Raw genomic sequence first — 57,671 nt, 5'->3', positions numbered from 1 at the left:
AAGGATTGGCCAGTTTACTACTGGGGACAAAAGCAAGAACAACGTCACAGTCACTACCGGCACCCTCAAGTCTTAATTTTTGAGTACGAGCAAGGAAAAGAGCTGGAAATTATTGGCCAACACATGAAGTCCAAAATTAACAGGGAACAAGTCTGGGATGACAAAGAAGGAAAAGTCCTATCCGGGGCGTATGTTGACGAAGCGCTTATAGCCCGAGTCAAGCTAGCTACAGAGGCTAGAAACATCAGAGCCTATGTTGATGCTCGTTTTAATCAGACTCGTTCACCAGCCATTATTATTCTCGGAGATGCCAACGACGGCGTAGGGCAAGACTTCTTTGAGCAAAATTACATGTTTTTTGACCTGATCAGTAATCTACAGGGAAATGTGATGCAATCTGATAGATTTTTTAATCACGCGTTATTTGATTTCCCTGCCGAGTTAAGATGGTCTGCCAAGTATGACGACCCCATCACAGGTAAACGAGCAAAAGACAACCCGTTACTCATAGACCATATATTGATGAGCCAAGCATTGGTCAATGGAGCTTTTCCGTTACAAGTTAATTCCGGTGCAGGAATGGTGGAACACTTGGCATTTGATAGAGCTAATGCTGGAGCTACTGTAAAAAGAATAACTAGTGACCATCGGCCAATTTCAGTTGTGCTTAGATCTTTATAGCAAATTGAGTGCTGAAGAAATCATAGCCATGTTTCCACTCTTGTGGTTGCTATTTATCAGCCAACTGCTGATGTTCCTTTCATACCAACTTTAAGAGCCATTCTGGCTGATAGATCGTCCAATTTACTGGAGCTGCCAAACAAGGTCTTCAAAAATGGAACCATTAGAAGATAACGTGATGAGGTAGTAACGGAGTATTTCGTCATCGGGTTTTCCTCTTCCCCATTCGCCTACCACGATACAGAACTTTGAATTTGTTGGGTATGCAGCATTATACTTTTCAATGATCTTCTGCCAGTGGTGTAACCATTTTTCTCTTTCGGAGTCATACCAAGCACATGACAGGACAAGTACTTTTAAAGGTGCATGGAAGCAGCATAATTGATCGACTTCAGTTGAAGCATCTTGATGATTGTTCTCTGTTTCGATAAGAACTAATGGTATTTGCTCTTGATCATAAATAGTTATATCAATGCGAAACTGCTCGTATCCAATAAACCTTGATGAACCGTCGACAAGGCCTTCGAAAAATTGCCGATAAAAATTCGTTTTGTTTGCAAGGCCGTTTGACCAAGCATTGCTGAAATCTTCAATCGAGGTGTTTTCAAGTTTTCTCTTTAAGTTGTCCCTAAACCATATGTAAATTTCATCAGATGTATACATAAAACCCTCAAAATTTTTTCAGTTGAATCGTCGCCACTTAACTAGACGAACATAGGCCTTTATTGCACTGAGTGCTCTGGCGGTATCACATAAACGACGGCAATGAGCGCGGGCTGAATAAACCCGCGTCTCTTGGACTGTTAGTGTAAATATCCCCTAAAATCGGTGTTTCCCTAATTAGACTTTAACGGCGCACTGTAGTCTTAGTAAAACAGTAAGATAAATCACGTAATACAGAAACACTCGGCTATAAGTATGTGACCAAAATCGGTTGACCACTAGAGTGAACGCGTGGAAGATTATAAAAAGGGTACGGGTAGAATTCGTGCGCCGATTTACCGAGAATAAGGAGTAGTTGTACTGATGGATCAGAGTGTGCTTTCGGCAAAATGCCAAATTGAACAATTTAAAAAAGACAAATATCACTTTGATCCGGAAACTGGGCGCTGCATGTTGCCTGAAGATGCAAAGTCGGACTATGACAATGCATTAAAGATACTGTCTGAACAGCTATATACCAAAGATATCCATTTCATTTTTGAATTGATTCAAAATGCTGAGGACAATCACTATCCGCAAGATGTAACACCGACATTGAGCTTTGAGTTGTTGGCTTACGACCCGACACATACGGCTGGTTGCAAAGGGTGTTTAGTCGTCCGTAATAATGAATCAGGTTTTGAACTAAGTAACATCAGAGCCATCTCTTCTATTGGCAAGTCGACAAAAGCGAATCAAAAAGACGCAGGATATATCGGTGAAAAAGGGATTGGTTTTAAGTCAGTGTTTGTTGTATCTCCAGCACCACATATTATCTCAAACGGATTTCAGATTAAGTTTCTAAAAGACGACCCCAAAACCGGACTTGGTTACATTGTCCCATACTGGCTAGATTCCAATTTCAGCGAATACACGAATGGTGCTGGCACAACCTTATTGCTCCCCTTACAAGACGGTCAGGGGAATCAAGACAGCATGTTTGAAAAAGTACGGAACGAGTTGTGTAAGCTATCCGCTGAGTTAGTTTTGTTTCTTCGCAAGCTTAAAAAAGTATCTATCAAAACACCTAGCTTCTATGCAGACTATCAATTAAAAAAAGCTGGTGATTACGTAGAACTAACGGTGAAGTCTTCATTGGGGGAAAGCCACTCCAAGTATCTACTGAAATCACAAAGTATCGCAGTACCTGAAAGCTCCAAAAACAGCCTTAGAGAAAACGTTACGAAACGCGACATTTCGCTGGCATTCCCGGTAGATTTTGAATTGGAGGGAAGTCCACTTTATTGTTACCTACCCACTGAATCTGACACTGGCTTACCATTTTTAGTCAACGCTGACTTTATTCTCAACGCCAGTCGCGAAGCAATTCGACAGGATTTAGTATGGAATAGCTGGATGCGTGAAGAGGTCGCGACGTTTGCTGCATCAACTTTAGCAGAAATTTTATCTACAAAAGGTGAGCCTTCGCGTTGGGCGTGGGTTCCTGAGCAGAGCATCGGTTCTCAACATCAGAGTTACTGGCGAGTAGTGGGTGCGAAGGTGATTGATGCACTTACTCAAGCTGCTTGTATACCAACATTGTCGGGTAAATATCTCTTTCCGTCTGAAGCTTTATTGCTGGGGCAATCCTTTAAGTTTCTTAAAGATTGGCCAAAGGCAATCCTCGAGCGCTTAACAAAGCATCTCGCTTATGATGAATATGGGAATATAACGAAAATAAGCCAAAAAATAGGTTTACTAAAATTTGAGAAGCAACATTTTCTTGAATTGATGCAAGCGCTAAAAACGGACGACGCACTTACAGAAGAACAGCTAGTCGATGCTTGGGTCGAGATTACCAGTCTTAGCACAGGTTTTTCCCGTGGATATAAATACCGAGACAACGCTGATGCTTTAAGAAGCTGCCTGATTTTTAAATGCGAATCAGGTTTGCAAAGTGCGAAATACAAAAATCTCTATCTTCCTAGCTCTGAAAGTCATGAAGTACCTATTTTATTGAATGATAAAGGCGAATCGACCAAACCCAATTATATTGGTCGAGATTTTTATTCAAGGATACCTGAACCTGTTAAAGCGGGAATTCGTCTTCTATTCGAAATTGATGAAGTACATGCAGTAAGTTATTTGGAGCAATCTGTTTATACCTTTTTAAAGGAAAACCAAACAGCCTGTTTGCCGGAGTCATTGGAGGCAGTAAGCAAGTATCTTATTAGCAATATTGAGGACTTGCCAGAAAAAACCGTTGAGCTACTGAGAGAGGTTTTGCCTTTTAAAAATACGTCAGGGAATTGGATATTTCCTAAAAATTATTCTCGATATGTGGCTCCTAGCCCATTGTTTGAAACACCCAATTGGAAACTAGTCTACCAATCCGAAGATGAGCTTCAGCATATTTTTGAATTACATGAAGACTACTTGAACTGGGAAGATGAAGCTCTTGCTCCGATATTTTTAGAGTCATTCCAAATTGATGAATTTGTCCGTCCTTTTGTTATCAGCCATAAGGGGGGAGTCAAATTTCCTGCAACGCCAGTTTCCTTTACCAAGGAAGATTATTGGAAAGAGGAAGCTAATCGGTTAGCCGCTCTTAAATGGCTATATTGGGTATATGATGACGAAGATAGGATTGTCGCTACCCAAAAAAATGAACTTGATCTCGGTTATTTTTTGTTAAATCACCGTTGGTTATTAAGTACTAATGATGGTTTAGTCAAGCCATCTCCCTTACTTCACTGCTTTTCTGAGTCAGAACGCAGTATTTTTGGTAGCTCATTAAACTACTTAAAGGACAGTGTTACTAAGGTATTTGCTAAAAAACTTGGTCTTATCACAGAACCCACCCCAAAAGGCTTTATGGATCAAATTAAAGCCAGTAAACAGAACGGTGATATCAGTGAAGCCCTTTTAATATCAGCATATGAATCATTATCAAATTGGAAAGATCCGGGTGAAGCGGAAAGAATAAAGCGCAGGTTGACTCAAGAGCAACTTATTTATCTACCTGAGCTTAGGAATGAATGGTTGTCGCCGCAACAAGCAACTTGGGAAGATAAATCTGATTTAGGGATCAGCTTTGTTGGGTTGTCGGGTTATATTCCTGAAAGACTAAGGTACTACTTTGTTGATATTCTAGGCGTAAAGGCATTTCACGGCCTAGCATCGTATTTGTCAGCATATCAGGAAGTTAGTGCGCTAGACGAAAAGTTATCAAGCAAAAATTTGCTTCGACTTAATATTATAGTCAGACAATTAATCCAAATGATTCGGAGTAATGATTTTAGTGCGGATGTCGTTTGGAACAGTTTTAAAGCGAAGTGCAAAATTTGCTCAGATCAAGGTGTATGGTTGGAACCGAATAAGGCCATATTTGTTGCAGATGATGGTAAGACAAAAGAACTGTTTACCGATGATCCAGCTGTGCATTTCACATGGTCGAATTCGACAGAGTTTTACACTTTCTTTGAGCATATTGGTGTTAGAAAGATTTCTGAGTTTATTGATGTACAAATTGGTCACATTTTAAACGGAAAAGTGAGCTGTGAGCCTCAAATCGCGATACCAGCAAAAAAAGCGATTTGTTTCTACATCGCAGATCGTTTCGATATAGATGATGAGTTTGTAGAAAAGTTATCCACGTTTTTTCATTCAATTGAATGGTTCTGTGAGCAACTAACTGTCAAATACACATTGGCCGCCAACCATTACGTTGAAGTGACAACCGAATTGGGATTTTATGATGACGTTGGTGGTTCTTTAATACTGGTCGAAAACCACGATATAGCTGACATTAAAGACGAATTAGCGTTAAGTATTGCTCGAATGTTTTTTGGCAAAAAGGCGGCTCAACACGAGAAATCTCTTCGTGTATTTATTGATATTGAATCCGAAAATCGTTTAGCAAGTGTTCTGAAAAAAGAGGGATTAGAGCTAGATGCCGAGAAGAGGGAACGTCTGGAGGCGATTTTTGACTCAACGAAACATGCCGATGGCTTAATTGTAACGGAAGATAATGCTGTTTACGAAGTTCAGTTGAGTAATCACGACGATAAGGTACTTACATCTGGAGAAAATTACGAACAGCAAGAGGAATTGAACCCAGTAGCGACTCTCGATGAAGAATGCGATGATTTAATAGAGAATGATGGGACATGCGTTGTTGAGATAGTTGAACACCATTCAGATAAATTTGATGATGAAGGCGCAGCCCCTGTCCTAACTATGCGTGGTACAAATAATTCTGATATCCCAACCAAAATTGATGATGCAGTGTTGTTTGATGAGACCATAAATGAGCATTTATCGTTCAATTCGGAGCGAAATGATGCCGCACAGCCACACGTCCACCCAACCTCTACGAGTCAAACGTTACTACCCAAAAATGGTAGTGGCGAAACTCCGAAACGTAAGGTTTTATCACTAGAGCAAAAAGAAGAATCTAACGGACAGTCAAAAGCACACGTCGAAAATGTCAGTGACAGGCCTTCTAATTGGAATACTTCGAAATCACCGCGCACTAGCTCATCATCAGTAGGCTATCGCCTGTTTAGTTATGTTGAAAGTGAGCAAACCCATGAACGTTCAGAAAAAGTAGAGCGGGATGACATTAACTTTGGTAATAAAGCCGAGTTGTATGTAAAACAGTGGTTGGATAAGCAAGGCTTCAAAAATATTGAACTACTTGGCGGAGTAAACAAAGGATTTGATATCCAAGCAGTTGATCCTTCTACTGGTGAATTGGTTTTTGTGGAGGTAAAAGGTCAGCGCGGGGCTTGGAATAGAACAGGTGTTGCTTTGTCCAAATCTCAAATGGAAAAGTGTTTAGAAGAGGGGAATAGTTATTGGTTAGTGGTTGTAGAAAACTTACTTTCACATCCGGTAATTCATAAGTTTGTTAACCCTGCGCGTTTGATTGACCGATATTACTTCGATGCTAATTGGGCGAAAATTGCAAGTCTGTTGCAAACGGCAGAGCCCAAAGAAATTGATTTGGATGATCTGTTTTTCGATGGGTTAACAAAAAGTCTCTATCAACAATTCCAGCAGTATCAACTAGCAATGCCGGAAGTGTGCTTTGAAATTTCAAATAGCCAGTTTGAGATTATCGCTGAACTTGAGTTTGCTTGGCCTGAATTGCAGATCGGCATCTTTCTGGACAAACCAAAAGAACAATTAGATGGTTGGATCTTATATAGTGCGGAAGAAGTAGTAGCTGATATCAACATCCTCATTCAAGCGATATCGAAAGCTCAGGAGGGTTAAAATAGATTGACTGATTCTGAAACATAACGCTACCAACAGCAGTGGCCGAGCATAGCGAGGTACAGCCAGCTTTGCTGGCGATGCTGCTTGGCCTTGTTAAGCTTGAATCTAGCTATTATGTTTTGAATTGTAGAGCTCTTTAGCCTTTGCATTTATGTCATCCCATTGCTCAAGTAGTTGGCTATATTTTTTCAATTCTTGAGCTGACAGTACAGTCTCAGGTGTTGGCGCAGTGTATGGATTAGCCTCTAAATGTTGCTCGATTTTTGCTATGCGGTCGGCCAAGCCACTTCCTTGCTTCGTGATGATGAATTCTCGCCAACATTTATTGCCACGTGAATCATTACAAGTTTGGCATGCGGGAACAATATTACCTTTAACAAATTCGCCAAACTCTGTTGCGGGAATTACATGATCGGCAACTATCCCCCTATTTTCCTTCGAGGCAACTTGACCACAATAAGCACATTTCTCGCCGAAAGAACGTTTGATTTCTTCCCATTCCTTATTAGGCATTGTCTGCCGGGGCGCTACTATCTCTCGTAATCCACGACTTACATGGTAGTGCATTCTTGTGAAATGTTTGGTTCCTGCCATTTCTCTCCCTTACGGTTAACCCTTGCATTTGCGGCTAGTTTGGAGCGCAGCGGAAAACCAGACCGACAATATGCATTTGTTTTGTCACTAGTTTTCTAGTTCCTGTACGTGCTCATCAACTCTTTCAGCTAATTCACGACAATTTTTTATTAAGTCTCTGATACTTTCCGCTGACAAAGTTACGGGATTCCCTTCCTTATCGTAGCCTGCTCTGTGCACACAGTCATGCCTCGCTCTAACTGCTGCGAAAAGCCATGATATATCACCAAAATCAAATGAAAGAACTTCAGCATACATTGGTTTCACCTTGCGCATTTCATGAAAAATAATGCCTTTCAAATATGCGGCAACGGTTAATTTAATATTGCTATGCTGAGCGTAAATTTCGTTTACCGTAAATTTGCGATTTCCAAATTCTGGATCGGACTCGACCAATTTTCTTGTTAACTGGTCGGAATTAGTAACGCGATGAATAAATGTTGTCGACAGAAAGTGCTCTAACGCAGAGACAACATGTGCATGTAGCATCACAAACAAGCTAAATTGGGCGTTTCCCGTAGTATTTATTAGAAGCATTTCGGGGATTTCAGCCAACTGTTTATTAAACATTTTTAACTGGTCTGATTGCTTTACTTCCCACTCAAGCTCATCTTCCTCTGGGTCTTCAAGATCCCACGGAGATAGATTCACATATGAACCTGAGGTAAGACCCTCGATTTTCGCCATGATAGATGGATCGTTATCATCGTCGAACCGAACAATATAGCCATAAAGTAATCCATCGCTACTGTAGTCAGCGTCAATGTCGTAAGCTATCTGCTCTAGTTCATCTTCGGAAATTCCGAGGTGGTTTGCCAACCGGAAGCTCTTTTGAGCTTCAACTCGATCAAACCAATAATCTTTCGTACTTCCCATTTTGATGATTCCCTAAGCGGACATAATGTTTTGCACACCGAAAAATTAGGAGCGTAGATAATAATTTTTCCACGTGCAGCAACTTGTTATAAAAATTATTCGTGAATGTACAATTCACCATTCTTTACAAATAGCTGAATATCACTAACCTGTGAATGCTTAGCGATAGCCTCAACACCCTGTATGTTTACGGCTATCTGAGAGCTTAATGTTTGAAAAATACTTTCATGGAGAGCTATGTAATCATCAAGTTCAGATTGCAAACGTTCCCTCTCTGATTTCGTCACCTGACGGTTATCAATATCAAATTGCCAGTTTTGCCTAAAATTATGCTCCAAAGGAGCCGCTAGACGCATAATTTCTATGACTTCATTCATCATAAGATGTAACTGGTTTTGGATGCTATTTAGATATGAATCAGTGAAGTTGTTGCTAAGGAAAATCTCGCATACTTTCCCATAAGCAAAGCGCTCCAAAGCAGCGAACACATTGTCTTTGAGGAGACCATTTAGATGATGACAACGATTTTTGGCTCGGTAAGCACTATTGTCATCTCTTAGCTTCTGGCCAGTCTCATTGCATCGGGATTTAAATCTCTCTCTAAAAATTACGTATATTTCGAAGCAGTTGCTATTACTATCTACTATTTGATTTAAATATGGCGCTCTCAGTGACTTGTCCACCAACAGCTCAGGTAGTATATCGAACGTACTTTCAAGTACATATGAGATGCGCTCAAACTTGGCTCTTATTTCAATCTGTTTTGCTTCATAAAGCTCCTGAGATACGCGAGATATTTGACTCAGGTATTGCTCCACGAGCCCAAATAGAGCAAAGCTTAGAAGCTTGTACTCATTTCGTTCAAAAACCTCTTCAAGACCTGCTGTAGCCTGTATTTTTCCATCAGATACAACAGATGTAGTTCTCAAGCCGCTCAGTTCGCCAGATTGAAGTAACATTAACTTTTTACTGCAACCTTTGGGAAAGATTATTTTATAGACCTTGTCCTGCTCTGATGAAATGGCCGCATCAAACCAGCTCTTAACAACTAGACCAATATATTCATTATTAATTTTAACTTGCGGTGAAACGCTATCCGCGTATTCAATTTTAAATATAGGCTTCAACTTGAACTCCGATATTTCAATTCTTTTAACAATTTCATAGAAGGCAAAACGCTCGCAAGTCGAACATTTTACGCCTTCTTTCCTGATTATTACTCATACCAAACTAACGTTCACGTACCTCTATTTCAACCAATTTTTCTAAAATCAGGAAATTTGCGTGCTACAAGATTTATAGAGGCAGTACGCTAGTTGTTCTTAAATTTACTCAAGATGGATATGGGATTTTAACCAGCGGTTTGAGCTCATAAAGGAAGTGATGAATAGGCATTTACCACAACTGCCAATGCCCGCTAGTGGCAATTAGCTTCAATTTGTCAGCTCAAAAATCTGTATATTGTTACTGCATTTTACTAAGAGCCAATCGGTCATGTGAGTAAAAACCGCAGCTTGTCGCTAGCCAATAATGCCTGGATGAGTTCAGGCTGCATGTATTGATAAACATCATCAATATTCAGCACCTCGAGTTTGTTCAAATACGCTTCACCCGCATGTTCAGCAATACGCTGAACGTGCATGCCTTCCATCACAAAAATTCTGTCCGCCCACGCCAGCATCTCAATGGTGCAAAGGGTTGTCCCGTGTTTCTGGCAGTATTTTTGACTAAGTCCTGCTGACTTGTATTGATGAGCAGCACAAGTTGACCTGAAGAAATCCTCGGCAGTGCGTGAACGATTTAGGTTTGATGTGCAGAGAAATAAAATGTTCATGTGTAAATACCATTCCAAATGGTTCAGCCCTTCAATTGTCATCTGGACTCACGCCAACTTTTTAGAGGGCCTTAAGTATCAGAGATAACGACTATTTTTTGAAAAATGCAGCAGCAGGTTTTAGTTGTGTCTTGCACATCCCACCATATTTGCTGCCGATGAGGCCAGATAGCCGCTGTTTTTGGCGCAACTTTTTAAGTTGACGCGGCTTGAGCCTTTCTTGGCGTTTAATTCTGTGCTCATAGCATTCTTGTCCCCGCCTCTTGATTCTGCTGATGTCTTCAAACGTAACTCTGCTTTCAATGCGATGATAAGCGATGTCGCTTGGCTTCAACTTCAACCATTCTGAAATACGTTTTTTGTTTCGGCCGATAAGTTTGCGCTTCATTTTTTAATATTGAGGAGAAATTGGAATGCGAACTCAATCTCAGCATTCAAGTAATCAGGATTAAGGTCATACTCGTGTTGCGCAAAAGCCGCACAAGCATGTATCCAAAATAGTCCTCTTTGCTCTTTCTCGTAGTCAAAGCCTTCTGCTTGTTGCAGCCATTTCATCAGCCCTTCTTGTTGCTGGCTTTGTGTAAGCATTTGAAATGCCAGACGCAGATAGTGCAGCGCAACGTCATCACTAATGACATTTCCTCGACTCGGGAAGTGCCTAGAGCAGTACAAGCCAAACCGCAGTGTTGCAATCACACAGTTGTAGCTTGATAACAATTGAGCAGCAGCCTGAAGAACATTGACAGGCGTCTTGCTGATATCAACATGCTGCAACCATAAGGGCCACAACATGTGTGGACAGTAAGCTCCATATTGTTGGGCGATGCCCCCAATATCTGCTGTCACTTGCTCTGGTAACATATGTGTTAAATCGAGATGCATGTTGTGCCTCACAAAACCATCAACTTGGTGTGGATATTAGTGCGAAGCTGCGTCGTCTTACCAATAACGTTTCGACGCTAAAATGTGCTCAACGGTGAAAAAATAGCCTTTCACTTCAGTCTGTGATACGCTTGAAACTGGAGTCAAGCAATTGTTTTTATTAATTAATTTCTATTTAATTAATGAGGCTAATTTTAGAAATAATATTTCTTAGCTGTATGCCTTACCCCCCTCGATAGCTTCAATGCTCATTAGATACCAGCTACTTCGCTTTAGCTAAGCCAGCCCAGCTCGTTGTGTATGCTGGCGACAACTGTTCGCGCTTCATGCCTCAGTTCTAAGTCGGTCCTTTTGAGCCAAAGAAAAGGCTATTTGGATGCTGTTAATTGATTTGGTCCAACAGAGGCATCAGCGCAGAGTTGTCTTCAAACCTAGAATTGTCACCCCGCAGGGTGGGGGGCGTAGCAAGCTGCCTTTCTACAAACTCATCGGCTTTTTTTAAGCTGACTCCTACGAAAATCTTTCGCAGATTCAAGCCATAAGGGCTGTTTTAAGTTGTCGACAAACCATGTGATAAACTTTTCGGAATATCGTGGCCTTCCATCAATCACCCATCGTAGCTCGGACTTTTTCTGATTGTTTATCTTGTGTTTATTCAAGACAGCCTGAAACGCTCCGCTTTTGATTGAAATGATGGATTGTCGCTTGTTAATTTCGTCTATTGCCTCTGTCATGTGATAAGGATGAGTAGCATCAGGGTCTTTCGTTTTAGTGATAAAAATTGCCCCTTCCCCAGTATCTCCAACGCTCAGTGAGAGATCACTTTCATCTTCCCGTTTAACAAGCGCAAGCCTGTAATCAACAGGGATAGAGAACGCAGTTGAATCAGTTTTTTTCGACATTTCATCGAAGCGCTGAATAAACCGTGCTACTGATTGAGCTGTGTGTTTACCATATAACTTTTGAATTAATGCCACTTCTGGTGCGGGCCCGTCGACAACTAAACTCAGCATTCCCACACTTTGTCCTGCAAGTGGAGCATTGCCCATTTCGTTTCTATAGCGTGTCTGATAGTTGAGAACCGTTGCCTGAAAAAGTCTTGAAAGTTGTGGCTGTAACTCTGGTATTAGCAGGTGAATGGCGTGATCACGTAATTCAATGAGGGTCTCTAAATTTATTCTTACCGGGTCTTTTTCTTGCAAACGCCGTTTCACCGCGTCAGAAATTGATATGCTTTTATCTCTGTCGTAAAAGATTTTTTCATACCCTTCGGCCTTGAGTATCTCTGCCTTAAGCAGTAACTCCCACGCATTAACCATCATGATTGCGAAGGCTTCCACACGATTTTTCATGCTGGGTCGGTTATATACCTCCAACGCTAGAGTAAATGCATCAAGACTCCGGCTGACCAGCTTACCGTGAAACAGCTCTTCAGGGCTTTTCTGCTTAACCTTTAAAGACTGACTCATTAATACAATGAATTCATCATTTGATAAGGCGCATAACCCTTCACAACGATACTTAGTGTGAGAACCTGCATGAAAAATATACTTATCAAGCAACTTTTCGTTGATGTACTTGTTTATGGAGTTTTTGCTGTAGGTTGTACGTTCAGCAACCATATCAGCAGTAAAGACTATGCCGTTGTCTTCAAACTGCCTAAAGACATCTGCCAAGATGATCTGGTTATTATTCCTTGCCATTTTGTTCAAATCCGTTTTGTTATTGATTCGATAAGTTATCGTTTAAATTAGTGTTTGATCAACTACTTAAACGCAATCGCCATAAGTTTTTCAAACACATGGATACTGTGTTGAAATTTCATTAATTACGATTAATTTGATCCCTAAACTCTTGTGTAAATGACAAAAAATCAAACTCATGGCCACCAATTGTTCTCTTCTTGAGCAATGTTCCAATTTCGTCCCATGTAATGACGATATGCTTCAAGTAACTGTGGTCCTCAGGTCGATTTGGTATACCCCTAATGGATAGATAGTTGTTGTATCCCCAATCGACTCTCTTTTGCGCCATTTGGTATAGGGAAGAACTATCGGAAGCTCTTCTGCATAAGTGCACTAAATCTCTGCGACTCATCGAATGACCACTTGCCACTGCAATAAGGTCCATAAGCTCATAAATATGAGGAAGATTAAATTCCATCCTTATTGAAGGGTTTGGATGGGTTCCAATAGGTGCCTCAGTCGGGGTGTAAGGGGCTGAGCCGCTAAATTTGTGAAAGACACACGACAGGCCGCACACGAAAATAAACAACACTACCCTCAGTTCTTCCTTACTATCCTGAAAGTGCCTCATCAGCTCATACAAGCACTTGGTTGTAGCGTAGAAGTCTGCACAGAGCTCTGTCACATGAGATACAGATGCTGCGTCTCCCTTCAATGTCGATTTACTAGCCATCTGGCATTCATTGATAATCGTCTCTGCACTCTCGCCAAATTTTTGTCGTATGTACCCGTGTTGCTGTAATAAATGTCCCAGCTCATGAAAGTAAATAAAGGTTAATGCGCCAACAAACATGTTGTAAGTGCATTCTTCTTGAGTGAAAAACTCAGTTAAGGGCGGTGCATCATCCAAACCATCAAAAAATGCTTCCCACTCACTTTTGGTAAGATGGTTAAAATAAAAATCGCAGAATGACTCGACATCTCTGTAAAGCTGCCTTACTAGTTCGTAATGTATGCAAATCACGTGGTCTGGTGGACTATCTATATCTGACTTTGACTTCGCGTAAGCGTTAAACTTTGGTACTTCAGACCAAGTCAGCGCAAGAACTCCTTCCAATGGAGCATAAATGTTTGCATTCAGTTCGTCTGTTATGCCTGAAAGAACTTGTGCAGCAATTTCATAAATTTTTATGTCTTCCATGTCTTCCTTTGAATACGTAATTGGTCTCATTACTTAGTGAACGCCATAAACCCAATGGTTGGTGGTATTCGACTTGTCACTCGTTGCAAATCTATTGAACCACTAATTGCAGCTAAATTAACAATGTAGTGCCAGTATAAATTTTGTCGGATTCAAATTTACTTATTTCAGAAAAACCTGTTGAAAGAGAGGTACATCAGAGTTAGCTTGGTATGGGTAAAAATCATGAAATAAGGCATAAAAAGTTCGTCTTACGGGCATAGCACCTTATATTAAAAAGTGATCACTAAATAATCATGGACAGAATCGAACCATTCAACGCACAGAAATTAGAAGCAGCTTGCCGGGTGCTTGCAGATACTGAACGAGGCTTAACTGGTTCAGAGCTAGGGTATTTGATTCAGGATTGCAAAATCCAAGATGTTGCTCCGACAATGACCAAATGGAAAAGACTCTTCAACGCGCTTGCTGAAGCTCAAAACAAACATCAAGTGGGTAATCATCTAGTTATGCTCATTAATCGAGCGCTTGATCCTGTCAGCTATGCTCGCGATAAAGAAAAATTTGAATGGCGCAGATCTGAATTAAATGTTGTTTTATCCTTTTCGGGATTCTACGTCCGAGAGGATGGCAAAGTAGTAAGGACAACTAAAGAAACGACGCTAAGAGGAGCAAGGGAGAGAGCAGGTGCGCTTAGATCAAAGCTTGAAGATCGAGGCGCTCATGCAGAAGTCTTTAATTACTGTCGGGCAGAACTACTTAATGAAAACTACTTTCATGCAGTTCTAGAGGCAATAAAAGGTATCGCGCAGCGAATCAGAGACATGTCCAGCTTAACAACGGATGGTGCAGATCTGGTAAATACCGCGTTTTCGGTAAAGAACCCAGTCCTAAAAATAAATAGCTTAACCACGGATACAGAGTTAAGTGAGCAAAAAGGCTTTAGTAACATGCTTGTCGGGCTATTTGGTTCAGTTAGAAACCCTGTTGCTCATGCGCCTAAAATTTCTTGGCCAATGAGCGAACAAGATGCTTTGGACATTATGTCTACTGTGTCGTTTATACACAGGAAATTAGATAAGGCTACGCAAGTATAAAGTTGCTCGCCATTTAACTAACAATGCCAGCTAGCGAGACTTCTGTGCGTTTTGTCTGCCTCTGCTGGCGGGGCGTTAAGCGGTAAGAAAAAGGAAACCTGATTTGAAGATTTTTTACTCTTGGCAGAGCGATATTGAAAACAAGTTCAATCGGACCTTCATCAAAGACTGTCTTGAACGAGCCATAAAGCTACTCAACCAAGAGTTGGAAATTGAGGATGCATTAAGACTGGATCACGACACGAAAGACGTACAAGGGTCGCCAGACATTGTAAGTACCATCCTTAGTAAAATTGAAAAAAGTGACATATTTATTGGTGACATAACATTCATCACCAAATCAGAAAATGAGAAATACTGCCCGAATCCCAACGTTCTAATTGAACTTGGCTATGCATTAAGCTGCCTTGGTGATGGTCGCGTAATTAATATTATGAATTCTTCGTTCGGCAGCCCAGACAAGAACCTGCCGTTTGATTTGGCGCATAAACGATGGCCCATTGTTTACAACCTCAGTGAAGACAACAACGCTGATAAAGCAACAGTTAGAAAGGAACTTATAGCATCGATCAAATCAGCACTTTATCCATTCATTAGTAAACCCAAAACAACAGCTCCTATCTTTTCAAGTCCTGCGGAAAAAGTGAAGCACCGTGAAACTTTAAGAAAAGAGTTCGAGGCGGAACTGAATGAAATACGCGCAAAAAAGCTAAGGTCGTGTGTCATTATTAGAGACGTGGATCGAGTAGATGGATATCCAAATACAAGTGAAGAGGAAACAGGGATATCGCCGTGGTTTCGCCTTGGCATGTTAGGAACATACACAAAAGGGATAAAGGTTTTACTGCAAATCGGTAATCTTACGCAAACTGACGATGGATTGAGATATACAGATCACAAAGCAGGTGAGAAGGGGGACGTTAAGGCATTCCTAATTGGTGAAATACCTTTCGACTCAATTGTCACTGTTAACTGGGAAGGTGATGAGTATTATTACTTTCCGCATATCTACACTCATTTCAATCATGGAGGACAGCCCTATGAGCGGCTTATCTTTTGCGAGGAGGTAGATATGGGTCACGGTCACACCTATTACAAAGAGATCTCTGAATATGCCGAAATACAAAAAATTAGCGAAGAATCGGGCGTAGAGTTTTTCGCTTAACAAGGCCGTGCAGGGGACGCAGTCGCTGAAACTGGCGGTTATGTGAAAGGTGCAACTGGCAGTCAGCAGCCAGTGACTTTGGTGGTAAATCCGGGTGTCATTTTGCGTCCAATTCGAAGACTAATTCCTAAATCAACTTGGCTAAGGTCCGCCAATATGAAATAAGTAAGCGACCATAAACGGTCATGTTGAACGCTGAGCATGCTATTTATATAGCGATTGATGCAGTTGTCATGAGTTTTCCTCGCTAACTAAAGCGAGCTCGAAGCGATTTTTCATAAGCCTTGTGTATGATTTACTCTCGGGCCAATCCAATGAGAGGTCTTTGAGGTTAGTTGCACATTCAGGCGAAACGAGAAACTCAACTTCATTTGCGAGTAGAGTGCTTACAATATACTCGTAGGGCTCCGTGTCTTCGTGATAATCGATAGCATAAAGTCCCCAGCATTGATTAATAAATGGGTCGATAACTCCGTAGATAAAATCAGTAGTGCTGCATTCAAAGTCATGAGGAATCGCAAAGTGCTGTATTGAGTTTCTGAGCATACCAAATTTTTTAAACAGCTCTAGGTTTGGCAGCTTTATACCTGTTGTAGCCCAAAGTCTTTCAGGCAAATCAGAATACTGAATAGTTTTTGCTTTTTGGACAAGAGCCTTGAAGTCTAAAGCATCACTATCAATTTGTGTGGATCGTGGTATTTGTTCAAAAATTAGCAGTGGATGTTCTTCTGCAATACGTGCCTTGATTAATATCTCGGCGGCATGTGCAGCCTGCAATACGGAAAGCTCTGACCATTTGTCATTTTCAAAACTGTGGAAGTTTGCGTGCCAGTTGGCATGTGCAAGAGCAGCAATCCCTAACTTAAGCATATCCTGCGGAACATTTTTTAATTCTTGTTGCATGCATCAAATTCCCAACATGATTCATAACGTTACCAACAAGGGGCCGTGTAGCTAGTCCCTGATGGTATACCCTTTCTATGCCTTTTATTTTTATACATTTGTAGTGGTTTCAAATAGTAGGTCAAACAACTTTTGCTCGTCTTCTGCAAGGGCTTCAATGTTCTGGGCTGCATAAAAGGCAGCAAGAAAGCCACAGCCTGCGTGAAGCAGGGCCACAAGCATTTCTTCAATTTGACGCTTTGTTCCCTCGACAAACTCTTCTGTTGATTGCTTTTCGTTTAGATAGCCAGTGTAGAAATAGCTGGCACCAAAAAGGGAGCCGTGAATAACTTCGGAGGAAAGATAGTAAATAAGTCCATAGGCTGCGGTGAGCCTTGCCGCTGCTTTATTGCTGTTTAATGTACCTACAATGTGGATCCTGTCCGGTACAGACAAGCTGGTCCAAGACTTATCCTTTGTGAACTCGGGGAATCTTTCTTTTAGTTCCTTTGCTTTGTTATAGCTAGTGGAGATATCTATTTCATAAGGGCCAGCGCCGAATTTTCTGTTGCTTAATCTCCAAGCGCCAAACTGCATGTGCCTTATAGCTCTATCTGCAACTTCTTCTGGTGAGGAAACTATGAATGAGCAGTTAATGAATGATTCGACAACGGAGCGTGCAATTGGATAGCAGTCACGAACTGAGATGCCTTCCTTACCTGCGAATTCCAGTACCGTATTAAGAGATTGACCAGCGGTCATAGCCAACATTGTACTTACCTTTCTCTTTTTTTCAGGAAGAGTGCAAGTGATCTTCATTCCTTCGTGCTCTATTTCGCCATGTGAGGCTAGATACAGAGCTCTAGTCAGCATATTTTGCTGTAAAAGAGTAAGTGATCGAAGCTTTTGGAGGAAGCTTAGGTTATCAAATGTTTCCCTTTCTGAACTCATTTACTGGCTCTCATTTGGGACTGGCTTACCAACAACGATCTGGCCAAAATTAGTCGACCACAACACCGAGAGCATGAAGGGAATGGCTCAAACTGCACCTTCTAGCAACTAATTTCTGCATAGGAGTCCGAATACATAGTTGCACTGCATTTTCGTTCTATTAAATTGAGTTCCGAGCCTCGACACTCTATGTCGCCCTCTGAATCTGCTTTACCCGTAAAATACGCTTCGCATCGTCTCGCTAGCTGCCTAAGTTCGGAACCCCTGCACTCAAGGTCACCGTAATTATCCGAGTACCGATAGACTTCGCACTTACTTTCAAATTCATTCAGTGTAAAACTATAACCCTCAAACTCAATTGTCTGATTTTTAAACTGGTTGATTATTGCTAAATCCAGCAACCTAGCTTCTTCGACTTCAGCCTTAGTCATTGCTACACAGGAATCAGAAACTCTTTTATAGCCAGAACCGCACGTCCAGCCATCTCCAAAAGCATCAATTTGAGCATTCTTGGGAAGAGTAATAGCTTCACAACCTTGGTTGACTTGCCTAAAGCCACGTTTGCATACCCAGCCATCTCCTAAAACATCGATTTGAGCATTCTTGGGAAGGGCAACAGCTTCACAACCTTGGTTGACTTGCCTAAAGCCACGTTTGCATACCCAGCCATCTCCTAACGCATCGATTTGAGCATTCTTGGGCAGAGTAACAGCTTCACAACCTTGGTTGACTTGCCTAAAGCCACGTTTACATACCCAGCCATCTCCTAAAGCATCGATTTGAGCATTCTTGGGCAGAGTAACAGCGTCACAACCTTGGTTGATTTGCCTAAAGCCACGTTTGCATACCCAGCCATCTCCTAAAGCATTAATTTGAGCATTCTTGGGCAGAGTAACAGCTTCACAACCTTGGTTGATTTGCCTAAAGCCACGTTTGCATACCCAGCCATCTCCTAAAGCATTAATTTGAGCATGCTCGGGTAGAATAACGGCTTCACAAGCTTGGTCGACCTGCCTAAATCCTCGTTTACAAGCCCAGCCATTACCGAAAACATTGAGCTGCGCGTTTTCTGGTACTGCTACTTGAGCAAAACCTTTTTCAAAATTGAACAACACAGTTAGAACAATGCAAATTAGAAGAACTACAGGATTCGTCAAGATACATTTGGCGTTCAATGAGGGAGGCATTTAATTTTCCTAAAGAATTCTCTTGTCGACGGTGTGTAGTGGACCATTGATAATGCTCACACACCTTTATAGTCCAAAACAGATATCTTAAAACGTGTGTTGAATAATGCATGCATTTTTCAATATTTTGTAATGCATTGAGCTGAATCTATCGAAATATTTGGGCACTGTAATCAACGAAGTAGGCTTTCATTGAAAAACAGCAATTCGATTATGGCTATTTCCATCGTCAGCAATAGGCTGGTTCCAGACGTCTCAGTAATTCGAGGGGAAAGTTTGTAATGAAGCTCCCAAAGTAACTAAAAATTATGGTTCGGTTTCCTTAGCTTCCTCCTTAAGATTCTCATTAGATCCATTTAAAGAGCTACTTGATTAAAGTAGTGAGCTTTGGACGCTCAGAAAAATTGACAAATATCCCTGTTTAGCTCAATTCAGCCTCCTAAAAATCAGGAGTGAGGATCTCAGATTCTCAAAGGAATTTTCGCAGGGAAACAACGATTTAGTTCGATTTTTTGTCGTCTAACTAATTGAAAAATAACAATTACATGCCAGTGTACATAATGACACTGTCATTGAAACCTACATTCATGCATTTAAGTTTTGTTTAAAAAATAAGCTTGCGATCTTACTGTGTCGCGCCTAGTATTTGCTGTGTGGCGCACAGTGTGCGTGGCACAGTATCAGCAATTGAACAGGATTTTTTATGACCTCATCACAGCTGGACAAAATGCGACTGGAACTGCGCCGTGGTGTGCTGGTGCTGGCCGTTCTGGCCTCCTTGAAGCAGCCACATTATGGCTACTCGCTTAGAAAGCAACTGCAGGACAGAGGCATCGACATAGACGAAGGCACTTTGTATCCACTGGTGCGGCGTTTAGCTGAACAAGGTTTGTTGGACAGTGAATGGCAGCAGGCCGAAGGCCGCGAGCGGCGTTATTACTTGTTGTCAGAGCAAGGCAAAGAGCTGCTGCTGCAACTGACTGACGAATGGCTGCAACTGAATTCAGCTTTGGCTCCTTTGCTCACTGAAAGTAAAAAGCTAAGCCAAAGCCCGGAGCACAATCAAAGCGGGGAGACAGAATAATGGAACTGGTAGAACGTTATGTGGCTGCGGTGAAGCGTGAATTGCCTGAATCAAAACGACAGGAAATAGGCCGTGAACTTCAGGCCAATATTATGGATCAGCTCGATGCTTTGAGAGAGCAGCAAGGTCAGTTGTCGGAGGATGATGTAGCAGCCGCTTTAAAGCAAATGGGACGTCCCAGAACTGTGGCTTACCAGTTTGTACCGCCTAAAGCTTTAGTGGCTGCCGAGGATATGCCTTTGTTAAAACATACCTTGTATATGGTATTGGGAGTGCTGTTTGTCGTGCAGGTGATAGGGGCTACCACGCATTGGCTGGGCAGTAGTGACGGCCATGTAATCCGCTTTTTATTGCAACTGGCTGCTGGTTTTATCGCAGATGCCTGTTTTGCTTTTACTGCCATCGTATTAAGTTTTGCTGCTATCAATGGCACAGGGCACAAGCTCGGTCATTGCCCTGGCAAAGACTGGTCGCCAAAACAGTTACCTAAAGCAGATTTGGGCTGGCAGCATATTGATTTGAGCGACATTTTTACCGATCTGGCGACCTGTATCTTTTTACTTATCGTCATCTGGTATCCGCTGTGGGTGAACCCTGCAGAGTTCGCTGCCCGTAGTGTCACTTTTACGGACGCTGCTTTGCTCATGCTGCAATGGTTTAGCCCTGTGATAGTTTTGTCCGTGCTACTGAGTCTATGGCAGTTGCAGCGACGGATCTGGAATCGCAGCTTGCTGCTTGGCAGCATTGCCGTCAATGCGGCTTTTGCCGTGTTTTTAGTGACACTGGCTCTGAGTGGCCCACTGTTACAGGCCGGTCCTACCGAGCTGAAGAGCTTGTTTACTGTGTTGCAACTGGAGCAGGGCTTGAGGTATGGCTTGCTGATTACCGCCTGTTTTCCGGGCTATGAAGTCGTCAGGGATCTGCTCAGACTCAAGCATCTGAACTGAATTTGAGGCAGAGTCTGATGTGGGGCCGTTGATTTCGCTACGCAACAGCCCCATAACCTTTAAGGGCAATCCGCCTTTGCACACTGAAGGTTTATCATGGCTTTACATCTTCCTGCTGTTGTTACCTTGCTGGCACTTTTATTGTTTGTGTACAGCTTTCTGGCCGTAGGTATGGCGCGTAAGAAATACGCTGTGGCAGCGCCTGCTACGACCGGGCCTGTTGAGTTTGAGGTGGTGTACCGGATCCAAATGAATACACTGGAGCAACTGGTGTTGTTTTTGCCCGCGCTGTGGTTATTCAGTGATTATGTCAGCCCGCTATGGGCCGGTATTGTCGGTTTAGTCTGGTTGGCTGGCCGGGTGTTGTATTCTGTCAGTTACGTCAGGGATCCGAAAAGCCGCGGTCCTGGTTTTGTTATTAGTTTTGTTGCCTCACTGACGCTGATCTTTGGTACCGCCGTGGCTATAGTGCTGCGCATAGCGGCGGGATTGTAGGTCATGAGCAGCACCAGCGTGACCATCGAAGCACAACCTCAAGTTCAGGCTGCGTCCAGAAAAATAGGCCCGATTTTTCGCTTACTGCCTTTTTTAACGCCTTATGCCAGCCGTTGGTTGCTGACCTTTATTGCTTTAACCGTAGCGGCTGTGGCTACTCTGACATTGCCCGTGGCTTTTCGTTATCTGATTGATGCGGGTTTTTCCAGCGAGCAGGCTGGCCACATCGACCGCTACTTTGTGGCTTTGTTTGGGCTGTCTGTGGTGCTGGCTGTGGCCACTGCGCTGCGGTTTTATTATGTGTCCTGGCTGGGCGAGCGGGTGACTGCAGACTTACGCAGCGCTGTGTACGCCCATGTGGTGAAGATGAGCCCGCAGTTTTTTGAGCTGACTAAAACCGGGGAAGTGTTGTCGCGGTTAACCACAGATACCACCTTAATTCAGGCTGTGGTGGGCACCAGCTTGTCGATGGGGTTACGCAACAGCTTCTTGTTACTGGGCGGTTTGGTGATGCTTTTTGTTACCAGTGCCAAATTAGCCGCTTATATTTTGCTGACTTTAGTGTTGGTGATTCTGCCAATTTTTCTGTTTGGCCGCAAAGTGCGTAAGTTATCGCGTGACAGTCAGGATCGGATTGCCGATGCCAGCGCTGTGGCCGGTGAAGTGCTAAACGCTATTCCCACAGTGCAGTCGTATCGGCAGGAACAGCGGGAGACAGCGCGTTTTACTGGATCTGTTGAAACGGCCTTTAGCACGGCGTTATCCCGTATTCGTGCCCGCTCTATGCTGACCTTGGTGGCTATAGTGCTGGTATTTGGTGCTATTTCTTTTGTGCTTTGGCTCGGAGCTCAGGCGGTGTTGGCCAATGAAATGACAGGCGGCGAGTTATCACAGTTTATTTTGTATGCTGTGTTAACAGCGGGGGCTATTGGCGCCATTGCCGAAGTCTGGGGCGATTTACAACGGGCTGCCGGTGCAGCCGAGCGTCTGATGCAACTGTTAGATGTGCAGTCTCCTGTGGTGGAAAGAGCCGATCCTCTGCCTTTGCTGTTGCCCGAACATAATTTGGCGGGTACAGGGATAGAGTTTAACAAGGTGAACTTCAGCTACCCATCACGGCCAGACACCCTGGCGCTAAAGGACTTTTCACTGCAGATTAAACCCGGTGAGCATATAGCTTTAGTGGGGCCTTCAGGCGCAGGTAAAACTACGTTGTTCCAGCTATTGCTACGTTTTTACGATCCACAAAGCGGGCAAGTGAAATTCAACGGCACCGACTTAAAAGATGTACGTTTAACCGATGCCCGCCAGCCGTTTGGCATAGTGCTGCAGGATACGGTGATATTCGCAGGCTCTGTGCTGGATAATATCCGCTATGCCCGGCCTGATGCGTCTGAGCAGGAAGTGCAGGATGCAGCCAAAATGGCCGCAGCACACGCCTTTATTCAGGCTTTACCTCAAGGCTATCACACTTATTTAGGCGAACGCGGTGTGCGTTTGTCAGGTGGGCAGCGCCAGCGTATTTCGATTGCACGCGCCATCTTAAGTAATCCGTCGGTGTTACTGCTGGATGAAGCCACCAGTGCATTGGACGCTGAAAGTGAACGGCAGGTACAACAGGCGCTGGATAATGCGGCGCAAAATCGTACCACTTTGGTAATAGCGCACCGGCTGGCCACCGTCTTAGCCGCCGATCGTATTGTGGTGCTTGAAGCCGGCCGAATAGTGGCTCAGGGCACCCACGCAGAACTGTTGCAAAGCAGTGAACTGTACGCCCGTTTAGCGGCTTTGCAGTTTAGCCACTAAAAGCTGTGCTATTTGCGAATAGTGGTGTCGCAGGCATTTTCACTTGATAATGCGATAATTCGATGCGACTACAGATACAGTTGCCTTTTGGCATTTATATCAGCAAAGCCTATTACTGATTTGTTCATCTGAATGCTCTGCGATATCGGGGGGCGTGCTGTTTTGCATGGGTTCAGCAGCCAGTCAGGCGCAGCAGGCCATGATCAATAGTTGCAAAACAATGTTGTTCTCCTACAATGGCGCGGCAACTGGAGAGTAGTGATGAAATTTTCGGCAGTATTGATGTTGGCGCTAAGTGCCAGTCCTGTCTGGGCCACTGAATGGTGGCAGACCAAGCAGGATCCAAATAACACCCAGGTAATAGCGCTTGGCAAAAAGCCAGTGAGCTCAGCGGCTTCCTGCCCGCAGGATACCGCCCTGCGTTATTACCTGAAAGACGAAAAAATGACTGCGTTGCAAAATACCTGGTATCAACAAGCCAGTCGTGAGCCTCACAGCGCCTTGTACCGCTGGGTCTATGGTCCCACCTGGTCTGAAAAGTTAGAAAAGGCGGTATGGCCTGCAAGCGAGGCCTTAGTGCAACCTGCTGCGTTGGGGGCTGTGCAACAGTTGACGATGGAATTTCCTCAGTCTGAGCAAGACAATTTAGCCTTTGAAGATGTACTGGTTTTTAATCTGAAATTTGTTGGTTTTACCGCTGATCATAAGCCTGATTTACGTATTGAGCTGGACAGAGATTTAAGCCGGGTTGCTGGGGTAGGAGATTTGGATTTGGCGCTAAACCACAGATTGGCTAACAACATCTGCGTGGTGCATAGTTTGAATGAGCTGGCAAAAGACAAAGAAGTAGAATTGAAGATTAAAGGGAAAACCGTGCCTTCGCTGAACATGAGCGCTGAAACTGTCGCCAGCCAGTTGTGTCTGGTGGAAATTCATCAGCAACAGCAAGTGAAAGGTTCACTGACGTTGCCTGTGACACAGTGTTAAGATTGAAGGCTATTTCCAGTATTGCTCCACCGTAATTTGGCCTGGATCACGACGTAAGTTCTTTCTCAGGCCAAGGCGCTCTAATACAGCTCTGGTTTCGTTGATCATCTGTGGATTACCGCACAACAGCACTTGCGACTCTTGATCCAGGCTTTGGCCACACGCCTGTTGCAGGGCGCCAGTTTGAATTAATTCCGGGATCCGCTGCTGTAAAGCATCTGCTTTAGCTTCCCGGGTGACTATGGGCTGATAATGCAGTTGTGCGCCATAACGCTGACGCCATTGGCTGATCAGCGGTTGGTACACCAGTTCGGCGGCATAACGCACACTATGCAGCAGCACAATGGCTGAAAATCTCTGCCAGGGGATGTCAGTTCCGAGCATGGACAAATAAGGGCCAATACCAGTGCCTGTTGCCATCAGCCAAAGATTTTTACCGTCAGGCACTTCATCCAGAATAAAAAATCCGCTGGCGGGCTGACTGATGTCGACGCTATCGCCCGGTTTCAACCGCTGTAGCAAAGGAGTTAGCAGGCCATCCTCGACTGTGCTGATTAAAAACTCTTGCTCTGTATCGCCCGGGCTATTCAGTAGAGAATAAGCGCGCTGCACTTTACCATCTGCTGTATCCAAAGCCAGCCGGACAAACTGACCGGCGATAAAATCAAAAGGCTCTGTTTTTACTCTCAAGCTGAATAAAGTCTCAGTCCAGTGCGTAGTTGTGATCACTGTCCCGCTAAGCCACTGCGCCATCTGTGATGTCCTGTCGGATAGAGTCTGGGGTAAGATTAACAAAACTAGAGTGAGATACAACAGCCCGTCGTTTGGTCATGGCAGAAAAAAGCCCGGAAAACCGGGCTTTGTGAGTTCTAATTGGTTTTGTATTGATTAAACCAGGCCAGAATGTATTCAACTTTAGTGATCATCCGGCTCGGTTTATTGGCAATGCCATGAGGTGCGCCTGGGATCCTGACTAACGCCGTATCTACTTTGCGTAATTTCAGTGCCTGATAAAACTGTTCGGATTCACTGATAGGCGTGCGTCTGTCTTCTTCACCTGTCATCAGCATGGTTGGGGTAGTGACATTGCCTACTAAGGATAAAGGCGAGCGTTTCCAATAATGTTCCACATTCTCCCAGGGTACTCCGGGGAACTGATGGAAGGTTTGATACAAATAACTGTCGCCTGTTAGCACTTTGCTCAACCAGTTGATAATAGGTTTCACCACGGCAGCGGCTTTGTAACGCTGAGTTAAACCTACGGCATAAGCCGTAGCTATGCCACCGGCAGAACCACCTGCGATAAAGAGGTTGTCTTTATCAATAAAACCTAAATCTATCATGGCGTTCACGCCTGAGTCGTGGTCGGCGTAATCCTCAGGTGAGCTGTATTTTCCGTGTAATAACATGGCAAAACGCTCGCCGTAAGATGAACTGCCTCTGTGGTTGTCATAAAACACCACATAACCTTCTGTCGCAAAGCGTTGCATTTCAGCGCTGAAATGTGGGCCATAAGCTAAATGTGGGCCACCATGAATTTCCAGCATCATGGGGTATTTTTTGGTCGGGTCAAAATCTGGTGGTGTGATATACCAGCCTTGAATCGGCTCACCATCAAAGGATGATTTGTAATTAATTTCATGCACTTGCCCCAATTTTTTATGGCCAAGCACATCTTCGTTTAACGTCGTTAAAGTGCGGGTTCTGCCGTTAGTTATCACGGCGACATCAGCCGGACGCTGGGCATTGCCTTGAGTAAAAGCAATGACTTCATTGGCTACACTGTATTCGCCGCTTAAATAAGGCTGAGGTAAACCCACACCAGACAATTGATCCGTCAATTGCTCCAGCTTGCCGGATAAAGAGACAGACGCAAGAGTGCGCTTACCTTTATCATCAAATTGAATCACCAGACTGCTGTTATCCAGCCACTGTGGGTTTTCCACGTCTCTATCCAGCTCTTTAGTCAGATCTTTAATTTCGCCTGAGCGCCAGTCCATCAGTTTGAGTTTGCCATTGGTGTAAGGCACTTTTTCATTATTGCCCCAGACAAAAGCCAGGTATTTGCCATCCGGGGAAAACACAGCAGAGGTCTCCTGACCTGCCATGCGGGTCAGTTGTTTTAACTGACTGTTAGCTAAAGTGAACTGGTATAAGTCGCTGTCACGTGGTTGATATTCCCAGTCTTTGCTCAGATTTGCTGAGAAAATCAAGGATTGACTATCAGGTGTCCAGCTTAAGTCTGAACCGTAGTTAAAATCACCGTCCGTCAGCTTACGTTCTTTTCCGCCTGTTGCAGGCAGAACGAATACATGACGAAACTCGGACTTCAAGAAGCCCTGACCGTCAGCCTGATACTGAGCCCGTTCAATCAGAACTGCTGGTTCAGACCATTTAGCGCCTTCAGGTTTTTTGGGCAGTTGAACAGCCTTGGCTAATGGTGTGGCCTGAGCCGGCACATTCATGGTAAATGCAAGGTGAGCACCATCTGGCGACCAGGTTAAGTTGCCTGGGCTTTTGCCGAGCTGACTGACTAAAGCGGTTTTGTTTTCTTTGATGTAATGCACATGAATTTGACGTGAGCCTGAACGATCAGAGATAAAAGCAATGCGTTGACCGTCTTCAGACCAGCGTGGAGAGCCGTAGTTGAACTGGTCTGCAAACAGAGGGCTGTGCTGGCCTGTTTTAACGTCCAGCAACCATAAACTACTGTGCGTGCCGTCCGTCATAATGTCGTTGCTGTTGCGCACGTAGACGATCTGTTTACCATCCGGTGACACTTGGGGATCGTTGGCATATTCCAGTGCAAAAATATCTTCGGATTCAAAATACTGACTAGCGGCTGTTGATGCGAAAACAGGTACAGCACATAACAAGGTGGCGCTTGCGACACAGCCATAAACAAAAGGCCGGAAAACCTGGGGTTTTTTCATGGTGAAACCTCTTCTGATGAACGGGTTACTAAGCTAACCTGCATTGCTCTGCTGCACAATTTGTCAGCGACCAAAGCCTGAATTTAAGCGGTCAGTTTGGGCCGTCATCCCGCTGTAAGCCAGAATCCACGGCCTTAGTGGCTGGCTTTTAGCCTCTGTTTTGTTTACACTGGCGTCACCTGTTCTTTTGTTTGTAGTGCCTTATGTCGTTAAAAAAACTGAGTGTTTTCGTCTGCCTTTTTGTTGGTTTAACCGCCTGTACTCAACCCGATCCTATCCAGCGTATTTCAGGCCCGGCTCAGGGCTCCACTTTTACGGTCAGCTTCTGGAGTGAACAAGAGCTGGATAAAAACAGTTTGGAAACTCAGTTAAAAGATGAACTGGACCGTATTGATCTGTTGATGTCGAATTACAGACCGGATTCTGTGATTGAAACTTTTAATGCTCAGCAAACTCAGGAGCCGGTCGAAGTCGGTGAAGAGCTGGTGCAACTGGTCGACATTGCCAGACAAGTCTCTGCACACAGTGAAGGCTGTTACGACTTAACGGTAAAGCCTTATTTTGAACTCTGGGGTTTTCGGGGAGATAAGCTCACCAAACCCAGCATCGAGCAAATTCAGACCTTAAAACAAACTATTGGTTTGGATAAAATCAGCAGCAAAGAGAACAGTTTGACCAAGCTCAATCCTGCATTACGGATTGATGTATCTTCTATTGCTCAGGGCTATACAGTGGGTCAACTGGCGAAGATCCTTGATAAAGCTGGCATTGAAAATTATCTGGTTGAAGTCGGAGGCGAGCTGGTCAGTAAAGGCAAAAAACCAGAAGCCAAAGCCTGGCGTGTTGCGATAGAAAAACCTCTGCCTGATTCTCAGAAACTGCAAAAAATCATCAGTGTGCAACAAAACGAACCGCTGTCTATTATGACTTCAGGTACCTACCGGCATTTTTACGATCAGGACGGTGTGCGTTACAGCCATGTGCTGGATGCCCGTACCGGTAGTCCGGTTACCCACAACACAGTGTCAACCACTATTCTCATTCCTGATCCAACCTGGGGAGATGCCTGGTCTACCGCTTTCTTGTGTATGGGCAGTGAACAGGGCCTGAAAGTAGCGGATAAGCTGAAGTTGTCTGTGTTATTTATCGATCAGCAAGGTGATGATTTTATTGAAAAACCAAGCCAGGCTTTAACAGAGGCGCTTGCTTCAGGTACAGCGTTCAGTTTTCAGGAGTAACAGGTGATGGCGCAAGGATGGGATAAACAGAGCCTGCTGCTTTGGTTAAGGCAAAGTGTCGACTTTTTCACTTTGTATCTGAAGCGTTGTCAGCATGATCAAATTAATGTGATAGGCGGATACCTCGCCTATATCTCGTTACTGTCTTTGGTGCCTTTTATTGCTGTGATGTTTTCTGTGATGGGCGCATTTCCAATGTTCAGCGAATGGCGTGAGCAGTTAGAAGCATTTTTGTATGCCAACGTAGTGCCGTCCAGAGGCGATGAATTGCGGCTTTATATCGCTGGTTTTGTTGAAAATATTGGGAAGATGACGGCTGTAGGTATAGCAGCTTTGGTGGTGGTAGCCTTGATGTTGATCCACAATATCGACAAAACCATCAATAGAATATTCCGCATTCAAAAGCGTCCCAGACTGATTATCTCTTTCTCCATCTACTGGATGGTGCTGACTTTTGGGCCTATTTTGCTCGGAGCGTCCATCGCTATCAGTTCTTATCTGTTATCTTTATCCAGTTTAGCGGAAGGTTATACCCCAGGACTCAGCTCTGTTTTGCTGGCGCTGACACCTTATTTGTTTTCTATTCTGGCTTTTTTTCTGTTGTATCTGGTGGTGCCCAACGGCAAAGTTCGCTATCGCCATGCCCTGATTGGAGCCACTGTGGCCAGTTTGTTGTTTGAGTTTCTCAAAGAAGGTTTTGCCCTTTACATCACGCAGTTTCCGTCCTATCAGGCCATTTATGGGGCTCTGGCTTTGGTACCTATTTTGTTTTTATGGATCTATCTGGTGTGGCTGGTAGTGCTCCTGGGAGCCGAATTAACAGCGTTGTTGCACGAGCTATCGCTTGGTACGGCAGCCAAAGAAGAAAAAATAGCTGAGCAGGATGTCACGGCATGAGTATAGGTTCAGCGATTGAAGCTTTTGCCAGCCAGTGGCTGGAAACCTCTGATGGTCAGCAGATTTATCTCGAACAAAGCGGTAATCCCAGTGGCATTCCGGTGATTTATTGCCATGGTGGGCCAGGTGGTGGTAGTTCGCCCTTTCATCGGCAGCTATTTGATGCAGCTTTGTACCATATTATTATTTTTGATCAGCGTGGTTGTGGTTTATCCAGCCCGGCTTTGCAATTGGAGAATAACAGCACCCAACACCTGATTGCCGATATGGAGATGATCCGACAACATCTTCAGATCGAAAACTGGGTGGTTGCCGGCGGATCCTGGGGCAGCACTCTGGCGTTGGCTTATGGTCAGGCTTATCCGCAGCATTGTCTGGGCTTTATTTTGCGGGGTATTTTCCTTGGTCGTGAGCAGGATATTGATTGGCTCTACCGTGCAGGTTTTGGCGCCAGTCAGGTATTTCCCGATTATTATCAGGACTTTCTTCAACCTATTGCTCACCTGCCAGATATGGATGTACTGCAGGCCTACCAGTTGCAATTGCATCACCAGAACCAGGCCGTGCGCCTGAACGCTGCATTAGCCTGGAGTATCTGGGAATCCCGTATCGCTACTTTATTACCCAATGAATTTGCTCAAAGTGGCGAAATGGATGCTCAATCTGCTTTAGCTCTGGCCTTGATTGAGCATCATTATTTTATCCATCACTGCTTTTTTGAACCGAATCAACTGCTGAATAATCTGCACAAAATCAGTCATTTACCTTGTTATATCGTGCACGGCCGTTATGACATGATTTGCAAAGCCGAAAATGCTTTTAGTCTGGCGTCGCTTTGGCCTGAGGCTCAATTGAACTGGGTGGTTAACGCAGGTCATTCGGCCTCCGAAGCTGGTATCGCTACCGCTTTGTATCAGGCCAGCAGGGAGATGGCGGATAAGTTGCATAGTCAAAAGAGAACCGCAGTATGAAAGCGTTAATCCAGCGGGTCAGTTCCGCCAGTGTGACCGTAGCTCAGCAGCCTGTTGCCGCTATCAATACAGGTTTGCTGGTGCTGTTGGGGGTCGAAAAAGATGATACAGAGCAGCAACTGAAAAAGCTGGCGGACAAAGTACTGAAATACAGGGTATTTTCAGATGAAAACGGCAAAATGAATCTGAATGTGCAGCAAGCGGGTGGTGCGTTGTTAGTGGTATCGCAATTTACCTTAGCGGCAGATACCAATTCGGGGTTAAGACCCAGTTTTTCGACTGCAGCTCATCCTGAACACGCACTTAGGCTTTATCAGCAGTTTGTGGAGTATTGCAAAAGCCTGGGTGTGGAGGTGGCGACAGGTCAGTTTGGTGCCGATATGCAGGTTGCGTTAGTCAATAACGGTCCTGTCACTTTTCTGTTAGAGGTTGCACCTCATACAGCAGGTTGAAATAACCCTGGATTGGAATAGATTGATAAGGGCGCTCGCCGAGTACAGCTTCCAGTTCCGCCTGATATTCAGGCTGAGATAAATTGATCCAGAGGGTACCTTTTTGCTGCAGTAGGAGTTGCATTGCCTGCTGCCAGCCTTTAAACAGCGGATAAATATCCCAAAACACAAAAGGCCATTGCTGCTGATTCGACAGCAGAAAATCTTCGGCGGCTAAAGCCTGTAACTGTTCTTTCCCCTTCAGGCAAAAAAACAGTTGATAAGCCTCTATCACATCTGAACTGAGTTCTATGGTGAGCAGATGGCTATTCGGCAGCACAGTGGTGATAAAACGGTTGATATCGCCACCGCCCAACCCTAGCTGGAGTACAGCTTGAGGTTTACGCTGTTGTAATGAATGCAAAACAGGGTTCAAATGCGCAGAAAATGTTGCCGCAGGTGCCAGTTGATTCATTTTGCTCTGCATGATGCCGTCCAGATACAGGCATAAAAACGGACCTTCTTCTATCAGTTCTAACCGGGGTGGACCGGACTTAAACCAGACTAACTGTTGTATAAGCTCAGCTTTTTGCTCCACAATACCCTCAAATCAACAGACGACAGGACACAGATGTGAACTGGCAGCTTAGCGCCCCACAGACCGAAGCTCAATGGTTAGCTTATTATCAATTACGCTGGCAAATACTGCGAGCCCCCTGGGATCAACCCAAAGGTTCTGAGCAGGATGAGTTGGAAGCGGAGTCTTTCCATCGTATGGTCTCACTGAAGCTGGTGAGGTTGTGGCTGTAGGACGTTTGCATAAGGTAGACGAACAGACAGCTCAGGTGCGTTACATGGCCGTATCCGATCAATGGCAGGGCCATGGTTTAGGTGCTTTGGTACTACAACAGTTGGAGCAAGTGGCCCTTGAACTCGGCGTGCAACGTATCATTTTAAATGCTCGCGATACTGCGGCAGGTTTTTACCAGAAAGCAGGGTATAGCTATCTCGAACCTGCTAATGCATTGTTTGGTATTGCTCATCATCGTTATGGTAAAACCCTGACTTTTGCAGCCCATGTTGACGTGCTGAAGCAATGGTCCGCACAGCTACAGCAAACCTTCTGGCAAACTATCCCACTCTCGGCCTATATGCAATTAAAAGTACAAAAGCTGGGCAGGCAACAACTGGTTTGTGCCGCGCCTTTAGCGCCGAATATCAATCTGCATCAGACTATGTTTGCCGGCAGTATTTATACCTTAGGTACCTTAACAGGCTGGGGTATGGTTTGGTCGCTGTTAAAAGATCAGCAACTGGACGGGGATATAGTGCTGGCTGATGCTCATATCCGTTATTTAAAACCCGTGACAGGGCAAGCGGAGGGGCGCTGCTGGCGTCATCAACATCAGCCTGATTTTTCTGCACTGACACAACAGCGCAAAGCCAGGCTGGACATCAAGGTCGATATTTTCTGTGATGATACTCAAGTGGCTGTATTTGAAGGCCGTTTTGCTGTATTGCCCACCAAGCGTCAGCATTAAATCCGCGAGTCTCAGCTTTAACCAAAGTAGTTGAAGTTGCTGCGAGGCGGCAAGATATCGAGAGCCCGGGAGCATAGTTGTCTATGTGACCGGGTCGGGAAAACGCAGCCAACAAAGCAGCAGCTTTAAATACGCAGGTTAAACAGATATAAAGCAAATATCAGGGTTATTTCAGGTAAAACTCTCCGCCAGATTTGATACTGCCACTATCAAATCTGTCAGGAGATCCTGTGATGAATAACAAATGGTTGATCAGCTCATGTGTTGCGACAGCCGCAGGAATAGTTGCGGGAGCAACCTACCTGTTATTTTCTGAGTATTCAGTTTTATCCGGCAGCCAAAGTTGGGTATTAAGTTCTGCCTGGTCCAGCGCAATGTTATGGCTTTTCGTGACGATGTTTTTGCTGGCACTGCTATTTAATATTCTGGCCTTTTTGGAACTGGAGCGTCAGGAAGAAGTGCTGAATCCTCTGTGGTGGCCACAAGGTAGCAAGCTGGGTCGACAACAGCAGCAATTTAAAGAAAACACCCAGCATTTATTACAGTTTTTTGGCCGTGAAATGGAATCAGTGGAAGACTGCGATTCTCATTTTTTAGTACGCCGTCAGCAACAGGCTTTGCTGCTTTATATTCAACCTGACTTAGAGCAAGCCTTAACAGTGGCTCAGGTTCGTTCTGTATTTCAGCAAATGTTATCGCTTAATTGCCAACGCGGCTTAATTGTGTGCTACCAAAAAATTAACAGTCAGGTGCGTTTGTTTGCTGCTGAAGCGGGTATCGAACTTTTTGACCAACAGCGACTGAAAAAGTACGTTCATGCTGAAAATTTCAGCCAATTAGCGCTGATATAAGGCTGATGTAAAGCTATATAAAGCTTTCGTCATGTTTTTATCGCCAAATTTGTCATGATGATCAAGCGTTTACGAATGTTAGACATGGAACGAACAAAGATAACGGATTACACACTTCCTGCCTGGCCAGACACTGTCTGGCCATTTTTTTAAGCTTCACACGTCCCAGACGTCCTGTCTTATGTTGCTATTGCACTGAGGCTGAATACCGATGCTGTAAACAGCGAGCCCGCTTGTCAGGTTTACGCAGATACCGAATCTTTTGTTCTGCATTCTCCTGATTTTGTAACCCAAGACATGGCTAAGCTGCCGCAGCCGAGCGTGAGTCGGACAAGACGCTGCAAGATAGGGGAGGCGACTAGTTGTGTGATAAAAAAGCCAGAGCGAGTACTCTGGCTAGTTCTGATTCAGAAGTTAGTGTAATTTGAAACTTCGTACTGCGTTTTCCAGTGTGCCTGCGGCTGTCGCAACCTGAGCGCTTTGCTCCAGAGTGGAGGTCGCGCGTTCTGTGCTTTGCTCTGCCAGTTCAACCATACTGTGCATACTCTGTTCTATGGCAGTACCAAGTTGTAATTGGTTGGATGTGGTGGTGGCTATGTGATCGCTGATTTGATGCATGGCTTCAATAGCGTGATTTATTTCTGCCAGAGCTGTCATCAACTGACCGTTTTGGGCCACGCAGTTATTTGCATCTAGTTGTCCCTTTTCGATCGACTTCACAGCTTGCATACTTTGTTGTTGCAGGCTGCCGATCATACCGCGGATTTCATCTGTGGCTTGTTGACTGCGCACCGCCAAAGAACGTACTTCGTCTGCCACAACGGCAAAGCCGCGACCTTGTTCGCCGGCTCTGGCGGCCTCTATCGCAGCGTTTAACGCCAGCAGGTTGGTTTGTTCGGCGATACCACGAATAGTGGTCAGAATACCTCCTATATTGTTTGATTCGGTATTCACGGCCTGCATGGTCTGGCTGGTATCGTTGAGCTGTTGCGCCAAAGCCTGGATCAGGCTGTTATTGGCGGCTGAGACCTGATCTATTTGTTGGCTTTGAACTAAAGCTTGTTGCATTTGTTGTTGTGCCAAATCGGCTTGTTCAGCGATCTGATGGGTATTGGTTGCCAACTGATGGGTAATGCCGTTGACCTCCGCCACCTGATGATGCTGGGTGTTTAAAGCCTGATGAATAGCGCTGACTTCCTGACTGGATAAACGGGCACTTTGGTTCAACTCCAGCACGCCCTGCTGGATTTGCTCAATCAGTTGTCGCAGCGCTTTGATCAGCATATTAACATTGGCGGACAGCTCACCAAATTCGTCGTCGGAATTGTTGGTCAGCTCACGGCTTAAATCACCTTTGGCAATTTGGGCCAGCACTCTGTTGATACCGGAGAGCGGTGTAATCATAGCTTTTATCGTCAGATAGGCTGCCGCTACAGCCAGGCCTACCAACACAATTAGCATAATGACAGCTCTTATCGTGCCAGAGTTTAAGGCGGAAGATAAATCCTGCTGCAAAAGGTTAAATTGACTGTCGGCCTGACTAATCATTTGGTCCAAAGCTGCGATAGCCTGGGTCACTTGTTGTTCAGACAAATCCAGTTGCTGGCGTGCTGCTTGTAACTGGCTGACCTGAAGCAACTTAATACTGACCAGATTATTTTCACTTTCAATCCGGCTTTTCGCCTGGTTTAACTGGGTCAGGAAATCTTGCCACAAATCGTCCGCAGCCACTTGTTTCACTATGTTGGCAATGTAATCCAGGTTGCCTTGCATATCACTGAACGCAAATTCCAGGTTCTCCTGGCTGCTGGCAAGTTGTGCCGGGTCTGTCATAGCGGCAATTTCGCGTACCGTTTTCAGTAAACCTAATAACTGACCATCGACCCGGCCTGCCGCGCCCTCCAGCAAGGCCATTTGCGCAGCTTTACCCGGAGCGTCCAGAAACGAGATATCTACCAGTGTGGCCCCTGCGGTGTCGATCAGATTTTCTAACTCTTTCAGCTCTGCTGCGGCCTGCTCACCCATAGCTATCGCCTCTAAACGGGATTTGAACAGTTGTTCTACGGCCTGCTGATAGGCTTGCGAGGTTTGTTGAGCTTCAGTCAGAGGTTTTTGCAAGCCGGGTTCTGCCGCGACCAAAGGGGTAAGACTGGTCATGCGGCTACGGTAAATCTCCGAGGTTTGCATAAATTCGTTTTGGTAGGCGCTAATTTTGGCGGCATCTTCGGCTGTGTAACCCAAAGCAGATAGTTTGGCGAGTTTGAGCAACTGAATTTGCGCCATATTGCTTTGTTGCTGCACAGGCACAGCAGTTTCATTCATTTGGCTGCTGGTGCTGTTGACCACAGCAAAACTCCAGAGTGACGATAAACTGGCGACTAATAACAGCAAGGCAATAAAGCCAAAGCCCAGGTAGATTTTATGCGCAACACGAAGTTTCATAGACAAATTCCAACAGCTGTTATGGTTTTAGTATTGGTTAGAATGCGATAGATAGAAAATCGACAGCTGAAACTAACAAAGTTTTTTTAACTGGTCTAGCCAGATTGGTGCAAATTTAGTCTTTTCTGATAAGAAAAGAGCACCATGTTGGTGCTCTTTGTAAAAAATGTAATCTAATTAATGCTTTAGAAGCTACTTAACAAGTTGGCCGGTAGTAAAGAATTTAAACTGCCACGACGAAGCAATTCAGCCGCTTTTTCGATATCAGGGGCAAAGTAACGATCGACAGCATAAAAGCTGACTTCGGCACGCAATAAAGCCTTGGCCTTTTCGACCGCCGGTGAGCCTTTAAGTGGTGCACGGAAGTCGATGCCCTGAGCTGCGGCCAGATACTCAACGGCCAATACGCCTAAGGTATTTTCTGCCATATCAGTTAAACGACGGGCGGCAAAAGTTGCCATCGACACATGGTCTTCCTGATTAGCAGAAGTTGGTAAGCTGTCGACAGAAGCCGGATGCGCCAGAGATTTGTTTTCTGAAGCCAAGGCTGCTGCTGTCACCTGAGCAATCATAAAGCCGCTGTTTACACCGCCGTTATTGACTAAAAAAGCCGGTAATTTGCTTAAATGTGAGTCAATTAAAAGCGCCATACGACGCTCAGAAATAGCACCAATCTCGGCAATAGCCAAAGCCAGATTATCTGCTGCCATAGCCACAGGTTCGGCGTGGAAGTTACCGCCAGAGATAATGTCATTTTCAGCCGCGAACACCAGCGGGTTGTCGGTGACACCGTTGGCTTCGACTAACAACACTGAAGCGGCAAAACGGATTTGCGCTAAACAAGCGCCCATCACCTGGGGCTGACAACGCAAGCTGTAAGGGTCTTGTACTTTTTCACAGTTTTTGTGGGAGTCTGCAATTTCTGAGCTTTCCCCTAATAAATGACGGTAAATCAGAGCGGCATCGATTTGACCCTGCTGACCACGTACTGCATGAATGCGGGCATCAAAAGGTGAACGGCTGCCCATAGCGGCTTCGACGCTCATGGCGCCAATCACAGCACCTGCTGCATACAGATCTTCAGCGCGGAATAAACCTTCCAACGCAAAAGCTGTAGAGGCCTGAGTACCGTTTAATAACGCTAAGCCTTCTTTCGCGGCCAGAGTAATAGGCTCTAAACCCGCAATAGCCAGGCCTTCTTTGGCAGAGTATATCTGGCCAGCAATACAAACTTCGCCTTCACCAATTAATGGCAGCACCATATGGGATAAAGGCGCTAAGTCGCCTGATGCACCGACCGAGCCTTTTTTCGGAATACAAGGATACACACCGGCGTTAACCAACTGAATTAAGGCGTTGATCACCAGCGGGCGTACTCCTGAATAACCACGGGCTAAGGAGTTAATTTTCAGTACCATCATTAATCGTACTGTGCTGTCGTCCATCAGATCGCCAAAACCAGCAGCGTGTGACAGCACTATAGAGCGCTGCAGTGTTTCCAGTTTGTCTTGTTCAATCTTGGTATTAGCCAATAAACCGAAACCGGTATTGATGCCGTATACAGTGCGGTTTTCCGCGACAATTTTTGCTACTGTAGCAGCGGATGCTTCAATAGCAGGCAAAGCGGCCGGGTCTAAAGTGATGGTTACGGCATGTTGGTGCACCTGACGTAGCTGCGCCAGAGTCAGTTCACCCGGAGTGATGGTTAAAGCGTAAGTCATGTTCTTGTCCTTCAAATTAGTTCTGGTTGATCATCGGCAGATCAAGACCTTGTTCACGGGCACAGTTTTTTGCTATGTCATAACCTGCGTCGGCATGGCGCATCACACCAGTACCCGGGTCATTCCACAGCACCCGGCCTAACCGCTGTGCTGCCGCCTCTGTGCCGTCCGCTAAAATCACCACACCTGAATGTTGGCTGTAGCCCATGCCTACGCCACCGCCATGGTGCAACGACACCCAGGTTGCGCCGCCAGCCGTGTTGAGCAGAGCATTTAATAATGGCCAGTCAGACACTGCGTCTGAGCCATCCATCATGGCTTCGGTTTCACGGTTTGGACTGGCGACAGAACCTGAATCTAAATGGTCACGACCAATGATGATCGGTGCTTTTAGCTCGCCGTTTTTCACCATCTCGTTAAATGCCAATGCAATACGGGCGCGGTCTTTCAAACCAATCCAACAAATACGGGCTGGTAAGCCCTGGAACTTAATACGCTCCCGAGCCATATCCAGCCAGCGGTGTAAATGCGGATTATCGGGGATCAACTCTTTAACTTTGGCGTCTGTTTTGTAGATATCTTCCGGATCGCCAGACAGCGCCACCCAGCGGAATGGGCCTATGCCTTCACAAAACAGAGGACGGATATAAGCAGGCACAAAACCCGGATAATCAAAAGCGTTTGCCACACCCATATCGAGTGCCATCTGGCGGATATTATTGCCGTAATCCACGGCGATAGCGCCTTTACTTTGCATATCCAAAGTCGCTTTCACCTGAATCGCCATCGCAGCTTTCGCGGCTTGCACTACTGCAGTTTCATCTTCAAGACGACGCGCTTTAGCCTGTTCCAGAGTCCAGCCTTGGGGCAGGTAACCATTGAGTGGATCGTGCGCTGAGGTCTGGTCGGTGACGACATCAGGAATAATGTCGCGGGCAACTAATTCCGCGAAGATATCTGCTGCATTACCCAACAAACCGATAGAGGTGGGTTTACCTGCTGCTTTGGCCGCCTCTAATTGGGCCAAGGCTTCATCCAGGTTGTAGGCTTTTTGGTCGACATACCCAGTGCGCAGACGGAAATCGATACGGGACTCGTCCACTTCACAGGCAATCATATGAAAACCTGCCATAGTGGCGGCCAATGGCTGAGCGCCACCCATGCCACCTAAACCGCCGGTTAAAATCCATTTGCCTGAAGGTTCACCGGCAAAATGTTGTTTGGCAATGGCGACAAATGTCTCGTAAGTACCCTGAACTATGCCCTGAGTCCCAATGTAAATCCACGAACCCGCTGTCATCTGGCCATACATCATCAGGCCTTGTTTATCCAGCTCGTTAAAGTGCTCCCAGTTGGCCCAGTTCGGTACCAGGTTGGAGTTGGCCAGCAAGACGCGAGGTGCATCCGGGTGAGTCGGGAATACACCAACAGGCTTACCGCTTTGGATCAATAAAGTCTGGTCGTCGTTTAATCTGTCCAGCACTTCGATAATTTTGTCGTAACAAGCCCAATCACGGGCGGCACGGCCTATGCCGCCGTACACCACTAAAGAGGTTGGGTGCTCGGCCACTTCAGGGTCGAGGTTATTCATCAACATACGTTTGGCGGCTTCGGTCTGCCAGCTTTTGGCGGTAATTTCGCTGCCGCGGGCGGCGCGGATCACCCGGCTTGGGTCTAAACGTGGATTGCTCATAGGGTTATCTCTTTAAGTCTTAGGGTGGATAGTCAGGTGCCCGCCTAAACGATAGCGGCTGCCTGCAGAGGTCAGATAGGCAAAACTGACAGCGCCACCCCGGCTAAAGGTGCGGCGTGTCAGGCGTAAACAAGGTTCTGAAGCTGGTATTTTTAGATGCTGGCGGGTTAGTTCATCCGGCAATACGGCTTCGACTATATGCTCGGCATCGGTTAAAGGCGCCACCGCACTTAAGTATTCATGTGGGGTTTGCAGCACAAAATCCTGTGCCAAATAATCCGGCACTTGCTCCGGATTGACATAACGGGCTTCCAGTTGCAGCGGTTGCTGGTTCTCGTAATGCACAATTAAGGAGAAAAACACCGGCGCATTGCGGCTTAACCCCAAAGCAGTAGCAACCACGCCAGGGCAGGGCAGGCTGGTCAGTTGCACTAATTCTGCTTTATGAAAATGACCACGACGCTGAATTTCATCGGCGATATTGCGAATTTCCAGCAAAGAGGATTGCGACTTGGGTGACGCGACAAAACTGCCAACCCCCTGAGTGCGATACAAAACGCCTTGTTCAGTCAGTTCCTGCAAGGCACGACGTGCGGTCATGCGGCTGACGCCAAACTGAGTCGCCAGCTCGTTTTCTGATGGAATACGGCTATGTTCAGGCCAGGCCGCAGTTTCAACCTGACTCAAAATATAATCTTTGATGGTGGCAAACTTCTTTTGCCCGGCACTGTTGTCCATGGTTGTTTTACTACCTGAAGAGGAATGCAGAGAAAAATAGCTGAATTTGGTTGTATATACAAGTTGATCGGGTAGAATTAATTTCAGACCGATGAAAACAAAGCACAAGCCGTGCAGGGGAGTAAAATGCAAGTCTTTGATGCAATTTGGATTAATGTCAATTTAGCCACTATGACCGATAATGGTCAGCCTTATGGTGCCGTTACCAATGCTGCTTTAGCCATTAAAGACGGCCGTATTGCCTGGTTGGGTCCTAAAGCCGAATTGCCAGAAACCGATTTGTTATCAACCCCTTTATATGACGGCAAAGGCCAGTGGCTGCTGCCGGGTTTTATCGATTGTCATACCCATTTAGTCTATGCTGGCAGCCGCGCCAATGAATTCGAAATGCGCTTAAATGGCGCGACTTATCAGCAAATTGCTGAAGCGGGCGGCGGCATTAAATCCACAGTGGCTGCAACCCGTGCAGCTAGTCATGAAGAGTTATTTGTACTGAGTAAACAGCGTTTAAATGCCTTGTTGAGTCAGGGCGTGACTACGGTGGAAATCAAATCTGGTTATGGTTTGGATGTAGAGACAGAGCAAAAAATCCTCGAAGTCGCAGCAGAGCTTGATCGCACTCATCCAGTTGATATTCAGAAGACCTTTTTAGGTGCTCATGCCTTACCAGTGGAGTATGCCGGTCGGCCAGATGAGTATATGCAACTGGTGGTGAACGAGATGTTGCCGCAATTGCATCAACTCGGGCTGGTTGATGCGGTGGACGTATTTTGTGAAGGCATAGGTTTTTCGGTTGCGCAAAGCCGCTTGTTGTTTGAAAAAGCCAAAGCTTTGGCTTTGCCAGTCAAAGCCCATGCTGAGCAGTTATCGCATTTGGGCGGCGCCAGTTTAGTAGCTGAATTCAGTGGCTTATCTGCCGATCATATTGAATATTTGCAGGAAGAAGACGTGTTGGCGATGAAAACGGCCGGTACAGTGGCTGTGGTATTGCCTGGTGCCTTTTATTTTTTACGTGAAACCAAGCTGCCACCTGTTGAGCTCTTACGCCAGCATCAGGTGCCTATGGCTATCTCTACTGATTTAAACCCTGGAACTTCACCTTTCTGTCATTTGCCTCTGATGCTGAATATGGCCTGTACTTTATTCCGTTTTACGCCAGAAGAGGCTCTGGCTGGCGTGACCCGACATGCAGCCACCGCTTTAGGTATGACCGACAGAGGGACTCTGACTGTGGGACATAAGGCAGATTTTGGCCTGTACCAAATCAGCCAGCCTGCAGAGCTATGTTATCAGTTAGGTGTCAACAGCTTAACTCAGTTGGTCAAAGGTGGGCGCGAAGTCAATCTGCGTGGCCTGGGCTAACTTTACAAGGCAGAAAAACAGAGTAATCTTAAGATCTTATCTGATCTTTTGAGTGTTGGCTGTGTTGTCATCTCCCCGGTCTTGGTTATCTGTCGTAGTGTTGACCAGCTCTGCTCCTGCTTGGGCTCAGAGTGTGGCCAGCCAGCCTTTGTTTTATTGGGTTGTTTTATTAACTCTGCTGGTGCTGCTTCTTGCACTCTGGATTGTGTTATTAAAAAAACAACTGAAAGCACAGAAAGCACAAAGAGTTGGTGAAAAAGCCGCGACTGCCAACGATTTAGCGTTTTTATCCTTGCATGATGACACCAGTGGCTTACCAAACAAGCTGCAGTTACAGCAACAGTTTGAGCTTTGGTGTCGTAGTCACCCTAACCACAAAGCGTCCTTGTTACTGTTGAAAATTGAGAACTTTGAACAGGTGAATCAGGCTTTGGGTCACCAGAATGCCAATCTGGTGTTGGTACAGATAGCCCAACGTATTAATACCGCTGTGCAGTCGGATCAGGAATTGCTGGTACTGGAGCAACAAGACCAACAATACAGCAAAGTAGCGCATATAGGTGGGGTCGATTTTGTGCTTTGGGTGGATGCCAGTGTGCGTCAGCACGCTGCAGAGCAAATTGCCCGCCGACTGGAACATGCTGTGCCTGAAGCCTTACTGATCCATGGTTGTGCAGTGGAGTATCAGTTGAAAAGTGGTATAGCGCACTATCCGCAACATGGTGAATTGTTATCTGATTTGATTGAAAGAGCTCATCTGGCGATACAAAACCGGCATTGGGCGCACAGCAACTCGACGGTTTTTCATCCGGAGCTGATCAGCTACAACAACGATAAATTAGGGTTAATGGCTGAACTGCGCCATGCCATAAGCCAGCAGCAGTTAAAACTGCATATTCAGCCACAAATTGCGTTGAGCTCCCGTCAGGTGATCGCTGGTGAAGTGTTGGTGCGCTGGCATCATCCACGTCGCGGTTTATTGGGGCCTACAGAGTTTTTAGAACTGGCGGAGCAAATGGGAGTCATTTATCCGCTGACACAATGGGTGCTGGAAAAAGCAGTCATGATGCTGGCTGAATTGGCACAACAACAAATCCATTGCAAAATTGCAGTGAATATTTCCAGCAAAGATTTATTGCAGGATGAACTGGTCGATAGTTTAGAGCTGTTGCTTAAACGCTATAAAGTGCAGCCATCGCAACTGGTATTGGAACTGAAAGAAAGTGCTTTAGTCGCAGAGCCTGACAAAGCCATGCGGATGCTAAAACACCTGGCACAGCTTGGCGTAGAGCTGGCGCTGGATGATTTTGGTACCGGCTTCTCCTCGCTGGCTTATTTGCGTGAACTGCCGATCAGCCAGGTCAAAGTAGATTGCAGCTTTATTTTCGACTTACACCGCTCCGATACCCACACCGCTATTACCGGCGCAATTATTGATATGGCAAAAAATATGAATTTTATGGTGGTGGCCGAGGGCGTAGAACAGCCTGAAGTGGAGCAAAAGCTAATAGCGATGGGCTGTACCAGAGGGCAGGGCTTTTTATATGCCAAGCCCTTTGCGCTGGACGCCTTTCCTGATTGGGTCAAGCAGTGGAGCTACAGCAAGGCGACCTATTAAAGCTGCGCCTTACCAAACAAAAAGGCGCAGACCAGGGCTGTTAAAATTTGTCCTGCGTCGTTCATCCCAGCCGCTAAACCGGCAGGATGCTGAGCCGGGGCTGCTTCTGCCAGGTGCAGATACCGGCTTTGAGTCTGGCTTGCCAGCACATAGACAAAATGTTCAGCTTGTTGCACTGAGACACCACAGCTGTTGTAGGCGCTGACCGGCATACCGGTAATGGCATCTGTGTCCAGCTCTATACCAAACACCTGCTGTGGGTCGTGCTGGTTCAACCAGAGTTTCAGTAGTTCTGGCCAGGGGGCTTGCTGGCGTACAAAGAGTTGCTGATAACTGAATACATCCACACCAGCCTGTTTAATTTGTTCTAAAGAACTGGCGGAGTTTTTCAACTCATGCAAGCCCATCACCAAATACTTATCTAAATGGCCCTGAGCTTTGGCATAACTAAAGCCGTTGCCACTGTGACGACCTTCCAGTAAACGGAAGTCGGCATGAGGGTCAAGATTGATGCAGTTGACAGCTTGTTGCTGACTTTTTGCCAGAGCGCTAAGCAGCGGCAAGCTGTTGTTGTGGCCACCGCCTATCACTATAGGCGTCAACCCCGTATTAAAAATTGCCAGCAGCAATGGTTCTAAACGTAGATCAATCTCTGCACAGAGCTTGCGTAAAGTCGTTAGGTCCGCGGACTGACTCTGTTGCTGCAAATCGGCGCAGTTTAGTTCACCCAGCAGCAGTATCTGCGAGCCGTCTAAAAATTCATTTTGCTGTAAGTTAATAAATTTACGAATAAAAGCCTGCCAGCCCAGCTCGGCACCGCCCTGGCCTAAATTAGCGCGCGGGCCTATATCTTCCGGCACTCCCAACAGCACATAGAGACAACCCTGTTGCTTTGCTTTGATTAAAGCTTCAGCGAGCGGCAATGCCACATCAGCATAAAGCAGCATTTGTCCCAAACGGGTCTCACCATGCCGAACCTGTTGAAAGGCCGCCAAAGTGGCGGCCTGATAGCGGATTAAGGTATCACTCATCTGTTATTCCAGATCCAAAGGCTCGGGCGATAAAATAATGCCAGTGTTATCTGCATATAAATGATCGCCGGGTAAAAAGGTCACACCGGCAAAATTGACCGGGACTTCGTGTTCACCAAAACCTCTGTCATCAGCACCGACAGGAATGGCGTTCACCGCCTGAATACCAATATCAAAATCTTCCAGCGTATCGACATCGCGCACACTGCCATAACAAACAATACCTTCCCAGCCATTCGCTGCGGCCAGAGCCGCCAGCTCACCGTCGATTAAAGCACGACGGGAGGAACCACCACCGTCAATTAATAACACTTTACCTACGCCTGGTTCAGCCAATGCCTGGCGAATTAAACCGTTGTCTTCAAAGCATTTAATGGTCTGGATTGTGCCACCAAAGGAACGGCGACCACCGTAATTGGCGAAAATGGGTTCAACCACATCGATCATGTCGGCGTAAAGATCACATAATTCCGAGGTGTTATATTCCATAGTGTGCTCCAAACTTAAGTCTTTGATCAAAAACACAGTATACCCGTCTCACCTGAAGCTGCAAGGTCGTTGACAGCGCTCATTCGCCCCAATCACATAGTTTATCTATGCTCATGGGGACTCATTCGTCTGTCGCCTGCTTGCAACTTCAGTTGCTTAGGCTAATCACCCGTCTCACCTGAAGCTGCAAGGTCGTTGACAGCGCTCATTCGCTCGCTGCTTTTGTTGCTTCTGATTAGATCCAATGTCTTTGTCATTTTTATTATTCTTCGGTCGCCTGATTGTGACTCTGTATTGCCAGTGTTAAGGTGACTTTGCTAATTTAATTGAAGTTGTTTTTTCAGGATCCTGCCTTTGAACCCAGAGCTGTTAGCCCGAACCTTGTTGCACCTGACACAAATAGGGTTTGCCTTTACCCTGACCGCTTTGCTTTGGTATTTCTTTAAAGTCTATCAACGTAATTACCTGAAATCCTGGGCAATCGCTTTTAGTTGTTTTACTGCGTATGCCGCTTTTATTCTGGTTGAAGTATTCTGGCGTCCTGTGTTTGCCGCTGAGTTTTTCGGTTCGGCGGTGAAGTTTTTATACATCAGTTTTTGTTATGGTTTTGCGGTCTGGATTTTAGTAGGAGTGTATGAAGCCGTGAAACAGCAACGGCTGGCGTCCAGAACTGTAAACCAATTGCTGTTGCTGGTGACAGGCATAGCTCTGCTGTCCGTTACGTTATTTTTAGTGCTACCGCAGTGGCAGGATTTGACTTTGTATCTGCAATTTTATTTGCGTCTGGTATTAATCGGCCTGGCGTTGTGTGTAGCGGGTTGCTGGCTCTGGAGTTTAACCAAACGCATTTTTGCAACTAAAGTGGTCGCCAGCGCTATGTTGGCCTGGGGGCTATTATTTTTGGCCAGCGCCGGCTCCATCCTCTGGCATAAGACAGAGCAAGAATCTATTCAGATCGTGCTTTATTTTAAACATCTTGAACTGTTGGTGCAGGTGATTTTGGGCTTAGGTCTGATCATTTGGTTGCAGGAAGACGAGCGTAGTACAAACCAGCAACTGACCGCAAAAACTCAATACCTGGACAGCCACGACCCTTTAACCGGAGCATTAAACCGCGATGCTTTGTTGCGGGAACTATCGCTGCTGTTGCAGGCTGATACATCCATCACCTTGCTGATGATAGGTCTGGATAGCTTCAAAGTGGTGAACGAATCGGTGGGTTTAAAACAAGGCGATCGTATTTTGCGAGAAGTAAACCGCCGTTTTGAATCCTCTATTGTTAAACCCCGGCTGATAGCACGCACCGGTGGCGATATTTTTGCTTTGGTACTGGAGGACTGTAGTACAGACAGACAAAAGTTATTTGCGCTACAGCATCTGGAACAGTTGATTGAAAAACCCTTTACGACAGACAGTGGCCTGATCAAACTGACTGCCAGCATAGGTCTGGCTTGCGCGCCACAGCACGCCGTTGAGGCAGATATGCTATTACAAAAAGCCAATATTGCCTTTCATCATTGCAAACGTCAGCAGCAAAGATGCACCTTTTATCAACCTGGTATGGAAGAAGAGTCGGCCCGCTTACTGAGCCTGGAAAAAGATTTGTTATTGGCGTTGGAGCAAGACCAGTTTGTATTTTATTTCCAGCCACAGTGGGATCTGCGGGAACAAAAAATAGAGGCGTATGAAGCGTTAGTACGTTGGGAGCATCCGCAAAAAGGCTTGTTGATGCCCGGGCAGTTTTTACCTTTGGTTGAGCAGGTTGGCTTAAGTAAAGAGCTGGATTTATTGCTGCTGGAAAAAGCCGTCTGCACTTTGGCTGAATGGAGAAAACAAGGTATTCATATTCCGCTGGCGGTGAATATGTCGCCTGTGCATTTTCAGGTCGATGGCCTGAAAAGCCGAATTCAGCAGTTACTGTTAAAGTATCAGGTTTCGCCTGCTGTGCTTGAACTGGAAATTACTGAAAATACCGCTATGGGCGATATGGACAAGGGCTCGAATTATATTAATGAGCTGCAGCAAATGGGCATTCGCGTCTCTATTGATGACTTTGGCACAGGCTATTCCTCTTTGGGGTATTTACGCAAAATGCCGATCGACAAAATTAAAATAGACCGCAGCTTTGTCACTGAGATGGCGGCCAACGACTCAGATATGATGATCGTCAAAACCATGATCACCCTGGCGCATGGGTTGGGCAAACGTATACTGGCTGAGGGCGTTGAAACTGAAACCCAGTTGCAGTTGCTGCGTACTTTGGCCTGTGATGCGATACAGGGTTATCTGCTGGCCAAACCCCTACCCGAAGCCGAAGCTCTGGCTCTATTGAATGGTTGTGCTTTAACCCCGGGTTGATTATTTTTTGTCATGTGTTTGTCACTAAGCCACTTTAAGCTGCATAAGGTCAAATTCATACGACAGGTGGCTTATGTGGTTACAAAGGCTAGGCTCATGGGATCAGCGTTGTTTTCTTGCCCTGTTCAGCAAAAGCGAACGCAAACGTATCCATCAATTTAGTTTCTGGTGTTCAAAAACCGGTGACGGCCCTTTGTATCTGCTGTTAGTTGCTTTGTTGTTTGCGTTGGAGTTGACTCATGCTAGCGCCTTTACCGAATTGTTGCTGTTAAGCTTTGCTATTGAATTGCCTTTGTATTTACTGTTAAAAAACTCGATCCGCCGCCAGCGCCCCTACCAGTTGATGGCAGGCATGATGCAAGCCCATATTGAAGCCTCGGATAAGTTCAGTTTACCGTCCGGCCATACAGCCGCTGCTTTTGTGGTCGCCAGTACTGTATTGTGTTTTTATCCGGAGTGGGCCTGGTTAGGCTTTAGCTGGGCGGCCTTAATTGGCTTGTCCCGTATTCTGTTAGGGGTACATTTTCCGCTGGATATTCTGGCTGGTTCGTCTTTAGGTGTGTCCAGTTGTCTGATGGCGCAACAAATCCTGCATTAACTCTGCAATTTTTACTAAATATTTCATGGTTGACGCAGTAAAAGCCTGCTTGCTTTGCATTCCCTCTCTATAATTAACAGTAATTTTCATATCCCCAACCGATTCAACTGCTTGTGCAGTATTTTTGGAGTTCTCTTCTATGACTTTTTTACGTCAGTTCTCAATACGTCAGCGTTTACTACTCAACGCTATTACAGTGGCTGTAGCCATGTTAATTATGTTGGGGTTGTTGCTGTTCCAAAGTCATCAACTGACCACTCTGGCCCAACTCCGGCTTGAAGTGGAACAACTAAACCTGAATGTTCTGCAGCTCAGACGCAGTGAAAAGGATTTCTTGTTACGCTCAGATCTGGAGTATCAGCAAAAGTTTAATCAAACCGCAACCGAACTGGAGCAGAAAGCGACCTTGTTAGCCGAAGGACTGCTGGCGCAGGGCATAGACACGGCGCCGCTGAACTCCTTTACTGGTTTTACCAAAAGTTATCAGCAGTTATTTAATCAACTGGTGCAATTATCAGAGCAGGTAGGGCTGGACCCTCAGTCTGGTTTGTATGGTGAGTTGCGCTCTAAGGCCCATGCGCTGGAACAGGCATTTAAAAACAGTAATGACTTACTTCTGACAACGCAGTTATTGCAACTACGCCGGGCGGAAAAAGATTTTATGCTGCGGCTGGATATCAAGTATCTGGACAGCTTTAACACAGGTTTCGCGCAATTTCGTAATCAAATTCAAACGAATATCAGTGACAGCGCGCAAGCGTTACAAATGCAGCAACTAGCCGATGCTTACAGTGTGGCCTTTGCCCGTTTAGTGGAGGGAGAGCAGAACATTGGTTTGGCACATGATCAGGGCCTGATGGGACAAATGCGTCAGGCTATTCATCAAACCGAAGAAAGTCTGGATTTAATGTCAAAACAAACTGAAGAGGCGGTTAAAAAAGCCAGTGCAGCCAGTCAGACATTGGCGATCAGTTTGTTTGTATTTGTTCTGGTGCTGGTCATAGTGCTGGTACTGATGACCAGTAAGAGTATTTTGCTGCCTATTCAAAAAGTCTGCGCCACTATAGGTTTGGTGCGTAAAGACAATGACTTCCGCTTGCGTGTGACTGAAGATGGTCAGGACGAAATGACCCGGTTAGCTCAAGATTTTAACCATATGTTGTCGGACGTGCAGGAGTTGGTCAGTAATGTCAATCAGGCGTTAGAAATGTTGGATCAGGCCACTCATGAGCTGGCGAAGTCGACCGCACAAACCAGCAAAGGCATGGCACAACAGCAAATGGAAAGTGACATGGTGGCGACCGCAGTCACTGAAATGGGCGCTACGGTGGATGAAATTGCTGTCAATACCGAAAACACTGCGGCGAAAGCTCAGGATACCAATGCCAATGCTTTGTCGGGCTTAAAAGAAGTGGAGCAAACCGTAAGCCGGATCAATGCTTTATCGCAGGAACTGCAGCAAGCTTCAGTGGTTTTGGCCGAGCTGGAGAAGGACAGTGCCACTATAGGCTCGGTGCTGGATGTGATCCGCGCTATCGCTGAACAAACCAATTTGCTGGCGTTGAATGCAGCCATTGAAGCGGCCAGGGCAGGTGAACAAGGCCGGGGTTTTGCTGTAGTAGCGGATGAAGTCCGCAGTCTGGCGCAGCGCACTCAGGAGTCGACAGGCCAAATTGAACAGATTATTTCCGGCTTGCAGCAACGCACCAAAAACATCGTGGCAGTGATGCAAAATTGTCAGAGCCAAGGCAAAGAAAGTGCCAGTCAGGCCAGTTCTACCATTGAGTTGTTGCGGCAAATTACCAAGGATGTTGGGCTGATCATGGATATGACCACCCAAATCGCGACTGCTGTGGAAGAGCAAAGTTTAGTGGCGGCTGATGTAAATAAAAATGTGGTTCGTATTCGCGATATTTCGGAGGACTCACTGAGTATTTCTAAGCACAACGCCCAGATCAGCGAAGAAGTGGCCAGTCAGGCCAGTATGCTGCATCGCACCGTTGATAAATTTAAGGCCTAAGGCTGAAATGAAAAGACGGTCAGTCTTGATTCTGCTGCTGGTTGTTGCAGGGTTGAACAGTCCTGCAGCAGCCGGACCTGATTTACTGGTGGTGACCGAACCTATGCCCGTTTTTCAGCAAATAGAAAATGGGCAGATAGCAGGAGCTAATACCCTGTTGGTGCGTCGAATTATAGCTGAAGCAGGTCTTACCGCTGAGTTTCAGATGTATCCATGGGCCAGGGCCTACAGTCTGGCGCTGAATCAGCCCGATGTACTGATTTATGGGATAGCGAAAACTAAAGAGCGTGAGAGGTTGTTTCACTGGATTGGACCGCTGGCTGCTTTCCAGCTTGGTTTTATCCGGTTGAAAACGAATAGCAAAGCTGCCGTCAAGCAACTAACCCAAGCCCGGGAGCTGACGATAGCGGTGCAGCGGCAAGACAGTACCTATGATTTTCTGGCAGCACAAGGTTTTGTGGAAGCGAAGCAATTGGTGGTTGTGGCTGATGCGGAGCAAAGCTGGTTGCTGCTGGCCAATGGCAAAGTTGATTTGATTGTCGACAACCCGGTATTGCTGCCCGCGTTGGCGCGCACCACAGGCTTAGCTGAAAGTGCGTTTGAGGTCACTTATTTAATTCCTGAGCTGGCACTTCAGGCTTATCTGGCAGCCAGTATCAAGACTAAACCAACCAAAATTAAGCAGTTACAACGGGCTTATCTGCACGTGATGCAACAGGCCAACAAGGCAAATTAAGAAATCTGTTTAATACTAAGCTGCACTTCACGGTTGCTGTTGGCTTGTTTTAAGCGCTCTAGATAATCGGCCCAGAGTTCATGTTGCCCAGCCGCCAGTTTGGCCAGATAAGCCCAGCTATACAAACCTGTCTGATGGCCATCATCAAACACCAGTTTCACCGCATACTGACCCACAGGCACTATCTGCAGGATAGCTACGGCTTTTTTATGGCTGACCAATACGGGTTTACCGTGGCCTCGCACTTCAGCCGAAGGCGAAAACACCCTTAAGAATTCAGCGCTTAACTGACACTGCTGGCCGTCGGCAAATTTGACGTCCAGCAGTTTGCTTAAGCGATGATAATGCAGCACAGACACTTGTGGTGTGCTGCTCACAGGGGGTTGAGTCTGTGCTGTCATAAGGTGTCCGGCGGTTTAAGAGTTATAAAATAAAACGGCTTAAATCTTCGTCTTGCACCAAAGCGTCCAGGTGCGAGTCGACGTAAGCTGCGTCAATCACGATCTGCTGACCACTGTGGTCTGCCGCATCAAAAGACAACTCTTCCAGCAACTTTTCCATCACCGTATACAAGCGGCGGGCGCCGATGTTTTCAGTGCGCTCGTTCACTTGCCAGGCCGCATTAGCGATGCGTTTAATGCCGTCAGCGGCAAAACGCACCTGCACCCCTTCGGTCGCCAGCATCGCCACACTTTGTTCGGTCAACGAAGCCTTAGGTTCCGTCAGAATACGTTCAAAGTCATTGGCAGATAAAGCATCCAGCTCAACACGAATAGGTAAACGGCCTTGCAATTCAGGCACTAAATCTGATGGTTTCGCCATCTGGAACGCGCCTGAAGCGATAAACAAAATATGATCAGTTTTCACCATGCCGTGTTTGGTGTTGACAGTGCAGCCTTCGATAAGCGGCAGTAAATCACGTTGCACCCCTTCACGCGACACATCAGGGCCGCTGGTTTCACCACGCTTACAAATTTTGTCGATTTCATCAATAAACACAATACCGGTTTGTTCAACAGCGTCCAAAGCCTTCAGTTTCAGCTCTTCCGGATTGACCAGACGGCTGGCTTCTTCTTCCACCAGTTGTTTAAAGGCGTCTTTAATTTTTAATTTGCGGCTTTTTTTCTTATCCGCCCCTAAGTTCTGAAACATAGACTGCAGTTGAGAGGTCATTTCTTCCATGCCCGGAGGCGCCATAATTTCCACACCCAGCACAGGAGCTGCTAAATCAATGTCAATTTCTTTGTCGTCCAACTGACCTTCGCGTAACTTTTTACGGAAAATCTGCCGGGTGTTGCTGTCCGACTCGCTTGGCTCAGCTTTGCCCCAGGCATCACGGGCTGGTGGTAATAAGGCATCCAGAATACGCTCTTCCGCCGCTTCTTCAGCCCGGAATTTGTTTTTTGCCACTTCCTGTTCACGGAACATTTTTACCGCGCTGTCGGTTAAGTCGCGGATAATACTTTCCACTTCTTTGCCGACATAACCGACTTCGGTGAACTTAGTCGCTTCCACTTTGATAAAAGGCGCGTTGGCCAGTTTGGCCAGACGGCGGGCAATTTCAGTTTTACCTACACCAGTTGGGCCTATCATCAGAATATTTTTAGGCGTCACTTCCTGGCGCAAAGCAGGGTCGAGCTGCATCCGGCGCCATCTGTTACGCAGTGCAATGGCCACTGCTCTTTTGGCGTTGGCCTGACCAATAATATGGCGGTCCAGCTCGTGGACTATCTCTCTTGGGGTCATATCAGACATGCAAATTACCCTTACAATTCTTCGATGGTCTGGTGATGATTGGTATAGACACAAATATCACCAGCTATGGTTAAGCTTTTTTCCGCAATTTCACGGGCGCTGAGTTCAGTGTTGGCCAACAGTGCTGTGGCCGCAGCCTGAGCAAAAGGTCCACCACTGCCTATAGCGATTAAGTCATGTTCTGGCTGGATCACATCGCCGTTGCCTGTGATGATCAGGGAACAGTTGGCATCGGCCACAGCGAGCAAAGCTTCGAGTTTGCGCAGCATACGGTCGGTGCGCCAGTCTTTCGCCAGTTCGACAGCAGCGCGCATTAAATGGCCCTGATGCATCTCAAGTTTGGCTTCAAAACGTTCAAATAAAGTAAAAGCGTCGGCTGTGCCGCCGGCAAAACCAGCCAGCACTTTGCCATGGTACAAACGGCGGACTTTGCGGGCATTGCCCTTCATCACGGTATTACCCAGCGAAACCTGGCCATCACCAGCAATAGCAACATGGCCATTGCGGCGTACAGAAACAATAGTGGTCATCAGAAGCCCTTTTTGGCTGAAGAAAACAGATTAGCAAGGAGATAAGGGTGGGGACGCAAATTTTCAATACCCTTCGTACTTGAAGCTGCAGCTTTGTTGCCTGCGTGCTCTCGCCCCAGTTGTTTGTAGGTCTATGATGGTTGGTATGAACTGCGAGTTCTCGCTTCAATCCAATTGCACATAGGTGAACTATGCTCCTGGGGGCTCACGCACTTGTCGCCTCCCTGCAACTCCAATTACTTTGGGTATACTTGGGTATAGATATGAAGATGTTTAAGTAGCGTTCGCTATGCGGCATTCAGCCACTCTTTGGCGCATCAAGCGACTTTTATCGCTTTCGGCCTGACGTTTACTGCTGTAAGGCCCTAAAGTGACGCGGAAAAACACGCCATTTTTGCCTTCAATGCGCCGCACTTCCGAAGGGTAACCGGCAAAAGCGACTTTGGCTTTCATTTGCTGTGCTGTTTCAATAGCGCGATAAGTGCCACAAAACATTAAAAACGGCCCTTTGGCTTCCAGCTCTTCTACCTGCACCTGAATTTCTTTGTTTTCCAGCTCTTTAATGTACTGATAAGGCTCGGCTGCTGGCTTGGGGGGTAACTCGTCTTTTTTCGCTGTAATAGCAGGAGTTACCGCGTCATCCACCGGAGTTTTTTGTGACAAATGGTATAAAAACCATACAAAACCAATGACTAACACGCCGACAGTTATTACTAACGGCCAGGGGAAAGGTTTGACTGTTTTGGTATTCTTTTTGGGTCTGGGAGCGGCCCGACCTGCTTTGACATAATCTCTTTGTGGCATCTTCACAACTAAGGACAACTGGCCTGATGTCCCGCATTCTACTGCAGTTTTGTTAAAAAGAAATGATTAATTCAGGTCTTGCGGGTCTACATCCAACTGCCATTTTACTTTACGGCTTGATGACCAGCGGCTGATGTCACTCAGCACCGAGTCCAGACTTTGATGCAATTGTTTCCTGTCTTTGGCAAAAAGCTGAAGTTGCCAGCGGTATTTGCCCGCCTTGCGTTCCAGCGGACAAGCCAACGGGCCAAGCAGTTGCACTTGTGGCCAGTTTTTATAATGCTCTGCCACTTTTTGCAGCCATTCTTGGCAGAGATCCAACTGGTGCGCTTCTACTCTGAATAAGGCCAGGAACATAAAAGGTGGCAAAAAGGTTTGTTGTCGCTCTTTTAATGCGCTGCGGGCAAAAGAGGCGTAACCGTTTTGGATCACGTCCTGCAACAGGGCGTGACCGGGATAATGGGTTTGCAGCAGCACTTTTCCTGGCTGTGAACCGCGGCCAGCGCGGCCCGATACCTGGGTTAATAACTGCGCCAATTGCTCAGGCGCCCTGAAGTCGTTGCTGTATAAGGCAGAATCGACATCAATAATCACTACCAAACCTACATTGGGGAAATGATGGCCTTTGGCCAGCATCTGAGTGCCTAAAATAAGCTGAGGCTCACCTTGTAAGATCTGATCCAACGCCTGCTGTAAGCTGCCTTTGCGTCTGGTGCTGTCTCTGTCTAAGCGGGTGACGGTGTGCGCGGGGAATAGCTGCTGTAACTGTTCTTCCAACTGTTCAGTGCCTTGGCCTACAGGGGCCAACTGAGTGCTACCACAACCCCCACATTGATGTGGCACGCCTTTAGTGGCGCCACAATGGTGGCAGACCAACTGACGGCTTTGTTTATGAAAAGTAGTAAAAGCACTGCATCTGTGGCATTCGGTCATCCAGCCACATTCATGACAAATAAGAGCTGGCGCAAAACCACGGCGATTTAAAAACAGCAACACCTGCTGGCCGAGTTTTAAATGCTGTTCGATACGCTGTCGGGTTAAACCCGCCATACCAAACATCATTTGTTGTTGTTTTAAATCCACCAACTCCACTGTCGGCATCAATTGGCCTGCAGCGCGGTCGGGTAATTCCAGATGAGCAAAACGACCTTGTTGCACATTGGCAAGGCTTTCTAAACTGGGTGTGGCTGAGCCCAATAAAATAGGGCATTGCTGGATCGAAGCACGTTTAATAGCTAAGTCCCGGGCGTGATAACGAAACCCCTCTTGTTGCTTAAAAGAGTGATCGTGCTCTTCATCAATGATCAATAAATCGAGCTTTAAAAAAGGTAAAAACAAGGCGGAGCGGGTACCAATTACTATAGCCAAATCACCGGTTTGGCAGCGTTGCCAGACAGTAAAACGCTCAAGGTCGGTCATATTGGAGTGCCAGACGCCCACAGGCACTGCAAAACGTTGTTCAAAGCGGGCTAAGGTTTGTGGTGTTAAACCGATTTCAGGCACCAACACCAGTACCTGCCCACCGGCTTTGGCCACCGGGCTTATGCTTTGCAAATACACTTCGGTTTTGCCTGAACCTGTCACCCCTTCCAGTAAAAAACAGCTAAAACTGCCCAGTGCTTGTTGCACTGCTGTCACAGCCAAAGCCTGCGCTGGATTTAAAGGTAAGGATTTTTGCTGCTCAGCCGCCGTTTGATAAGGACCATACAAAACTGGCGTTACGTGAGCCCAGCCTTGTTCAACAAAATACTGCAGCTCTTTGCGCTGAAAATGCTCAAGTAACTGGGTTTCTGTTTGAGGCTGCTGCAGTTGTTGCCATAAGGCCAGCCGTTTTTTCGCCGCTTTAAACTGCTCTGCAGTTAAATGCTGGCCGGCTTCGGTCAGGCTATAACTATGGCCTTTGACCGGATCAGCGTTTTTGCCATCCCGCAGTAAAGCGGGCAGGGCACTGGTCAGTACATCGCCTAACGGGTGATGGTAATAATCGGCAGCAAAACTCAGAAGTTGCCGGATAGGGGCTGCTAAGACCGGGGTTTGATCTAAAACCTGAGTGACAGTTTTCAGTTGAGTCACGTCATAGCTGTCGCTGGGGTTCAGTTGCCAGACAATTCCTATCAGCTCACGTTTGCCAAAAGGCACCATTACACGGCAACCCGGGCTGACCTCTGTGTCACAAAGGTAATCAAAATGCACCCGAAGAGGTATAGGTAAGGCCACCCGCACTACTGTCACAGCTAAATTCCACCTGTTTTATCAATAAATTAGTTTAATGATTGGGAAACAACAAAGCCATTAAAAATAAATCAGCCATTTTGTTGAAACTTTAAGCCCTAGCCATTAAACTACGCGCCCTAATTTAACTGAAATTGCGTATGGTGTCTGACAACAGTTGATCAGATAGCGATACGGCCTAACGAGGTAACCCATGAAACCAAGTATCCACCCGGAATACAAAGAAATCACTGCAACTTGTACTTGCGGTAACTCTTTCAAAACTCACTCTACACTGTGCAAAGACATCCACCTGGACGTTTGCTCAGCTTGCCACCCTTTCTACACTGGTAAGCAGAAAGTGTTAGACGTAGGCGGCCGTGTTGACCGCTTCAAAAAACGTTTCGCAGTACTGGGCGCCAAGTAAGTTTAGGCATCAGTCAAAAAAGGCACCTCGGGTGCCTTTTTTACTTTTGGGGTCATGCCTTAAATATTGAATCCACAAACTGATCCAACATTCAAGACCAGACCCTCTTTCATAATAAGCCCAATACTATATATTAAACATATAGTTAACTTCTGGCTGTGATTATGATTGGTACTTTCTTTTTTGGCGAGTGGCAGGTAGACCCCAGTGCCAATACGCTGAGGCTTGGCAAACAGCTGATCCAGCTTGAACCTAAAGCTATGGATGTGCTGGTGTTGTTATGCCAAAAGGCCGGAGAAGTACTGAGTAGCGACGAGATTGTCAGCATTTGCTGGCCTCAGGCTGAAGTGGGCGATAACCCGCTGCATAAAATTATCACCCAAATTCGTAAAGCTCTTGGCGACAGCGCTACTTCCTCTACTTATATTGAAACCATTCGTAAACGTGGTTACCGCACTTTAGCTCAGGTCACTTTCCCGCTGGGGCAGGAACAGAGCGCCACACCTCAAAGCTGGCAGGGTGGTTCACCTTTTCCGGGTTTACAGGCGTACGATGCCCGTTATGCCAAAGTGTTTTTTGGCCGTGGCAGTCAAATTGACACCTTATTGGAACGTATAGCGCAGCAAGTGCAATACGGCAGAGCCTTTTGTTTAGTCTTAGGCCCAAGCGGCAGCGGCAAATCTTCGTTAATCAATGCTGGCGTAATGCCAAATCTGATGCAAAACAGCGGCTACAACGGCGTCAAGGTAGAGTCGTACAGCAGTCTGGATTTAGCCGATCTAACCCCAGGCCAATTATTGATGCAACTGGCAAGTACCTTGCTCGACTGGGAAGTTGCAGACCAGCCGGTATTTGACGGCTGCAGTGCCGAACAGCTGGCAGATAAATTACAGCATCAAATGGACTGGGTGCTGCAAAGCTGTAAAAAAGCGCTTCAAAATCATAGCCAAAACGAAAGCAAATGCCGTTTTGCCATTTTTATCGACCGGCTTGAAGTGCTGTTGTCTTCGCCGCTGTTTAGCGAAGAAGAAAGGTTGCAGTTTATCGACCGGATGGAACAACTGGCCACTTCAGGTTTAGTGCTGGTATTAAGTGCCTGTCGTAACGAGTTTTACCCTTTATTGGTTACCTATCCCAGTTTGATGGCAGGCAAAGCCCGTGGTGCGCATTTTGACTTAGCACCGCCCGGCAGAGCCGAACTTTTACAAATGATCCGCTTACCCGCCATAGCCGCCAATTTAAGCTGGGATTTAGATCCAAACACCGCAGTACCACTGGATGAGTTGTTATGCAGCGAAGCCGCCAGCAACCCCGATGCTTTACCTATGCTGCAATACACCTTGCAGGAATTGTATTTACAGCGCAGCGACAGCAATCAGCTGCTGTTTTCTGTCTATAAAAACTTAGGTGGTATTGAAGGTGCTATAGGTAAAAATGCCGAGCAGGCCATAGCCCAGTTAAGCATCGCAGAAAAAGACAGCTTACCCCGCGTGCTCTCTTTACTGGTGACGTTACGCGAAGACGAACAGTCCATCACCAGCCGTACAGCACTCTGGCAACAATTACAAAATGACGCTGAACGCGCTTTGGTACAAGCTATGGTGGAGCATCGTTTATTTGTCTCCCACCTGCAAAACGCTGTGCCCTGTTTTAGTGTGGCACACGAAGCTTTATTAAGGCGCTGGCCAAGAGCAACAGCCTGGATAGCAGAACATCATCAAAGTTTAAGTGTAAAAAGCCGCTTGCAGCATTTAACCAAACGCTGGCTGGCCGAAGATAAACACAGCGCTTATTTATTGGCCGACGGCAAACCTTTAGCTGAAGCCCAGCAACTGGCACAAAACGGCTTTTTTACTTTAGATGCCAATGAACAAGCTTTTATTTTGGCTTCAGGCAAAAGAGCCAAACTGCTGCGCACCAGCAGACGCTTTACCTTTGCCTTACTCTGTGTACTGACT

General features: G+C 46.0%; 51 protein-coding genes (1 of these 51 running past the window's edge). 24 read left to right on the top strand and 27 right to left on the bottom strand.

What is annotated here, in order from left to right; genetic code table 11:
* Positions 1-681, top strand: the 3' portion of a protein-coding gene (locus SD53_RS15110) for an endonuclease/exonuclease/phosphatase family protein (protein ID WP_046521039.1). The gene continues 360 nt to the left of window position 1, outside the view; only the last 681 of its 1,041 coding nucleotides appear in the window; its start codon lies off the left edge, out of view; its stop codon occupies positions 679-681.
* A gap of 123 nt (positions 682-804) precedes the next feature.
* Here SD53_RS15110 and SD53_RS15105 read toward each other — a convergent pair whose 3' ends face one another.
* Complete coding sequence (locus SD53_RS15105) at positions 805-1,344, bottom strand: hypothetical protein (RefSeq protein WP_046521022.1); 540 nt, start codon at positions 1,342-1,344, stop codon at positions 805-807.
* A 363-nt stretch (positions 1,345-1,707) separates the two neighbouring features.
* On the opposite strand from SD53_RS15105, the gene SD53_RS18545 reads away from it, so the two are divergent.
* Positions 1,708-6,603 carry a protein NO VEIN domain-containing protein gene (locus tag SD53_RS18545; RefSeq protein WP_046521021.1) on the top strand — a complete coding sequence of 1,632 codons (4,896 nt, stop codon included), beginning with the start codon at positions 1,708-1,710 and terminating at the stop codon, positions 6,601-6,603.
* A 108-nt stretch (positions 6,604-6,711) separates the two neighbouring features.
* On the opposite strand, the gene SD53_RS18100 is transcribed toward SD53_RS18545, so the two are convergent.
* From SD53_RS18100 to SD53_RS15060, 9 genes are all read right to left on the bottom strand, one after another.
* Positions 6,712-7,200 carry an HNH endonuclease gene (locus tag SD53_RS18100; RefSeq protein WP_052749408.1) on the bottom strand — a complete coding sequence of 163 codons (489 nt, stop codon included), beginning with the start codon at positions 7,198-7,200 and terminating at the stop codon, positions 6,712-6,714.
* An 87-nt stretch (positions 7,201-7,287) separates the two neighbouring features.
* The gene (locus SD53_RS15090; RefSeq protein WP_052749407.1) at positions 7,288-8,115 is read right to left on the bottom strand and encodes a hypothetical protein; all 828 of its coding nucleotides are present in this window, start codon (positions 8,113-8,115) and stop codon (positions 7,288-7,290) included.
* 95 nt (positions 8,116-8,210) lie between these two features.
* Positions 8,211-9,242, bottom strand: coding sequence for a hypothetical protein (locus SD53_RS15085; protein ID WP_046521020.1), 1,032 nt, complete (start codon positions 9,240-9,242; stop codon positions 8,211-8,213).
* Positions 9,243-9,607: 365 nt separating this feature from the next.
* Positions 9,608-9,991: an arsenate reductase/protein-tyrosine-phosphatase family protein gene (locus tag SD53_RS18615; protein WP_125060841.1), complete on the bottom strand. Its 384-nt coding sequence runs from the start codon at positions 9,989-9,991 to the stop codon at positions 9,608-9,610.
* Between the two features lie 49 nt (positions 9,992-10,040).
* Entirely contained in the window at positions 10,041-10,337 is a 297-nt protein-coding gene (locus tag SD53_RS15075) for a hypothetical protein (RefSeq protein ID WP_046521018.1), read from the bottom strand.
* Positions 10,334-10,831 (bottom strand): hypothetical protein, encoded by a 498-nt coding sequence (locus SD53_RS15070; RefSeq protein ID WP_046521017.1) that lies wholly within the window; start codon positions 10,829-10,831, stop codon positions 10,334-10,336. Before SD53_RS15070 ends, SD53_RS15075 begins: the two co-directional genes overlap by 4 nt.
* A gap of 262 nt (positions 10,832-11,093) precedes the next feature.
* Positions 11,094-11,159, bottom strand: a complete 66-nt coding sequence (locus SD53_RS19020) for a DUF4113 domain-containing protein (protein WP_082101890.1) — start codon at positions 11,157-11,159, stop codon at positions 11,094-11,096.
* Positions 11,160-11,316: 157 nt separating this feature from the next.
* Positions 11,317-12,534: a DUF3644 domain-containing protein gene (locus tag SD53_RS15065; RefSeq protein ID WP_046521016.1), complete on the bottom strand. Its 1,218-nt coding sequence runs from the start codon at positions 12,532-12,534 to the stop codon at positions 11,317-11,319.
* 121 nt (positions 12,535-12,655) lie between these two features.
* Positions 12,656-13,717: a hypothetical protein gene (locus SD53_RS15060; protein ID WP_046521015.1), complete on the bottom strand. Its 1,062-nt coding sequence runs from the start codon at positions 13,715-13,717 to the stop codon at positions 12,656-12,658.
* A 296-nt stretch (positions 13,718-14,013) separates the two neighbouring features.
* Between SD53_RS15060 and SD53_RS15055 the strand changes: the two genes are divergently transcribed.
* On the top strand, positions 14,014-14,814 hold the full coding sequence (locus SD53_RS15055; protein WP_046521014.1) for a TIGR02391 family protein: 801 nt from the start codon (positions 14,014-14,016) through the stop codon (positions 14,812-14,814).
* 103 nt (positions 14,815-14,917) lie between these two features.
* On the top strand, positions 14,918-15,979 hold the full coding sequence (locus SD53_RS15050; protein ID WP_046521013.1) for a hypothetical protein: 1,062 nt from the start codon (positions 14,918-14,920) through the stop codon (positions 15,977-15,979).
* Positions 15,980-16,210: 231 nt separating this feature from the next.
* Here the strand turns inward: SD53_RS15050 and SD53_RS15045 are convergent, their stop codons facing one another.
* The 3 genes from SD53_RS15045 to SD53_RS15035 all read right to left on the bottom strand — a co-directional run bounded on the left by SD53_RS15045 (position 16,211) and on the right by SD53_RS15035 (position 18,999).
* Positions 16,211-16,882: a hypothetical protein gene (locus tag SD53_RS15045; protein ID WP_046521012.1), complete on the bottom strand. Its 672-nt coding sequence runs from the start codon at positions 16,880-16,882 to the stop codon at positions 16,211-16,213.
* A gap of 90 nt (positions 16,883-16,972) precedes the next feature.
* Positions 16,973-17,812, bottom strand: coding sequence for a DUF5677 domain-containing protein (locus SD53_RS15040; RefSeq protein ID WP_125060840.1), 840 nt, complete (start codon positions 17,810-17,812; stop codon positions 16,973-16,975).
* A gap of 101 nt (positions 17,813-17,913) precedes the next feature.
* A complete protein-coding gene (locus tag SD53_RS15035; RefSeq protein WP_046521011.1) occupies positions 17,914-18,999 on the bottom strand; it encodes a hypothetical protein in 1,086 nt (361 codons plus the stop codon).
* Positions 19,000-19,702: 703 nt separating this feature from the next.
* Between SD53_RS15035 and SD53_RS15030 the strand changes: the two genes are divergently transcribed.
* The 5 genes from SD53_RS15030 to SD53_RS15010 all read left to right on the top strand — a co-directional run bounded on the left by SD53_RS15030 (position 19,703) and on the right by SD53_RS15010 (position 24,318).
* Entirely contained in the window at positions 19,703-20,083 is a 381-nt protein-coding gene (locus SD53_RS15030; protein WP_046521010.1) for a PadR family transcriptional regulator, read from the top strand.
* A complete protein-coding gene (locus tag SD53_RS15025) occupies positions 20,083-21,030 on the top strand; it encodes an HAAS signaling domain-containing protein (protein WP_046521009.1) in 948 nt (315 codons plus the stop codon). Before SD53_RS15030 ends, SD53_RS15025 begins: the two co-directional genes overlap by 1 nt.
* A gap of 96 nt (positions 21,031-21,126) precedes the next feature.
* On the top strand, positions 21,127-21,525 hold the full coding sequence (locus SD53_RS15020) for an MAPEG family protein (protein ID WP_046521008.1): 399 nt from the start codon (positions 21,127-21,129) through the stop codon (positions 21,523-21,525).
* A gap of 3 nt (positions 21,526-21,528) precedes the next feature.
* Positions 21,529-23,331, top strand: coding sequence for an ABC transporter transmembrane domain-containing protein (locus SD53_RS15015; RefSeq protein ID WP_046521007.1), 1,803 nt, complete (start codon positions 21,529-21,531; stop codon positions 23,329-23,331).
* Positions 23,332-23,592: 261 nt separating this feature from the next.
* Entirely contained in the window at positions 23,593-24,318 is a 726-nt protein-coding gene (locus tag SD53_RS15010) for a hypothetical protein (RefSeq protein WP_046521006.1), read from the top strand.
* A 9-nt stretch (positions 24,319-24,327) separates the two neighbouring features.
* Here the strand turns inward: SD53_RS15010 and SD53_RS15005 are convergent, their stop codons facing one another.
* Entirely contained in the window at positions 24,328-25,071 is a 744-nt protein-coding gene (locus SD53_RS15005) for a ferredoxin--NADP reductase (protein ID WP_046521005.1), read from the bottom strand.
* 116 nt (positions 25,072-25,187) lie between these two features.
* Positions 25,188-27,251, bottom strand: coding sequence for a S9 family peptidase (locus SD53_RS15000; RefSeq protein ID WP_046521004.1), 2,064 nt, complete (start codon positions 27,249-27,251; stop codon positions 25,188-25,190).
* Between the two features lie 203 nt (positions 27,252-27,454).
* On the opposite strand from SD53_RS15000, the gene SD53_RS14995 reads away from it, so the two are divergent.
* From SD53_RS14995 to dtd, 4 genes are read left to right on the top strand one after another with little or no spacing between them, the layout of a single operon-like run.
* Positions 27,455-28,489, top strand: a complete 1,035-nt coding sequence (locus SD53_RS14995) for an FAD:protein FMN transferase (RefSeq protein ID WP_046521003.1) — start codon at positions 27,455-27,457, stop codon at positions 28,487-28,489.
* Between the two features lie 6 nt (positions 28,490-28,495).
* A complete protein-coding gene (locus tag SD53_RS14990; RefSeq protein ID WP_046521002.1) occupies positions 28,496-29,386 on the top strand; it encodes a virulence factor BrkB family protein in 891 nt (296 codons plus the stop codon).
* Positions 29,383-30,357 carry a prolyl aminopeptidase gene (gene pip, locus SD53_RS14985; RefSeq protein WP_052749404.1) on the top strand — a complete coding sequence of 325 codons (975 nt, stop codon included), beginning with the start codon at positions 29,383-29,385 and terminating at the stop codon, positions 30,355-30,357. The genes SD53_RS14990 and pip overlap by 4 nt, the downstream gene beginning before the upstream one ends.
* Positions 30,354-30,809, top strand: a complete 456-nt coding sequence (gene dtd, locus SD53_RS14980) for a D-aminoacyl-tRNA deacylase (protein ID WP_046521001.1) — start codon at positions 30,354-30,356, stop codon at positions 30,807-30,809. The genes pip and dtd overlap by 4 nt, the downstream gene beginning before the upstream one ends.
* On the opposite strand, the gene SD53_RS14975 is transcribed toward dtd, so the two are convergent.
* A complete protein-coding gene (locus SD53_RS14975; protein WP_046521000.1) occupies positions 30,769-31,386 on the bottom strand; it encodes a class I SAM-dependent methyltransferase in 618 nt (205 codons plus the stop codon). The two genes, dtd and SD53_RS14975, sit on opposite strands and share 41 nt — an antisense overlap.
* A 35-nt stretch (positions 31,387-31,421) precedes the next feature.
* On the opposite strand from SD53_RS14975, the gene SD53_RS18880 reads away from it, so the two are divergent.
* The 3 genes from SD53_RS18880 to SD53_RS14965 all read left to right on the top strand — a co-directional run bounded on the left by SD53_RS18880 (position 31,422) and on the right by SD53_RS14965 (position 33,180).
* Positions 31,422-31,598, top strand: a complete 177-nt coding sequence (locus SD53_RS18880) for a GNAT family N-acetyltransferase (RefSeq protein WP_241481824.1) — start codon at positions 31,422-31,424, stop codon at positions 31,596-31,598.
* Positions 31,589-32,329, top strand: a complete 741-nt coding sequence (locus SD53_RS14970; RefSeq protein ID WP_241481822.1) for a bifunctional GNAT family N-acetyltransferase/hotdog fold thioesterase — start codon at positions 31,589-31,591, stop codon at positions 32,327-32,329. The genes SD53_RS18880 and SD53_RS14970 overlap by 10 nt, the downstream gene beginning before the upstream one ends.
* Before the next feature lie 233 nt (positions 32,330-32,562).
* Positions 32,563-33,180, top strand: a complete 618-nt coding sequence (locus SD53_RS14965; RefSeq protein WP_046520999.1) for a restriction endonuclease — start codon at positions 32,563-32,565, stop codon at positions 33,178-33,180.
* A 414-nt stretch (positions 33,181-33,594) separates the two neighbouring features.
* On the opposite strand, the gene SD53_RS14960 is transcribed toward SD53_RS14965, so the two are convergent.
* The 4 genes from SD53_RS14960 to hutC all read right to left on the bottom strand — a co-directional run bounded on the left by SD53_RS14960 (position 33,595) and on the right by hutC (position 39,774).
* Complete coding sequence (locus SD53_RS14960) at positions 33,595-35,622, bottom strand: methyl-accepting chemotaxis protein (RefSeq protein WP_046520998.1); 2,028 nt, start codon at positions 35,620-35,622, stop codon at positions 33,595-33,597.
* Between the two features lie 185 nt (positions 35,623-35,807).
* Positions 35,808-37,343 carry a histidine ammonia-lyase gene (hutH, locus tag SD53_RS14955; protein WP_046520997.1) on the bottom strand — a complete coding sequence of 512 codons (1,536 nt, stop codon included), beginning with the start codon at positions 37,341-37,343 and terminating at the stop codon, positions 35,808-35,810.
* Between the two features lie 16 nt (positions 37,344-37,359).
* Positions 37,360-39,036: a urocanate hydratase gene (gene hutU, locus SD53_RS14950; RefSeq protein WP_046520996.1), complete on the bottom strand. Its 1,677-nt coding sequence runs from the start codon at positions 39,034-39,036 to the stop codon at positions 37,360-37,362.
* A gap of 12 nt (positions 39,037-39,048) precedes the next feature.
* A complete protein-coding gene (hutC, locus tag SD53_RS14945) occupies positions 39,049-39,774 on the bottom strand; it encodes a histidine utilization transcriptional repressor HutC (protein WP_046520995.1) in 726 nt (241 codons plus the stop codon).
* A gap of 126 nt (positions 39,775-39,900) precedes the next feature.
* Here hutC and hutI point away from each other — a divergent pair, with 126 nt between their 5' ends.
* Both hutI and SD53_RS14935 read left to right on the top strand, forming a co-directional pair.
* Positions 39,901-41,136, top strand: coding sequence for an imidazolonepropionase (gene hutI / locus SD53_RS14940; RefSeq protein WP_046520994.1), 1,236 nt, complete (start codon positions 39,901-39,903; stop codon positions 41,134-41,136).
* Between the two features lie 133 nt (positions 41,137-41,269).
* The gene (locus SD53_RS14935) at positions 41,270-42,754 is read left to right on the top strand and encodes a putative bifunctional diguanylate cyclase/phosphodiesterase (protein ID WP_241481820.1); all 1,485 of its coding nucleotides are present in this window, start codon (positions 41,270-41,272) and stop codon (positions 42,752-42,754) included.
* Here the strand turns inward: SD53_RS14935 and SD53_RS14930 are convergent.
* Both SD53_RS14930 and rraA read right to left on the bottom strand, forming a co-directional pair.
* Positions 42,751-43,785 (bottom strand): formimidoylglutamase, encoded by a 1,035-nt coding sequence (locus SD53_RS14930; RefSeq protein WP_046520993.1) that lies wholly within the window; start codon positions 43,783-43,785, stop codon positions 42,751-42,753. The genes SD53_RS14935 and SD53_RS14930 overlap by 4 nt on opposite strands.
* A 3-nt stretch (positions 43,786-43,788) precedes the next feature.
* Positions 43,789-44,274, bottom strand: a complete 486-nt coding sequence (gene rraA, locus SD53_RS14925; protein WP_046521033.1) for a ribonuclease E activity regulator RraA — start codon at positions 44,272-44,274, stop codon at positions 43,789-43,791.
* Between the two features lie 354 nt (positions 44,275-44,628).
* Between rraA and SD53_RS14920 the strand changes: the two genes are divergently transcribed.
* From SD53_RS14920 to SD53_RS14905, 4 genes are all read left to right on the top strand, one after another.
* Positions 44,629-46,632 carry a putative bifunctional diguanylate cyclase/phosphodiesterase gene (locus SD53_RS14920; RefSeq protein WP_046520992.1) on the top strand — a complete coding sequence of 668 codons (2,004 nt, stop codon included), beginning with the start codon at positions 44,629-44,631 and terminating at the stop codon, positions 46,630-46,632.
* A gap of 73 nt (positions 46,633-46,705) precedes the next feature.
* A complete protein-coding gene (locus SD53_RS14915) occupies positions 46,706-47,230 on the top strand; it encodes a phosphatase PAP2 family protein (protein ID WP_046520991.1) in 525 nt (174 codons plus the stop codon).
* Between the two features lie 139 nt (positions 47,231-47,369).
* Positions 47,370-49,250, top strand: a complete 1,881-nt coding sequence (locus SD53_RS14910; RefSeq protein WP_046520990.1) for a methyl-accepting chemotaxis protein — start codon at positions 47,370-47,372, stop codon at positions 49,248-49,250.
* A 7-nt stretch (positions 49,251-49,257) separates the two neighbouring features.
* Complete coding sequence (locus SD53_RS14905) at positions 49,258-49,986, top strand: substrate-binding periplasmic protein (protein WP_052749403.1); 729 nt, start codon at positions 49,258-49,260, stop codon at positions 49,984-49,986.
* Here the strand turns inward: SD53_RS14905 and SD53_RS14900 are convergent.
* The 5 genes from SD53_RS14900 to priA form a co-directional block, all read right to left on the bottom strand.
* Complete coding sequence (locus SD53_RS14900; protein WP_206539953.1) at positions 49,983-50,363, bottom strand: gamma-butyrobetaine hydroxylase family protein; 381 nt, start codon at positions 50,361-50,363, stop codon at positions 49,983-49,985. The genes SD53_RS14905 and SD53_RS14900 overlap by 4 nt on opposite strands.
* A gap of 46 nt (positions 50,364-50,409) precedes the next feature.
* Positions 50,410-51,741, bottom strand: coding sequence for an ATP-dependent protease ATPase subunit HslU (gene hslU / locus SD53_RS14895; protein WP_046520988.1), 1,332 nt, complete (start codon positions 51,739-51,741; stop codon positions 50,410-50,412).
* An 11-nt stretch (positions 51,742-51,752) separates the two neighbouring features.
* A complete protein-coding gene (gene hslV / locus SD53_RS14890; protein WP_046520987.1) occupies positions 51,753-52,271 on the bottom strand; it encodes an ATP-dependent protease subunit HslV in 519 nt (172 codons plus the stop codon).
* A 273-nt stretch (positions 52,272-52,544) separates the two neighbouring features.
* Positions 52,545-53,093, bottom strand: coding sequence for an SPOR domain-containing protein (locus SD53_RS14885; protein ID WP_241481818.1), 549 nt, complete (start codon positions 53,091-53,093; stop codon positions 52,545-52,547).
* A 48-nt stretch (positions 53,094-53,141) separates the two neighbouring features.
* Complete coding sequence (gene priA / locus SD53_RS14880; RefSeq protein ID WP_046520985.1) at positions 53,142-55,307, bottom strand: primosomal protein N'; 2,166 nt, start codon at positions 55,305-55,307, stop codon at positions 53,142-53,144.
* Between the two features lie 193 nt (positions 55,308-55,500).
* Between priA and rpmE the strand changes: the two genes are divergently transcribed.
* Both rpmE and SD53_RS14875 read left to right on the top strand, forming a co-directional pair.
* Positions 55,501-55,713, top strand: coding sequence for a 50S ribosomal protein L31 (gene rpmE / locus SD53_RS18385; protein ID WP_082101889.1), 213 nt, complete (start codon positions 55,501-55,503; stop codon positions 55,711-55,713).
* Between the two features lie 164 nt (positions 55,714-55,877).
* A partial coding sequence (locus SD53_RS14875) for an nSTAND1 domain-containing NTPase (protein ID WP_046520984.1) occupies positions 55,878-57,671 on the top strand: 1,794 nt, incomplete at its 3' end.

Origin of the sequence: Rheinheimera mesophila, from assembly GCF_000986865.1 — a bacterium.
GTDB classification, from domain to species: Bacteria; Pseudomonadota; Gammaproteobacteria; order Enterobacterales; family Alteromonadaceae; genus Pararheinheimera; species Pararheinheimera mesophila.
The sequence above is the reverse complement of the archived record's forward strand: the minus strand, read 5'-3'. Positions and strand labels throughout refer to the sequence as shown.

Coding starts and splice junctions, on each gene's coding strand:
- SD53_RS14965 (WP_046520999.1), top strand. CDS start 32,563: ATGAATAACAAATGGTTGATCAGCTCATGTGTTGCGACAGCCGCAGGA.
- SD53_RS15060 (WP_046521015.1), bottom strand. CDS start 13,717: ATGGAAGACATAAAAATTTATGAAATTGCTGCACAAGTTCTTTCAGGC.
- SD53_RS15090 (WP_052749407.1), bottom strand. CDS start 8,115: ATGGGAAGTACGAAAGATTATTGGTTTGATCGAGTTGAAGCTCAAAAG.
- SD53_RS15075 (WP_046521018.1), bottom strand. CDS start 10,337: ATGAAGCGCAAACTTATCGGCCGAAACAAAAAACGTATTTCAGAATGG.
- SD53_RS15010 (WP_046521006.1), top strand. CDS start 23,593: ATGAAATTTTCGGCAGTATTGATGTTGGCGCTAAGTGCCAGTCCTGTC.
- hslU (WP_046520988.1), bottom strand. CDS start 51,741: ATGTCTGATATGACCCCAAGAGAGATAGTCCACGAGCTGGACCGCCAT.
- hslV (WP_046520987.1), bottom strand. CDS start 52,271: ATGACCACTATTGTTTCTGTACGCCGCAATGGCCATGTTGCTATTGCT.
- hutI (WP_046520994.1), top strand. CDS start 39,901: ATGCAAGTCTTTGATGCAATTTGGATTAATGTCAATTTAGCCACTATG.
- SD53_RS15015 (WP_046521007.1), top strand. CDS start 21,529: ATGAGCAGCACCAGCGTGACCATCGAAGCACAACCTCAAGTTCAGGCT.
- SD53_RS18100 (WP_052749408.1), bottom strand. CDS start 7,200: ATGGCAGGAACCAAACATTTCACAAGAATGCACTACCATGTAAGTCGT.
- rraA (WP_046521033.1), bottom strand. CDS start 44,274: ATGGAATATAACACCTCGGAATTATGTGATCTTTACGCCGACATGATC.
- SD53_RS14905 (WP_052749403.1), top strand. CDS start 49,258: ATGAAAAGACGGTCAGTCTTGATTCTGCTGCTGGTTGTTGCAGGGTTG.
- hutU (WP_046520996.1), bottom strand. CDS start 39,036: ATGAGCAATCCACGTTTAGACCCAAGCCGGGTGATCCGCGCCGCCCGC.
- SD53_RS14930 (WP_046520993.1), bottom strand. CDS start 43,785: ATGAGTGATACCTTAATCCGCTATCAGGCCGCCACTTTGGCGGCCTTT.
- SD53_RS14990 (WP_046521002.1), top strand. CDS start 28,496: ATGGCGCAAGGATGGGATAAACAGAGCCTGCTGCTTTGGTTAAGGCAA.
- SD53_RS15105 (WP_046521022.1), bottom strand. CDS start 1,344: ATGTATACATCTGATGAAATTTACATATGGTTTAGGGACAACTTAAAG.
- pip (WP_052749404.1), top strand. CDS start 29,383: ATGAGTATAGGTTCAGCGATTGAAGCTTTTGCCAGCCAGTGGCTGGAA.
- SD53_RS15000 (WP_046521004.1), bottom strand. CDS start 27,251: ATGAAAAAACCCCAGGTTTTCCGGCCTTTTGTTTATGGCTGTGTCGCA.
- SD53_RS15025 (WP_046521009.1), top strand. CDS start 20,083: ATGGAACTGGTAGAACGTTATGTGGCTGCGGTGAAGCGTGAATTGCCT.
- SD53_RS18545 (WP_046521021.1), top strand. CDS start 1,708: ATGGATCAGAGTGTGCTTTCGGCAAAATGCCAAATTGAACAATTTAAA.
- SD53_RS15045 (WP_046521012.1), bottom strand. CDS start 16,882: ATGCAACAAGAATTAAAAAATGTTCCGCAGGATATGCTTAAGTTAGGG.
- SD53_RS14995 (WP_046521003.1), top strand. CDS start 27,455: ATGTCGTTAAAAAAACTGAGTGTTTTCGTCTGCCTTTTTGTTGGTTTA.
- SD53_RS15035 (WP_046521011.1), bottom strand. CDS start 18,999: ATGCCTCCCTCATTGAACGCCAAATGTATCTTGACGAATCCTGTAGTT.
- SD53_RS15030 (WP_046521010.1), top strand. CDS start 19,703: ATGACCTCATCACAGCTGGACAAAATGCGACTGGAACTGCGCCGTGGT.
- hutH (WP_046520997.1), bottom strand. CDS start 37,343: ATGACTTACGCTTTAACCATCACTCCGGGTGAACTGACTCTGGCGCAG.
- SD53_RS15070 (WP_046521017.1), bottom strand. CDS start 10,831: ATGCATCTCGATTTAACACATATGTTACCAGAGCAAGTGACAGCAGAT.
- SD53_RS15040 (WP_125060840.1), bottom strand. CDS start 17,812: ATGAGTTCAGAAAGGGAAACATTTGATAACCTAAGCTTCCTCCAAAAG.
- SD53_RS14915 (WP_046520991.1), top strand. CDS start 46,706: ATGTGGTTACAAAGGCTAGGCTCATGGGATCAGCGTTGTTTTCTTGCC.
- dtd (WP_046521001.1), top strand. CDS start 30,354: ATGAAAGCGTTAATCCAGCGGGTCAGTTCCGCCAGTGTGACCGTAGCT.
- SD53_RS15055 (WP_046521014.1), top strand. CDS start 14,014: ATGGACAGAATCGAACCATTCAACGCACAGAAATTAGAAGCAGCTTGC.
- SD53_RS15065 (WP_046521016.1), bottom strand. CDS start 12,534: ATGGCAAGGAATAATAACCAGATCATCTTGGCAGATGTCTTTAGGCAG.
- rpmE (WP_082101889.1), top strand. CDS start 55,501: ATGAAACCAAGTATCCACCCGGAATACAAAGAAATCACTGCAACTTGT.
- SD53_RS15020 (WP_046521008.1), top strand. CDS start 21,127: ATGGCTTTACATCTTCCTGCTGTTGTTACCTTGCTGGCACTTTTATTG.
- SD53_RS15005 (WP_046521005.1), bottom strand. CDS start 25,071: ATGGCGCAGTGGCTTAGCGGGACAGTGATCACAACTACGCACTGGACT.
- SD53_RS14910 (WP_046520990.1), top strand. CDS start 47,370: ATGACTTTTTTACGTCAGTTCTCAATACGTCAGCGTTTACTACTCAAC.
- hutC (WP_046520995.1), bottom strand. CDS start 39,774: ATGGACAACAGTGCCGGGCAAAAGAAGTTTGCCACCATCAAAGATTAT.
- SD53_RS18615 (WP_125060841.1), bottom strand. CDS start 9,991: ATGACAATTGAAGGGCTGAACCATTTGGAATGGTATTTACACATGAAC.
- SD53_RS14960 (WP_046520998.1), bottom strand. CDS start 35,622: ATGAAACTTCGTGTTGCGCATAAAATCTACCTGGGCTTTGGCTTTATT.